We start from the raw sequence: 57,671 nt of genomic DNA, 5'->3' as shown, positions 1-57,671 counted from the left end.
AAACAGAAAAACGCCGAGTTCGTTGAAGGCCGCCTTCTTCTCGCCAGCCTGGGCCTGGATCTTTTCGATGGCGGCCATCAGCGAGATCTTCATCTGATTGGCCGGACTACCGTTTGCCCCCGCCTGCCGGGCGGGCAGACAGCAATGCTTGTATTTTTTGCCCGAGCCGCAGGGGCAGGGGTGATTTCTCCCGATTTTTCCCATCCTGTCCGTTCCTCTCCAGTGGATTGATGCGGCGGCGAACCGCCATTGTTTTCAGCCCCCATCTCTTACCCTGAGCGGCTGAAAGAGTTCAAGAAAAAGCGAATGGCCGCGATAACGGAAAAATGTTTTTCCCGCTTGCGGGGCCTTACGTGAACTGCACCCCGAGGGCGTTGTAGCGCGCCCAGATGGCCTTGAATTCCTCCTGGTTGTCCAGGAGGATGTCCACCAGCCTGGGATCGAAGTGGCGGCCCCGCTGCTCCCGGAAATGGGCGAACACCTCCTCCCAGGTCCAGGCCTCGTGATAGACGCGCCGGTTGGACAGGGCGTCGAAAACATCGGCCACGCCGATGATCCGTCCATGGATATGGATCTCCTCGCCCCGCAGTCCCTGGGGATAGCCCTGACCGTCCCACCGCTCGTGATGCTGGAGGATGATCTTGGCCGCAGCCTGGATGATCGGGCTCGACGAATGCATCAGCAGGTCGTGGCCGCGGTAGACATGTGTCTTGATGATCTGGTATTCCTCCGGCGTCAGGGGGCCGGGTTTGTTGAGGATGGAGTCCGGGATGCCGATCTTGCCCAGGTCGTGCGGGGTGGAGGCCAGCTTGAGCATCTCGGCCTCCTCCTCGTTCAGGCCGTACTTGAGGGCCAGCATCCGGGCGTACTCGGCCACCCGCCGGACATGGCTGCCGGTTTCGGCGGACCGGCACTCCATGGTTTCGGCGATCTGGAAGATAATTTCTTTTTGGGTGTCCTCGATGCCCTTGTGCAAAAAGAGATTGTCATAGGCCAAGGAGACGTTGGTGAAGAACAGCTCCAGCAGATCCCGATCGTTTTCATCCAGTTCCCTGGCGATCTCGAAATAGAGAAAATTCTCCGAACCGGTCTGGCTCTTGAAATACCAGGCGCATTTGCCCTCCTCGCAGAAGAAGCCGTGCTGCCGGGACTGCGCCTGCGACAGGGCGGTCTGCATCAGCACGGTTTCCACCTCGGTGAAGGGTTGGTCGACATAGCGACTGAATGTGCCGGTGGCCGCCAGCACCACCGACTGCCCCTCGACGTTCGAAGCGGTCAGCCCCGAAGCATACTCGCAGATGCCGTCATCCTGCAACTGGAGGATCGAGGTCAGCTGATTGAGCACGCCGCTGCCGAGCTTGTGCAGGGATTGCCGCTCGAAAATGTCGGAGGAGGCGTCGATGATCCTCTTCAGGCCCTTGCGGTTGTTTTCGAGGGTGGTGATGAAGTGGTAGCTGCGCAGGGCCGAAATCACCGTGACCAGCATCTTGTCCAGGGTCAGTTCGGTCTTCTCCTTGTAGTCGTTGATGTCGTACTCCACGATCACCTTGGCCGCCGGCGCCTTGCCGGGCTGGCCGGTGCGCAGCACGATCCGCACCGCGTGGTTGTTCAGCTCCTCGCGGATATAGTGCACCAGCCGCAGGCCGCTGTCCTCGGTTTCCATGACCACGTCGAGCAGGACCACGGCCATGTCCTGGTGCTCGCGCAGGATTTCCCGGGCCTCCACGCCGCTGTAGGCATGGAAGAAGGCGAAGCCGCGGCCCAGGAAATCGAGCCCCTTGATCATGTAGGTGGTGACGCTGTGGACATCGGCCTCGTCGTCGACGATCAGGATCTTCCAGGGCTCGCCGCGGACCGGTGCCTGGGAGGCCGGGCTCCGGGTCGGCTCCGGGGGTTCGTTCTTGAACAGGATTTCGTCGGGTTCGGTCATGGTCTTTTTCGTGTCAAACCGGCATGGTTATGACAAAAACGGCCCCCTGCCCCGGTGCGCTTTCGCAGACGATGGTGCCGCCCAGGGTCCGGGTGACGATGTTGAAGACGATATGCATGCCGAGGCCGGTCGAGCCATGGCTGCGGGAAGTGGTGAAAAAGGGCTCGAAGATGTGGTCGCGAACCTCGGCGGCCATGCCCTTGCCGTCGTCGGCGTACCGCAGTTCCAGGTTCCCGTCGGTACGGCGCACCTCGATGCGGATGGTGCCGGCCTGCTCGGGAGCAAACCCGTGGGTGAGGGTGTTGATGATCAGGTTGGTCAGAATCTGGGAGAAGGCGCCGGGATAGCTCTCGATAACCAAGTCCCCGTCGCAGGCGACCGCGATCCGGTGGCTGGTTTTCTTGAGTTTCGGCCGCAGGCTGAGCAGGATCTCGTCGATGTACCCCTTCACGTTGAACGACCGCCGCTGCTCCGAAACCTGATCGGCCGCCACCATCTTGAAGCTGCGGATCAGATTCGAGGCGCGGTTCAGGTTGACCAGAATCATCTCGGTGCCTTCGCGGGAATCGTCGAGAAACTGGGTCAGATCCGAGCGCTTCATCTCGCCCTGGGCAAAGAGATCGGCTAGGGCCCGGTTCTTCTCGGCGAGCGTCGAGCCGGCCGACAGGGCCACCCCCACCGGTGTGTTGATTTCATGGGCCACGCCGGCCACCAACTCGCCCAGGGCGGCCAGCTTCTCGGAGAGCACCAACTGCTTCTGCATCCGCTGCAAGTCGTCGAGCGTCTGCTGGAGGTCACGGTTGGCGCCGGCCAGTTCTTCGGTCCGCCGCACCACCCGCTCTTCCAGTTCCTCGTTCAGCCGGCGCAATTGCTCCTCGGCCGCGGAACGATCGCCCTCCTTTCGCTCCAACTCCTCGGCCATGCTGTCGAAGGCACCGGCCAGCTGTCCCAATTCGCCGGAACCGGCACCGGCACCGATGCGGACACTCAGGTCGCCCGTCTTGACCTTGCCGGTAGCGGCGATCAGGCTGGCCAGTCGCCGCATCATGGTGAATTCTCCGACAAACCATGCGGTCACCAGGGCCAGCACCGTTGCCAGCGTCAGCAAACCGACGTTGCGGTTGATCACGGACCGGGCCTCGCCCAGGGCCTCGTCCACGGGAATCCCCAGGCGAAGCATCAGATAGGGAAAGGCAGCGCCCTGAAAATGCAGCCGTTTGAAACTGTAGAGGCGCCTGATCCCGTCCACGCCGGTTTCGAGAAAGGTGCCCTCCTCCTCGCGGCCGGACATGTGCGCCACCATCTGCGGCAGATCGCGAACCCAGGTGTATTTCTCGGTTTCCGGGAAACGGGTCAGCCGCATGCCCTTGGCATCGGTCAGGGTGAAGACCGACCGTTCCGGCAGGCGGGTATCGGAAAAAATCCGCCTGAAATAATTCAGATCAAAATCGGCCACCAGCACGCCGACCGGCCGGTTGTCGGGACCGATGACCGGTTGCGCCAGATGAACCACGACCCGGTGCTCGGTTTGCTGGAAGGTATAATCCCCCACAGTAAATACGCCGCTCTCCATGGCCGCGCGGAAGAAGGGGGAGGCACCGATCTCGGCGTTGGTGGCGGCCGGGGCGGTGACGAGGATATGGCCATCGGCATCGGCCAGGGAGAGGGAAACGTAGGCGGCGTTACTGGCGAGAATGTCGGGCAGCAGCGCCCGGCAGGCGGCGACATTGAGGTTCCGCACCTCCGAGGACTTGGCCAGGGCCATCAACAGCAGCCGGGCGTTGTCGACCACCCGCTCGTGGTGGGCCGCCATGGCCTGCACCTGGCGCAGGGCATAGCTCTCGGCCTCCTGCACCACCTGGCTGCGCAGCTCCCGGCCGGTATAGAGCAGGATGGCCAGCGCCGGCAGCACTGCCAGCAAGACCAGCACGATCAGACTTTTGCGAATGGAGCCAAAGAGAAAGAATTGCATCGATCTCCCCACCGAGCAGCCAACAGGCAAACGGCATCGGAATGTATGCGCCGTTTTGTTCCTTGATTAAACCATATTTCTTTGCAAACCGCACCCGTTTGCGCCCTCCAGGCACGCATCGGCATGATGGGAGGGGGATAAATCCCGGATGGCGCCGGTGTCAATCGACCGGATGGAGGACCGAGGCTTCGAGCTTGCCCGTGCGGACCGGAACCAGCCAGAAATCTGCCGGATGGGCATGGATCGTCGTCGACAGGTCGCCGCTTACCCGATGGGAATCCTCGATCAGATTGTAGAAGACGGAATCGATGCCGATGAAGCCGTCGAGGAGATGGGTCAGGGTGTGGAGCACCTTGGTCACATAGCCCTGTTGTAAATCGGGCAGTTGCTCGAGGGTGGTCACCCCCTCTTCCTTGAGATGATCGAGCATCCGCCGGGCGAACCGGTCGTTGGCGGCAGTGCCGTACTCGAGGGTCCGCCAGAACAACGCGTCTGTCCCGCGCAGCACCTCTTCGGCACGGACAAAGAACTCGGCATAGCTGATCAGTTGATTGGTGCTCAGATACCGTTCCACATGCCGGCCGGCAAGCTCAGCCGATTGGGAACGAACGAGAAAATAGTGCGAAACAGGATATTCCATGCGTAGGCGTTGATGGGTGAAGACAAAGGAAGAAAAAAAGGAAATAGCCCCTGGAATGCCGTTTCAAGGAGCCACGGCGACAGCCCGGACATGATTCAGACAATACCTGTCCTGAACGCCGGCATATCCCATGTCTATATTAACATACCAGCTTTCGTGCTGTCCATGGCGGTCGCAGCTCCACAGCCATTGCCCGGCCCGCTCCGTCGCCCCGGCGAACGATTGCCGCTGCTCGGCAACCGGCAGGAGACTGAGCAGCTCGTTGACCGTGGGCACCCGCCACTGCCGGCAGCCGGCATGGCCGCGCGCGTTCAATCCGGATACATAGGTCTGTGCGCCGGCAAAGGTCAGGGGATATCTGCTGCCGTGGCGCTGCCACATCAGACCGGTGGTCCGGTCGATCACGAATGCCTCCCCTTCCTCCAGCCGGTTGCACACCGGGACGAGCGGGCGAAACAGCGCATTGACCGCAAAGTGTGTCCGGGCTCGCGACCGGCAGACATTGACCGGTTCGTTCCGCAGGCGGATCGGCACCTCGCCGGGGGCCGGCAGCGGGCAACTGGCCGGCGGCGGAGCCGGCCCCAGGGTGAGCCGCTCGAACGCGGCCAGCATCTCGGCGGCGGACCGGAACCGTTCTTCCGGCTGCCAGCGCAGGGCCGTGGCGAAAAAGTCGTCCCAGGAACGGTCGTACTGGCTGTTGACCAGGGAAAGGGAAAAACTCTGCATGCCGGGCAAGGTGCCGGTGAGCATGCGGTAGAGGAGCACGGCCGCCGAATAGAGGTCGGCGCGGCCATCGACCTCCTGAGGGTTTTTGCGCTGCTCCGGCGGAGTGTAGCAGGGCGAGCCGATCTGCATGTTGGCCGGTCCGGAAAAGGCCACGCCCTCCACCAGCGCCATGCCGAAATCGCAAATTTTGACGGTGTCCTCGTCGGTAACCAGAATGTTCTGCGGCTTGATGTCCCGATGGACGATGTTGTTGTGGTGGAGGAAATCCAGCGCCGCCAGGATCTGGCGGCCGTAGTGCAGCACCTTGGCGGCCTGGATGATACGCGAGTCCTCCTCAATGCGGAAGGTTTCGCCGATCATCTCGCCAAGGTTGTTGCAGATGTAGTCCATGACAAAAAAGGGCCGGCCCCGCTCGTCCTGGTCGAAATCGTGGGCCGTGACCAGGAAGGGTTGGTTGAAGGCGGCCATGGTCCGGGCCTCGAAGGTGAAAATCTCCCGCAGTTGGTCCATGCCGAGGATATCCTCCAAGAGTTCGCTGGGGTCGAGCAGCTTGATGGCCACCACCTTGTCGATCACCGGCACGATGGCCTTGTACACCGAACCCATGCCGCCCTTGCCGAGGCGGCGGATCACCTGATATCTGCCGATCCGTTGCATGCTCTCACCAGAAAAGACGCTTGGCGTTGCTCGCCGGGAAGCCGCGCTCGCCCAGCAGCCGGATGGTCGTCTGCACATCGTAGGAGACGGCCCTGATGTCGATGGTTGCCGCCTCCTGATCCCAGACCATATATTTGGCGTGCCAACTGAGCGCGTCGCGCGGCTGGCCGACACTGCCGGGCAGGAGCAGATAGCGCGCGCCGGCGGCAAGCGCCGTGCGCCCGATCCCCGCTTCCCGGCTCACCACCCCTGCGCCGGTCCGCTCATGCCATCCCAGATCGTGGGTGTGCCCGGCGAAGCAGAAGCGCTCCGGATAGGCGGCGAAGATCCGTTGCAGCCGGCTTTCGGTGGGCTCGTACAAGTACACGGTCACCGACTGCGGTGGGCAGCCGTGCACATACCGGGCGCCGCCATCGCAGTAAACGGCCGGAAGCGCCGCCAGCCATGCCAGGGAATCGGGACTGAGCAGGCTCCGGGTGAGGGCGAGGGAATCGCGGGCCGTCGCGTGCAACCGGCTGCAGTAACTCCGGTTGACCAGCGCCAGTTCGTGATTGCCCATTACCGAAACGATCCGGTGTTCGAGCAGGGTCCGGACCACCTCCTCGGGTTCGGGGCCGTAGCCGATGTTGTCGCCGAGGGAGAATATGCGGTCCACGCCGACTTGGGCGATATCGGCCAGCACGGCCGCCAGCGCCCGGTAATTGCCGTGGATGTCGGCAAGAACAGCCAGCCGCACCGGTTTCCCGTCCAGGCCGTCACCGCAGGGCATCAGGGCCTCCTGCCGCCGGTCTGCCTGAGCAGATAGTTGCCGCGGACATTACCCAGGGCGGCAAACATGTGCTCCTTGGCACCCGGAATCTGCCGGTAGATGTGCTCGGCCAGCTGGTGAATATCCCGGCGCCGGGTCTGTTCCCGCAGGGGACAGGCGGAACGGACCGGCGCAAGTCCCAGCTGATGGCCGATGGTTTCGATCTCGCTCTTGTCCAGATAGGCGAGCGGGCGGATGAGGGCCAGGCGGCCGGAAAACAGTTCCTGGCGGGGGACCATGGTGCTGATGTTGCCGGCACAGGTCAGGTTGAGCAGAAAGGTTTCGATGATATCGTCGCGGTGGTGACCGAAGGCGATGGTGGTCGAGCCGCAGTCGCGGGCATGGGCAAAAAGTTGCGTGCGCCGGCTGCGGGCGCACTGAAAACAGAGATCGTGGCCGCCCGGAGCGGCTGCCGTCGCTTCCGGGCCGGGCCGCCACTGGGCGGGCAGAATGCGAAACGGCAGGCCGAGTTGCGCCACGATCGTGCCCACCTGGATCGCCACCACCCCCGGACCGTCGTCCCCGGCTTCCATGTCGACATGGACGGCGGTCAAATCGTAGGCGATGGGGGCCTTTCTCCGCCAGTCGGCCAGCAACCAGGCCAGCACCAGCGAATCGATCCCCCCCGACACCGCCACCAGGACCCGGTCGCCGTCGGCCAGCATGGCATAGTCATGCATGGCCCGGCCGACCCGCCGGTTCGAATCCCTCGGCAACCGCACCGCGAAGGCTGTAGCCGGACGAATCGGTTATTTCCCCCCAAGATAGGGGCATTCTCCCAGTTTTTCCTTCAAGCCGTCGCGGGCCAGTTCCTCGGCGGTCAGCCAGACCAGGCCCCGGCTCTGGGTTTTGGGCAGGGCCAGCAGGTTTTCCATCAGCGACTGCTGCTGCTCGTCGAAGCGGCCATGGCACAGCATCCTCCCCTCTCCCACCTCATATAACTTGTAGGCAAAAGTGACCGCGGCCGGCTGCTTGACACCGTAATCGCCGCCGACCCGCTCGCTGTAGCGGCTGAGCGTGGTTTCCAGGACGGCATTGCAGCCGTGCTGGGTGGCAATGCGCCGGGCCGTTTCCAGATTGGTGCCGGCCATCTCCTTGCCGGCCTGGGCAGCGGCAACGAAATGGACACCGGCCTTGCCGGCCAGTGTCTCCTGCATCAGGCCGTCCAACACCCGGCTGCCGCTTATGAGGATGTTTTCATCGGCAAGCGACGGACTTTCCTCCAGGTCGGCCACCGGCCGCACGGGCAGCACGGCAATTCCCGAAACCGCGACTTCCGGTCCCTTGGCGGCCGGCGCCAGTTCATCCTTCTGCGCGCATCCCGCCGCGGCAAGCAAACAACAGACCGCCACCACCATGTGCAACTGTGCCAATGTCTTCACGCTGTTTCTCCTTTTCATTACGCTGGCCACGAAATCGGCCAGCCCGGTTACCCGCATAAACGGCCGAACCATCTTGCTGTCGATCAATCAGAGCATGCCCTTGGACGAGAGCTGGCCGCTGACCCGCGGATTGGGCGCCGTGGCCGCGGCCAGCGCCCGTCCCAGGGCCTTGAAAATCGCCTCGAGAATATGATGGCCGTTTTCGCCATGGAGCAGGTCGACATGAAGGGTCAAACCGGCATGCAGCGTCAGGGCGCGGAAAAACTCCTTGGCCAGCGGCACGTCGAAGCGGCCGATCGTGTTTTCCCTGATCTCCACCCGATAGTGGAGAAAAGGCCGGTTGGAGCAGTCGACGCAGACCCGTGCCAGGGTTTCGTCCATCGGCACATAGGCATGGCCGTACCGGCAGATTCCCGCCTTGTAGCCCAGGGCCTGGGCAAAGGCCTGGCCCAGGCAGATGCCCACGTCCTCGACGGTGTGATGGTCGTCGACTTCGGCATCGCCCCGCGCCGCGATCTCAAGATCGAAAAAACCGTGAACCGCAAACAGGGTCAGCATATGATCCAGAAAACCGACGCCGGTCTGAATGGCGACAGTGCCGCTGCCATCGAGAACGAGCGCGATCCGGATATCGGTCTCCTTGGTGGTCCGTTGCAGGGATGCCGCCCGGCTGGTGGTTGCTGTCATGGTTTCGTTCCTCATCGGCCTGCGGCCGTCTTCGATTGGTCTGCCGGTCCGGTTTGCTTAAGCTGCGGCCCGCGAATCCCAGACCCGACGATGCGGGCAGCCGGGATTCTTCGCCCCGCCCCGCGAAGAATCCCAGAATAATAAGCAAGTTAACCGGCATACTATTCCTCTTTTGCAGGATTGGCAACAGTTCTCCGCCCCGCGGCTGCGGTTTTTCTCCGCGCCCGAACCGGTTTTTGTTTGCCGGTTTAATTTTTTATTGACACGGTCCCGGAAAACTTGGTAAGTTCGGCCGCTGTTATGAAGAATAACGGGCGGGAATAACTCAGTGGTAGAGTGCAACCTTGCCAAGGTTGAAGTCGCGAGTTCGAATCTCGTTTCCCGCTCCACAAGAGACTCCCAGGTTCGGACCTCTGTTCGAGCCTTTTTTTTTCAAGTGGTGAGGCGCAGCGCATGAAGACCTTCTACACGCCGGTAAATGAAATTGAGCGCAAATGGTATGTGGCCGATGCCGACGGCAAGGTGCTCGGACGCATAGCTGCCGAGATTGCCCATCGCCTGCGCGGCAAACACAAGCCGACCTTCTGCAACTTCCAGGACAACGGCGACTTTGTCATCGTGGTCAATGCGGACAAGATTCATCTCACCGGCAACAAGTGGGACGACAAGGTCTATCATCATCATTCCGGCTATCCCGGCGGCATCAAAACCGAGACGGCCCGCGAAGTCCTGGCCAAGAAACCGGAAGAGCTGATCCGGATGGCGGTCCGGGGCATGCTGCCCAAGAACAAGCTCGGTCGTGCTCAGTTGAAAAAACTGAAAGTATACGCCGGCAAGGATCATCCCCATCAGGCCCAGCAGCCTGAACTTCTCGAGATTTGATTAACGGAGCACTGAACTATGGCCCCCGAGCAGACATACGCGACCGGCAGACGGAAAACAGCAATCGCCAGAGTCTGGATCACCCCTGGCAGCGGCAAAGTTGCCATCAACAAAATGGAGATGCGCGAGTATTTCGGCAACATCTTCTTCGAGCCCAAGGTGGCCAAACCCTTTGCCGTGACCGAAACCGTCGACCGGTATGACGTCCTGGCCACAGTCAAGGGCGGCGGCAAGGCGGCCCAGGTGGATGCGCTGGTGCACGGCATCGCCCGGGCGCTGCAGGAGTTGGATCCGGAGATGCGCCTGCCGTTGAAGCGGGCCGGTCTGCTGACCCGCGACCAGCGCGCCAAGGAGCGGAAAAAATACGGCCAGCGTGGCGCTCGCGCCCGCTTCCAGTTCTCCAAGCGTTAATTGCCCGGCAACGGAGCTGTCGCGACGATTTTCTTCCTGCATCACTGCGCATCCAGGGAATAACGAGGCTTCGTTATTCCCTTTTTTTTTAACAATCCGTCCATCTTCCCCTTCAATCTCATCCAGAGCGAGGAAAACCGATCATGATGCGAGTCGGCATTGTTGGCGCCTCCGGTTATACCGGAGTTGAATTGGCCCGGCTTCTGGCCGGTCATCCGGATATCCGTCTCACCGTCGCCACCTCCCGGCAGTATGCGGGCAAGCCGCTGGCCGAAGTGTTCCCCAACCTGCGCAAACGAGTGGATCTCCTCTGCGAGAACCTGTCGGCGGAGGAACTAGTCGACCGGGCCGACTTCTTTTTCACCGCCGTGCCGCACAAGACCGCCATGGACATCGTCCCCAGGCTGCTGGATGCCAGCAAAAAAGTGGTCGATTTGAGCGCCGATTTCCGCATCCGGGACGCGACGGTGTACGAGGCCTGGTATCAGGAGCACACCAGTCCGCACCTGCTCGGCGAGGCGGTCTACGGCCTGCCCGAACTGTACCGCGCGCAGGTCAGGACCGCCCGGCTGACCGCCAACCCCGGCTGCTACCCGACCTCGGTCATCCTGGCGGTGACGCCGCTGCTGCGCGCCGGCCTGATCGATCCGGCCACCCTGATCATCGATTCCAAGTCCGGCACCTCGGGCGCGGGCCGCGCCGCCAGCGTGGGCACGCTGTTCTGCGAGGTGACCGACGGCTTCAGGCCGTACAAGGTGGGCGGCGCGCACCGGCATATTCCGGAAATCGAGCAAGAGCTGTCCCTTGCCGCCGGCACGCCGGTGACCGTTTCCTTCACCCCCCACCTGCTGCCGATTTCCCGGGGCATTCTGAGCACAATCTACGCCACGCTCACCGAGGCGGGCAGGACTGCCGACTTGCAGGCCCTGTACGAACAGACCTACGGCAACGAGCCCTTTGTGCGCGTGCTGCCGGCCGGCACTGTGCCGGCCACCCAGCACGTGCGCGGCTCCAACTGCTGCGATCTGTCCTCTGCCCGGGATGCACGCACCGGCCGGCTGATCGTCATGTCGGCCATCGACAACATCGTCAAGGGTGCCTCGGGCCAGGCGGTCCAGAACATGAATCTGATGTGCGGGTTCCCCGAGACCGCGGGACTGCTGGGAGCCCCGTTCTTCCCCTGATGCGCCGCACGATCCGACTGCTGATCGCCTACGACGGCAGCGGCTACCGCGGCTGGCAGCGGCAGCGGCAGGGCGAGCCGACCATCCAGGAAGAACTGGAAATCCGTCTGGCCGGCCTCTGCCGGCAGCCGGTCACTCTGCACGGGGCGGGCCGAACCGATGCCGGCGTGCATGCCCTGGGCATGGTGGCCCATTTCCACACCGAGGCCGCCATCCCGCTGGTGGCCTTTTCCAAAGGGCTCAACGCCCTGCTACCGAAGGACATCCGCATTCTCGGGGCGGAAGAGGCCCCGCCGGACTTTCACAGCCGGTTCAGTGCCCTGGGCAAGACCTACCGCTACGATTTCTGCACCGGTCCGGTGCAGCTGCCCGGCAGCCGGCTCTACCAGGCGCATTGCCCCGGCCCCTTTGTTCTGGCACGGTTGCAGCCAGCCTTGGCCGTCCTGATCGGCACCCACGACTTTTCCAGCTTCGAGCGTTCAGGCTCACGGGACAAGGAGGCAACCTGCGGCCGCGGCGCCATCCGTACCCTCACCAGGGCCAGTTGCGTGCCGGTGCTGGGGTGCGCTGAACACTGGTCGCTTCGCTTCACTGGAGACGGCTTTCTCCGCCAGATGGTCCGTATCCTGGCCGGCACGCTGATCGAGATCGGCCAGGGCAAGCGGCCGGCGGCAGAACTGACCGCGGTGCTCGCCGCCCAGGATCGTACCGCCGCCGGCCCCACCGCTCCCGCCTGCGGCCTCTTTCTCGAGCGCATCCATTACGCTGTCCCCATTTTTTGCCGATAATCGCCATGTTCACCGCCTGCTGTCCGCTCATCCTCGCCTCGGCCTCGCCCCGGCGGCGTACCTATCTCAGCCGGCTCGGTCTGGACTTCAGCATCGTGCCGGCCGCCATCGACGAAACCTGCATGCCGGATGAATCGCCCCAGGACTTCGCCCGGCGGATGGCGACAACCAAGGCCAAGACGGTCGCCGCTGCCCATCCCGAGGCCTGCGTCATCGGCGCCGACACGGTGGTCGCCCTCGACGACCGTATTTTCGGCAAACCCGAAAACCGCAAACAGGCCCTGGCCATGCTTACCGCGCTGCAGGGCCGCACCCATCAGGTCACCACGGGCTTTGCCATTGTGGCCGTCAATCGGAACATCGCCGAGATTGATACCGTCACCACGCAGGTCACCTTCGGCACCTTCGCCGAACCGGTCCTCCGGGCCTACGTCGATTCCGGCGAGCCCATGGACAAGGCCGGCGCCTACGGCATCCAGGGGATCGGCAGCTTTCTGGTGCGCTCCATCTCCGGATCGTGCAGCAACGTGGTGGGCCTGCCGGTCCATGCCGTTGTCCGCACCCTCCTGGAACATGCCCTGCTGCGGATCGGATGACGGCATTCGCCCTTTTCTCCTCGATGGTTCCGTGACGGCGGACGGACGCCCGCCCTTGACTTCGGTCAGGGGAGTATGCTACCGTTTTTTGAGCCGCTTCGTCCTGGCCGCGCTCTTTTACCACCGTCCAAGACCTGCCGTTCCCTTTTCCGTTCACGACTTTCGCCCATGATGCGCATCCGGAACAACCGTCTGGCCTGCCCCGCCGGCGCACGGTAACGACGGAGACGTCATGCCTTCTTCCCTCACACCGCCGGCCGCAGCAAAGCGACCTTCTCTCCGAGGTGCATGAGCGGTCTGGCGCCATCCGTGGGAACGAACAGGCGGTTCCGTGCAGATTCTATCCAGCCGAGGCCAGGGAAGCGGTATTCAACACAGTGGAACGACTCAAAAATCGCATCGACGAAATCGACTGTCGAACAGTGGGTGAGATCATTTGTTCAGGTGAAAGCAACGAAGGGGAAAGAATGGAGGCAATCAGCAAGGAGGATCTCGCCATCTGGGCCGACTTGGCCGACCGGCTCGGTACCCGGGAATTTCAGGCCATATATCGCGCCTTGCACGAACGCAGATTCCGGCCGGAAGAAACCATCGTCAACCAAGGGGACAGGAACGATACCCTTTTCTTCATCGCCCAGGGCAGCGTCAAGGTCTCCCATCGGGTCAACGGCCGCGAGTTGTTCATCACCACCCTGAACCGCGGCCAGATTGCCGGCGACAATTTCTTCTCGCCCTCCTTCTGGACCGTCACCCTGACCTCGCTGACGCCGGCGCGCATTCATGTCCTTCAGCAAGCGGCGCTCGATGCCTTTCAGGAACAGTTGCCCGAATTGCGGGCCAGGCTGCACGCCTATTTTCTTTCCGCCAATACCATCAGCGCCATACTTGAAAAGAAAAAGCTGGAACGGCGCTACGATCAGCGGTTCACCGTGGCGCGCACGATCCGGGTGCATCCGGTCGACAATCGCAACACCCCGATCGGCCGCGGATTCCGCGCGGAAACCGCCGATATCTCCCAGGGTGGGCTGGCCTTCCTGGTCAGCCTTTCCCGGCGGGAAAGCGCCCGTCTGCTGTTGGGCCGACGGATGCAGACCCAGCTGCCGGTCGGCGGCAAGGAGCGGTTCTTGACCCTCAAGGGCACGGTGATCGGGGTCCATCCGTTCCACGTCCTGGGCAAGGTTTTTTCCGTGCACCTCAAATTCGACCATCCCCTGGACCAGCAGGGGTTGCACACCATCCTGGGCTGACGCTCCGCCCCTTCGACCACCTTCGCCTTCGACCGTCGCCATGACCGATGCCGTCACCGAATTCTATCTCCGCCAGCTTCCCGGAGCCCACCTGCAGAACGGCATGTTACAGGCGCCCTGCCCTTTCTGTCTCGGCCAGGGTAAACAGCAGGCCGGGACATTGACCGTCCACCTCAATCCGGAAAGTTTTTTCCACGGCTACTTCCGCTGCCGCAACCGTTGCGTTCCCGGCGGCTTTCCCCTGCATTTCGCCCGAACCGGCGCCATCAGTCCGGCCGAGGTGCCGGGATACGATCCGGATCGTGACTATTTCGGCCGCGAAGTCGACTATCCGGCCGCAAACATCAACCATGAACTGGCCGGATTCACTGACAAACTGATCGGCGAGCCGCTCGATTGCCTCCAGAGGGCAGCGATAACCCCCGAAGTCTTGACCGAGTTGCGGGTCGGCTACAACGGCCGCTACTTGGTCTATCCCTACATCCAGGCCGATGGCAACTGCTATGCGGCCCGCTGCGTCCATCCGGAGCGGCCCGAAGATTTTTTCTGGCACGGAGACGAGCGGTTTGCCGCCGAGCGCTTCCGTCTGTTCAATGCCCCGGAGATCGAGCACTGCGAAAACGGCACCCTTTTTCTGGTGGAAGGCGAACATAACCTGCTGCCGCTGAAGCAACTGGGGCTGCCGGGGATCGCCGTGCCCACGGCTGCAGACCTCGACCATCTCGATCCCCGGCGGCTGCACTGGATCCGGACCATCTTCCTCTGGGTCAACCACACCGCCGAATCCGAGGCCATGGCCAAAAATTTCGCCACCCGAACCGGATACAAGGTGCGGCTCGTCCGATGGCCGGACCAGGCCGCCCGCAACAGCTCCATTGCCCAGTTGGCTATAGCGAGCGGCCCCCAGTTTCAGCGGCAGGTCTTTGCTCTGCTCCAACAGGCGCGGGCCTTCTCGCCCTTTGCCAGCCCGGCCGGCGAGTTTCAGACCTTCCGCGAGCTCCTGCTCCAGGAGTCCGGCACGGCCTATGCCAACCTGACCGGCGGCTTCGCCCGCATGGACCGGGCTCTGGCCGGCATCCACGGCATCAACATCATGGGCGGCACGCCCAAGGCGGGCAAGTCGGCCCTGTTCATCCAGATCGCCTCGGACATGGCCCTGCGGAAGATTCCGGTCCTCTACTACGACTTCGAAAACGGCCGGCAGAAAATCTATCTCCGCATTCTCAGCCGGCTCGGCCGGCTCGCCATCGACCGGATCAGGGATGCCGCCCTGCCCGCGGGCGAACGGCAACGGCTGGTCCAGGCCGAGCACACGCTGCGTACCCTGCTCACCTGGCTGCGGGTGGTCAACGACCGCACGCTCTCGCCGGAAACCATGCGGCGCCACATCGATTTTCTCCGCCACGAGACCAACAGCGACTACACGGTGGTGGTCATCGACAGCCTGCACAAACTGCCCTTCAAGGACATCAGCCAGAAGCGCAGCGGCATCGACGGCTGGCTGCGCCAACTGGAGGCGATCCGCGACGAACTGGGCGCCGCCTTTCTCGTCATCTCCGAACTGGCGCGGAACCCCGACGGCCAGTTCGACCGCCAGCCCCATCTCGGCTCGTTCAAGGGCTCGGGTGACATCGGCTATTCCGCCGACAACGCCATGGTGTTCCTGCCCCAGTGGGACCCCTTTGCTGACGCGCCGCCGGCACAGCGCCGCAACGACCTCTGGCTGGTGGCCAGCCGCGAGCAGAGTCCGGGACGAATCGCCTCTTACCGGCTTGATTATCCCTATTGGGGATTTGTGGAAGAAGCGTAGTCCTGCCCGGAAAACCGCTGCCGCCATTGCCGGATCAGTTCCAGGGCCTGCTCGGCCCGGATGCGGCCCCGCATTTTTTTGGGAATTTTTCGTCCGATGAGCGGCGGAAACAGGCCGAAGTTGACGTTGGACGGTTGGAAGTGGGCCGGATCGGAGTTGGTGAGATGGCCGATCAGGGCGCCATGGGCCGTGGCGGCGGGCGGGATGATCGGTTCCCGGCCGAGGACGATGCGGGCGGCGTTGCCGCCGGCCAAGAGCCCCATGGCCGCCGATTCGATGTAGCCCTCGACCCCGGACAGTTGCCCGGCGATGAACAGGCCGGGCAACTGGCGCACCTGCAGGGTGGCGTCGAGCACCCGCGGCGCGCAGACGAAGGTGTTGCGGTGGATGGAGCCCAGCCGGAGGAAAACCGCCTGCTCCAGGCCGGGGATGGTGCGGAAGATACGCAACTGTTCGGGATAGGTCAGCTTGGTCTGGAAGCCCACCAGATTGTAGGCCGTGCCCTCGCGGTTTTCCGCCCGCAACTGGACCACGGCATGCGGCAGCGCGCCGGTGACCGGATGGGCCAGGCCGACCGGCTTCATCGGGCCGAACCGGAGGGTGTCCGCCCCCCGGGCGCACATCACCTCGATGGGCAGGCAGCCCTCGAAATATTTTGGGTTTTCGAAGGCATGCAGGGGCACGGTCTGGGCCGCGCCCAGCGCTTCCACGAACTGGGCGTACTGTTCCCGGTCCATGGGACAGTTGAGGTAGTCGCCCGGCCCCTCCTCGTCCCAACGGGATTTGCGGTAGATCACCTTCAGGTCGAGGCTGTCGGCGTCGACAATCGGGGCGATGGCGTCGTAAAAGGCGAGATGTGCATCCCCGGTCAATTCTCGCAGATGGTCGGCCAGCGGACCGGCGAGCAGCGGTCCCGCCGCCAGGACCACCGGCCCGGCCGCCATCTCGGGAATGCGGCCGACCTCCTCCCGCCGCACCGTGATCAGGGGATGCGATGCGATCGCCTCGGTCAGCCGGGCGGCGAACCGGTGCCGGTCCACGGCCAAGGCACTGCCGGCGGGCACGGCGGTCTGATCGGCAATGCGCATCACCAGCGAATCCAGCAGCCGCATCTCCTCCTTCAGCAATCCGGCGGCGGAGTCGACGGCATTGGAGCGGAGCGAATTGGAGCAGACCAACTCGCCCAGCTGCACCATCTCGTGGGCCGGGCTGAAGCGCAGCGGCTTCATCTCGCAGAGGATCACGCGCACGCCCCGCTGCGCCGCCTGCCAGGCCGCCTCGCACCCGGCCAGCCCGCCGCCGATCACCGTCATTGCCCCTCTGTCCATCATTGTCTCTCTCCCACAAAAAAGGGCAGGGTGAATCCTCACCCTGCCCGGAACGTGCGCATCGCCTCGAAAAACACTAATACCGGTAATGCTCCGGCTTGAACGGGCCGTTGACGTCCACGCCGATATAGTCGGCCTGCTCTTGGGTGAGCGAGGTCAACTGCACCCCGATCTTGGCCAGATGGAGCCGGGCCACCTTCTCGTCGAGCTTTTTCGGCAGGAAGTAGACCTTGTTTTCGTAGGCCCGGCCGTTGGTCCACAACTCGATCTGGGCCAGCACCTGATTGGTGAAGGAATTGCTCATGACGAAACTGGGATGGCCGGTGGCGCAGCCCAGGTTGACCAGGCGGCCCTCGGCCAGGACGATCAGCCGCTTACCGTCCGGAAAAATGACGTGATCGACCTGGGGCTTGATGTTTTCCCAGGGCAGATTGCGGATGCCCGCGATATCGATCTCCGAGTCGAAATGGCCGATATTGCAGACAATGGCCTGATCCGGCATGGCCTCCATGTGCGCCCTAGTGATCACCCGCAAATTGCCGGTGCAGGTGACGAAGATGTTGCCCCTGGGCGCGGCCTCGTCCATGGTCACCACCCGGTAGCCCTCCATGGCGGCCTGCAGGGCGCAGATGGGATCGATCTCGGTGACGAGCACCGTCGCGCCCATGCCGCGCAGGGCCTGGGCGCAGCCCTTGCCGACATCGCCGTAGCCGACGACCACCGCGATCTTGCCGGCGATCATCACGTCGGTGGCCCGCTTGATGCCGTCGATCAGCGACTCCCGGCAGCCGTAGAGATTGTCGAACTTGGACTTGGTCACCGAATCGTTGACGTTGAAGGCCGGGGCCAGCAGCTTGCCCTGCCTGGTCATCTCGTAGAGCCGGTGCACGCCGGTGGTGGTCTCCTCGGAGATGCCGCGGATATCGGCCATCAGTTCCGGATGCTTGTCGTGCATCACCTGGGTCAGGTCGCCGCCGTCGTCGAGGATCATGTTGGGCCGCCAGTTGTCCGGCCCGAAGATGGTCTGCTCGATGCACCGCCAGAACTCCTCCTCGGTCTCGCCCTTCCAGGCGAAGGTGGGAATACCGGTCGCGGCCATGGCGGCGGCGGCGTGGTCCTGGGTGGAGAAGATGTTGCACGAGGACCAGCGCAACTCCGCCCCCAGGTGCACCAGGGTTTCCATCAGCACCGCAGTCTGGATGGTCATGTGCAGGCAACCGGCGATGCGGGCGCCGGCCAGGGGCCTGCTCTTGCCGAACTCCTCGCGCAGGGCCATCAGGCCGGGCATCTCGGTCTCGGCGATGGCGACTTCCTTCCGGCCCCATTCGGCCAGGCCCATATCGGCTACTTTGTAATCAGTCATGGTTTCTCCTGCGCTCCCTCGGGAAGAGGGAACGGTTTTTGATTCAAACAAACAATCACATCCCGGCCGCTGCGCGCAGGGCCTCGACCTTATCGGTCCGCTCCCAGGTGAACTCGGGCAACTCACGCCCGAAATGGCCGTAGGCCGCGGTCTTGTGATAGATCGGCCGCAGCAGGTCCAACTGCTGAATGATCGCCTTGGGCCGGAGATCGAAAACCCGGCCGACTATCTCCACCAGCCGCTCCTCGGAAATTTTGCCGGTTCCGAAGGTCTTGACGTTGATCGATACCGGTTTGGAAATGCCGATGGCGTAGGCGACCTGCACCTCGACCTCGGTGGCCAGTCCGGCGGCCACGATGTTCTTGGCCACATAGCGGCCCATGTAGGAGGAGGAGCGGTCGACCTTGGAGGGGTCCTTGCCGGAGAAGGCGCCGCCGCCGTGCGAGCCGCGGCCGCCGTAGGAATCGACGATGATCTTGCGGCCGGTGACGCCGCAGTCGCCGACCGGTCCGCCGATGACAAATCGGCCGGTGGGATTGATGAAGTACTTGGTGTTGGCGTCGATCATGCCCGCCGGCAGCACCGGCTTGATGATCTCCTCCATCACCCCTGCCTTGAGGTCGGCATAGCTGACGTCCGGGCTGTGCTGGGTGGAAAGCACCACCGCCTCGACCCGACGGGGCACGTTGTCCACGTACTCGATGGTCACCTGGCTCTTGGCATCGGGCCGCAGCCAGGGCAGGATGCCGGCCTTGCGCACCTCGGCCTGCCGTTTGGTCAGGGCGTGGGCGTAGGTGATGGGCATGGGCATCAGCACGCTGGTTTCGTCGCAGGCGTAGCCGAACATCAGCCCCTGGTCGCCGGCGCCCTGGTCGAGGTCGAGCCCCGTGCCCTCGTTGACCCCCTGGGCGATGTCGGGCGACTGCTTGTCGATGGTGGTCAGGACCGCGCACGACCGCCAATCGAATCCCATGTCCGAGGAATTGTAGCCGATCTCGCGGATGGTATCGCGGACGATCTGGGGCATGTCGACCCAGGCGGTGGTGGTGATCTCGCCGGCGATCAGGGCCATGCCGGTGGTGACCAGGCTCTCGCAGGCGACCCGGGCGTGTTTGTCCTGGGTGAGGATGGCGTCAAGGATGGCGTCGGAAATCTGGTCGGCAACCTTGTCCGGATGCCCTTCGGAAACCGATTCTGAGGTAAAGAGATGGTGAGCCATGAAAGTGTCTCCCGCTCGGAATAAGAACGTTGAAAAAGGGGAAAAAAGGGCGCCCTGCCGTTCAGGGCGCAAAGGACCGCCTTCAGGCAGCCTCGGTCATGCCGGTCAGTTGCCGTCCGCATGCTCCGCTAGTGCGACGACATGAAAAGCAAAAAACTATACTCAACTGATACGGAAAATTCAATGCAAACGGCCGAGCGCCGTGTTGACCGTTTCGCCGGCATGCCCAGGTCCACTGTTTTCGGATGGTATGCTGCAAGGGGCAATTTATTGGCGGCAAAAAAATTTCAGCCGCAGATGGCGTAGCCGCCGTCGACCACTACGGTCTGCCCATGGATCATGGCCGCCAGATTGCTGCACAGAAAAAGGGCGACATCGGCGACGTCCTCGGGTGTGGTCAGGCGTCCGAGGGGCGTTTTCGCCGTGGCGGCGGCCAGGATCTCCTCCCGGTTGGGAAATTTTTTCAGGGCGTCGGTCTCCACCACCCCGGCGCTGACCGTATTGACGGTGATGCCCTGCGGCCCCAGCTCCACGGCCAGATGCCGGACCAGCGATTCCAGCGCCCCCTTGGAGGCGCCCACCACCGTATAGTTGGGGATGGCGCGCACCGCCCCGATCGACGAAATGGCGATGATCCGCCCGCCCCGCCCCATCATGGGCAGCGCCTGCTGGGCAATGAGCAGCAGGGCGCGGGCATTGACATTGACCGCCCAGTCCCAGTGCCGGCTCTTCAGGGCCGTGACCGGCTGGAGCACCCCCGAGGCGGCGTTCGACACCACGATGTCCAGCCGGGAATAACGGTCGCGCACCTGGTCGAACAGGGCCGCCACGCTTTCCTCGTCGGCCAGGTTGGCGCGAAGCGCCAGGCAGCGCCCTCCCTGTCCCTCTATTTCGGCGACCACCTCGCCGGCATTGGTCCGGTGGCGGACATAGTTGACGATCACCTCGGCGCCCTGGCCGGCCAGCCGTCGCGCCACCGCCCTGCCGATCCCGCGCGAGCCGCCGGTCACCAGCGCCACCTTGCCGTGCAGATCAATCATAGTGCCTCCTTGCGGCCCCGCATCGTGCTTCACCTTCCTCGCCAGCACGAAGCAGCGCCCGCCTGATGGAATTTTTGACAAATCGGAAGAGATTGAACCGAACCGGCCCCAATGCCTCGGGCACAGCAAAATCGCGGACCGCCAGGCTGGCCGGGTGCATCAGGGGAAAGTCGAGTTCCGCCATTGTTGTCCCGCCAAGGCCGGCCCGCCGGGCGGCACACCACAGGGGGCACTGGTGCGGCTCGATGCCCAGGACGGTGAGCAGGGCCGTATCGACGGCCACCGGATTGCTCCCGCCGGCAAGCATGCCCAGGGGATACGGCTCGCCGTGGATGGGGCCGGTCCGGTGCATGGCGACCACACCGTCCGCCAGGGTGTAACCGGTGGGCAACACGGCCAGCAGATCGATCAGCAGGTCGGAGAAGCAGCCATTGCTCCCGCCGTGAGCCATGTGCCACCAAGGCTTGTGAAACCCCGCAAGACAACCGAACAGGTTTTTGACCGACAAAGTCACCCGCATCTGGGAATGGGCCTTGACCTTGGGCAGGTTGACGAGCAGATCGCAGTCCAGGGCGGCGGCCGCCATGGCCGCTGTGTGGCCGCGAGGCAACACGACCTCCCTACTGCGCCTGAATTCGAGAACCGGCACGCCGAGCCGTTGCAGGGCCGGCAGGGCGTCGATGGCAGCAAGCACAGCGCGGGCCGAACCGAAGGAAGGGGAATCGCCGACCGCCACCCGGGCACCTTGCGCCTGAAACCACCGCGCCACAGCAACGATCAGCCGGTGATCGGTGCAGGCCAGTTGCCCGTTTCTGGCGGCGATCAGGTTGGGTTTGAGCAGTACCCTTGCCGTGCGCAAGGTGGAACGACCGGGCAGCGCGGCCAGCAGCCCGTCGACAGCCGCATCCAGAAGGTGCTCTTCATCATACCCAGGAAGGGCCGTCAGGAAAACGCTGGCGCTGTCCGCTGGCATAAGCTCAAAAAAAACCGGCTTGACCCACAGGGAATCAAGCCGGAAAAGGAGAGAAGAGATGAAGAATTACTTTTCTTCAAGCATTCTTCGTGCCGTTTTTTCCAACACCGGTCCAATTCTTAATATTATAACAATTTCAATAGAATAGGCACGAAACCAGACTCACGACGAGGCTTGTACACGGAGGAAAAAGTAAAATATTTTAAACCCGCTCCCGGAAAAACACTGTTACAGGCAAGAACATGCAATTTAAACAGGGTATTAGGTAATCCATTTTTTTAAACGTTTTTTTCGATTTCTTCGATCGAAGTGGATAGTTTTTACTCAATCCGTCATCACCGTCCCCGGATCTCCAAGGGAATCACCCGGACACGCAGCACCCCCTCCTGCTGCGCGATCTGCTGCTGCACCTCTGCCGGCACTGGCCCGGAACAGTCGATGATGTTGTAGCCCACGGTACCGTTGCTTTTATTGGTGTAGTTCATGATGTTGATGTGCTCGGCGCCCAGGATATTGCTGATCAAGCCGATCATGCCGGGTTGGTCGCGGTTGATCACGGTCAGGCGGGTATGCACGTCCACGGTGGGAATGGTCTCGATGTTGGGAAAGTTGACACTGTGGACGATGTTGCCGAACTCGAGATAGTGCTTCAACTCGCGAACCGCCATGGTGGCACAGTTTTCTTCGGATTCGGCGGTGGATGCGCCCAGGTGTGGCGTGAGCAGAATCTTCTCGTGCCCCATGAACTTCACCGAGGGAAAATCGGAGATGTGGCCGCGGAGCTTCCCGTTTTCCAGGACCGCCAGGACGGCGTTCTCATCCACCACCGGGCCGCGGGCGTAGTTGATCAGCACCGTGCCTTCCTTGACGAATTCGAGGAAATCCTTGTAGGTGACATAGCCCCGAGTATTCTTGTTGAGCGGGATATGGACGGAAATGAAGTCGGCGTCGGCCAGGGCCTCCTTGCGGGAGCGGGCCAGGGTGACCCGGGGATCGAGGTTGTGAATGTTATCCATGGCCGGAAAGGGGTCGAAGCCCAACACCTTCATGCCGTGATGCAGGCCGGCATTGGCCACGCCCACACCGATCTTGCCCAGGCCGATGACTGCCATGGTTTTGCCGGCCATCTCCTCGCCCTTGAATTTCTTTTTCCGGGCCTCCACCTCGCGGTTGATCTCCTCGTCGGTCATCCCGGTCAGTCCCTGACAGAACTCGATGCTCCTGTCAACATTGCGCAGCCAGATGCCCAGCGAGGTGTACACCAATTCCACCACCGCATTGGCGTTGGCACCGGGGGTGTTGAACACGCAGATGCCTTTTTCCGTGGCCTCGTCCACCGGGATGTTGTTGACGCCGGCACCGGCCCGGGCCACCGCCAGCAGCTCGGGATAGGAAGAAAGATCGACCTTGGAGCTACGCACGACAATGCCTTCCGGATTGCCCTCCTCGGGGCTGACGGCGAACCGGTCGCTGAACAGCGCCAATCCTTCTTTGGCAATGGCGTTGATCGTTCTGATTCTGAACTGCTTCATGTTGGTACCCTCGTGGTGGTGGTCAATTCAGGAAAAATCACTCTGTTTCACGTATCCCCGCCCTGCCGGCATGGCATCCTTCGGCGATCGCCATGGCGCATCGCCATGGCCCACAATTCCGGGTGCACGCCGGGAAAAAAGCCGGCAATACAAACCGGGCCGTCAGGCAAGAGCGCGAAAATTTAGAGCAAATCACCTTGTATTGTCAAGAAAAATGAGGCTATCCCACGCAGGAGGCCGCCATCCCGCCACAATCCAGGATCTGGGCCAGCCGCACGGCGTAACCGGTGTTCCTGACATCGTGCACCCGTAGGATATCCGCTCCCTGTCGGGCGCAACAGGCGGAAACCATGGCGGTCGGCCAGTCCCGTTCCTCCGTGGGAACGCCAAGGAGCTGCCCCAGAAAGGATTTGCGCGAATGGCCGATCAGTACCGGGCAGCCATGGCGTCTGAAGGCCGCGATGTTGCGGAGAATGGCGAGATTGTGTTCCATGGTCTTGCCGAAGCCGATGCCGGGATCGACGATGATGCGTGACCGGTCGACACCGTTTTGCTCCAGCCAGTCGATCCGCTCCGTAAAAAAGGCGTTTATTTCCGCGACAACATCCCCGTAGCGGGGGGCGACCTGCATGTCGCCGGGTGTACCCTGCATGTGCATGATGATCACCGGGCCGGCGAACGACCGGGCCACTTCGATCATGGCCGGATCGTGGCGCAGGGCGGAGATGTCGTTGATCATGGTGGCCCCGGCCGCGATGGCTTCCCCGGCCACGGCCGCCTTGGTGGTGTCGACGGAGATGGGGATCTTGCTGCGCTGCCGTATCTTCCGAATGGCCGGAATCACCCGGCGCAGTTCCTCCGCAACGCCCACCGGCTCGGCAAAGGGCCGGGTGGATTCGCCGCCGACATCGATGATGTCCGCCCCTTCGGCGAGCAACTGCTCGATCCGGGTCTCCAGCGCCGACTCGCTCAGCCAGCGGCCCCCGTCGGAAAAGGAGTCGGGGGTGACGTTGAGAATGCCCATGAGGGTGATGCGTTGTTGCATGCGGTCCTCCCAACAAACAAAAAAGGTGGGCGCCATCTTCCAGACGTCCCACCTCGGGTGGTTCTTCGTTGCCCTTGCTCAGGCTGCGGCGGTTGTCGTCGCCTCCTCTGCCTGCTCGCCGGCCGGCTCGCCCCGGAGATTCGCGATGATCCGGTCCATGTCCTCAAGCATGATGGTCTCCCGCTCCAGCAACTCGTCGGCGATGGCCTTGAGAATGTCCATGTTCTCCTGAAGCAGCCGGGTGACCTTGTCGTTGGCCTCGACGATGATCTGCTTGACCGCATCATCGATCTTCTGCGCGGTCAGCTCGCTGTAGTCGCGGTGCTGGGCGATCTCGCGGCCGAGGAAGATGTGCTCCTCCTTCTTGCCGTAGGCGAGCGGTCCGAGTTCGTCGCTCATGCCCCACTCGCAGACCATCTTGCGCGCCAGTTCGCTGGCCCGTTCGATGTCGTTGCCGGCGCCGGTGGTGATCTCGTTGAAGACCAGCTTTTCCGCCACCCGGCCGCCGAAGAGAATGGCTATCGAGTTGAGCAGATAGCCGCGGGCATGGGTGTATTTCTCGTCCATGGGCAGCTGCATGGTCAGGCCGAGAGCCCGGCCGCGGGGGATGATCGTCACCTTGTGAATCGGGTCGGTGCCGGGCAGAAGCCGCGCCACCAGGGCGTGGCCGGCCTCGTGATAGGCGGTGATCTCCTTTTCCCTGGGGCTGATGATCATGGATTTGCGCTCCGCGCCCATCATCACCTTGTCTTTGGCCCGCTCCAGCATGGCGGCGTCGACCTCGTCCTTGTTCTCCCGGGCGGCCATCAGGGCGGCCTCGTTGACCAGGTTTTCCAGATCCGCCCCCGAGAATCCGGGGGTGCCGCGGGCGATCACCGCCATGTCGACATCGGTGGCCAGTTTGGTCTTCTTGCCGTAGATATCGAGAATCATCTCCCGCCCCTTGACGTCGGGTACGGGCACCACCACCTGGCGGTCGAACCGGCCGGGCCGCAGCAGGGCCGGGTCGAGGACGTCGGGCCGGTTGGTGGCGGCGATGATGATGACGCCGTCGTTGCCCTCGAAGCCGTCCATCTCCACCAGCAACTGGTTCAAGGTCTGCTCGCGCTCGTCGTGACCGCCGCCCAGCCCGGCGCCGCGATGCCGGCCGACCGCGTCGATCTCGTCGATGAAGATGATGCAGGGGGCGTTCTTCTTGCCCTGGCTGAACAGGTCGCGCACCCGCGAGGCGCCCACGCCGACGAACATCTCGACGAAATCGGAGCCGGAGATAGTAAAGAACGGCACCCCGGCCTCGCCGGCGATGGCCCGGGCCAGCAAGGTCTTGCCCGTGCCGGGCGAGCCGGCCAGGAGCACGCCCTTGGGGATGCGGCCGCCCAGCTTGGTGAATTTCTGCGGATCGCGGAGAAAATCGATGATCTCTTCCAGCTCCGCCTTGGCCTCGTCGATCCCGGCCACATCCTTGAAGGTGACCTTGACCTCGCCCTCGGCCTGCAACTTGGCCCTGGTCTTGCCAAAGGACAAGGCCCCGCCCTTGCCGCCCATCTGCATCTGGCGCATGAAGAAAATCCACACCCCGATCAGGAGCAGCATCGGGAACCAAGAGATGAAGATGGTCAGATACCAGGGGGTTTCCTCGGGTTTCTTCACCTGGATGTCGACATCCGATTCCCGCAGCATGGGGATCAGGCCGGTGTCGTCTGGGGCCACGGTCTTGAACGGACGGCCATCCTTGTCGATGCCGGTGATTTCCGTTCCCTGGATGCTGACCTTGTTGACCGCGCCGTTCTCGACATTGGCCCAGAACTCGCTGTAGGTGATCGAATTGCTCTGGCTTTGCGGTTTGTTGAACAGTTGGAAGAGCAGAATCATCGTCAGACCGATGACCAGCCACATACTGAGATTCTTATAAAAGGTATTCAAAAAAACGTCTCCACTCAGTTGTCATGCCCACAGGAACAGCAGAGGCCCTTTGGGCGTATCGCTTTGTTGTCAATTGAATAATGCACTCTATAACAACGATCTTTTCTCAGTCAATGAACTTTGCGAATTCCTGGATGGTCTTCACACCCACATCCTTGTGCCGCATCGATTCCATGGCCATGGTCATGGCCAGGCCACCGGTGATGGTGGTGGTGTAGGGGATGTGGTAGTCGAGCGCCGCCCTGCGGATGATGTAGGAATCCTCCGTGGTGCGGGTGCCGGCCGAGGTGTTGAGGATCCACTGCACCTGGCCGTCCTGGATCTTGTCGAGGATGTGGGGCCGCCCCTGCGAAATCTTGTTCACTTCGGAGCAGGCGATGCCGCTCTCCTTCAGGCGGGCGGCCGTGCCCTGAGTGGCCAGGATGGCATAGCCCAACTCCTCCAGTTTCCTGGCCACCGGCACCACCGCGTTCTTGTCGCCGTGGCGAACGCTGACGAACACCGTGCCGCTCTGCGGCAGCTGCGAATTCGATGCCATCTGCGACTTGGCCAGCGCCAGCCCCAGGTCGTCGTCGATGCCCATGACCTCGCCGGTGGACTTCATCTCCGGCCCCAGCAGGGTGTCGACGTTCGCGAACCGGTCAAAGGGGAAGACCGCCTCCTTGACCGCCCAGTGATGCAGCACTTTCTCCCTGGTGAAGCCCAGTTCTTCCAGGCTCATCCCCAGCATCACCTTGGTGGCGATCTTGGCCAGGGGCACGCCCGAGGCCTTGGAGACGAAGGGCACGGTCCGCGAGGCCCGCGGATTGACCTCCAGCACGAACAGGGTCTGGCCCTGGACCGCGAACTGGACGTTCATCAGCCCGATCACCCCCAGTTCCCCGGCCATGGCCTTGGTGGCGGCGGTGATTTCGGCAATCATCGCGGCAGACAGGGTGTGCGGCGGCAGCACACAGGCCGAGTCGCCGGAATGGATGCCCGCCTCCTCGATATGCTCCATGATGCCGCCGATCACGGTCAAGCTGCCGTCGCAGATCGCATCGACATCGACCTCGATGGCGTCCTTGAGGAACTGGTCCAGCAGCACCGGGTGCTCACCCCCGCTCATGCCGGGGATGGCCATGAAGTTGCGGATGCCCTGCTCGTTGTAGACAATGCGCATGTCCCGTCCGCCCAGCACGTAGGAGGGCCGCATCACCACCGGGTAGCCGATCCGGGCGGCTACCGCCAGGGCCTCGTCCAGGGTGTGGGCGGTGCCGTTGGCCGGCTGCCTGAGCCCCAGCTTCTGCAGGAACTGCTGGAACCGCTTGCGGTCCTCGGCGCGGTCGATGGCGTCCGGCGAGGTGCCGATGATGGGCACGCCCTTCCGGGCCAGGGGCACCGCCAGGTTGAGCGGGGTCTGGCCGCCGAACTGGACAATGACCCCGTCCGGCTTTTCCCGTTCGATGATGTTGAGCACGTCCTCGCGGGTCAGCGGCTCGAAATAGAGCTTGTCCGAGGTGTCGTAGTCGGTGGAGACCGTTTCCGGATTGGAATTGACCATGATCGACTCGATGCCGATCTCGCGCAGGGCGAAGGAGGCGTGCACGCAGCAGTAGTCGAACTCGATGCCCTGGCCGATCCGGTTGGGGCCGCCGCCGAGGATCATGATCTTCTTGCGGTCGCTCCGCCGGGATTCGTCCTCCTGCTCGTAAGTGGAATAGTAGTAGGGCGTGTAGGACTCGAACTCGGCGGCGCAGGTGTCCACCAGCTTGTAGGCCGGCTCCAGGCCGAATTCGATGCGCAGGTCGCGGATGTCGTCCTCCGATGTCCCGGTCAGATTGGCCAGTTGGACATCGGAAAAGCCGTACTGCTTGACCTCGTAGAGAGAGTCCGGGTCGAGACCGCCGAAGCCCCGCGCGCGAATCTCCCCGCCCTTGTCGACCAACTGCTTGAAGTTATGCAGAAACCACGGGTCGATATGACTCAGTTCGTAAATGCGCTCAATGGACATGCCCCGGCGCAGGGCCTCGAAGATGTGGCTGATCCGCTTGGAATTGGGCCGGTTGAGGCCTCGTTCGAGATCGTCCTGATGCAGGCCCGACATGTCGTCTCTGCCATCGAAGCCAAAGCCCATCCGCCCAACTTCCAGCGACCGCATTCCCTTCTGGAAGGCCTCCTTGAAGGTCCGGCCGATGGCCATGGTCTCGCCCACCGACTTCATCGCCGTGGTGAGGATGTCCTCGGTCTCGGGAAATTTCTCGAAGGTCCAGCGCGGAATCTTGACCACACAATAGTCGATGGTGGGCTCGAAGGAGGCGTAGGTCTCGCGGGTGATGTCGTTCTTGATCTCGTCCAAGGTGTAGCCCACCGCCAGCTTGGCGGCGATCTTGGCGATGGGGAAGCCGGTGGCCTTGGAGGCCAGCGCCGAGGAACGCGACACCCGGGGGTTCATCTCGATGACCATCAGCTCGCCGTCCGCGGGATTGACCGCGAACTGGACATTGGAACCGCCGGTCTCCACCCCGATCTCCCGGATGATGGCAATGGAGGCATCGCGCATCTCCTGGTATTCCCGGTCGGTCAGGGTCTGGGCCGGGGCCACGGTGATCGAGTCGCCGGTGTGCACGCCCATGGCGTCGACGTTCTCGATCGAACAGATGATGACCACGTTGTCGTTTCTGTCCCGCATCACCTCGAGCTCGAACTCCTTCCAGCCGAGCAGGGAGCGTTCGAGCATGACCTCGTTGGTCATGGAAAGATCGATGCCGGCGGTGGCCAGCTTGTTCAGTTCGGCCCGGTTGTAGGCCACGCCGCCGCCGGTGCCGCCCAGGGTGAAACTCGGGCGGACGATGATCGGAAAGCCGATCCGCTCGCCGGCCGCCATGGCCTCGTCGACAGTGTGGACGATGGCCGACTCCGGCACCTTGAGGCCGATTTTGCGCATGGCGTCGCGGAATTCCTCCCGCCCCTCGGCCTTGCGGATCACGTCGATGTCGGCGGCCAGCAGTTCCACGCCGTAGTGTTCGAGCACGCCCATTTCCGCTACCTTAATCGCGGTATTGAGCCCGGTCTGGCCGCCCAGGGTCGGCAACAGGGCATCGGGCCGCTCACGCTCAATGACCTTGGCCACGCATTCGGGGGTGATCGGCTCGATATAGGTGCGGTCGGCCAGGCCGGGGTCGGTCATGATGGTGGCGGGATTGGAGTTGATCAGCACCACCTCGTAGCCCTCCTCCTTGAGGGCCTTGACCGCCTGGGCCCCGGAATAGTCGAACTCGCAGGCCTGGCTGATGATGATCGGCCCGGAGCCGATGATGAGTATCTTGTGAATGTCCGTCCGTTTGGGCATGGTCTCTCTTCCTTTTCGCCGGGCGCTCAGCCCGCCTGCTCCATCAGTTGCATGAACCGGTCAAACAGATATTCGGCATCGTGGGGACCGGGCGCGTATTCGGGGTGGTACTGGACCGAAAAGACCGGCCATTCCCGATGGCGCATGCCTTCCAGGCTGCCGTCGTTCAGATTGATGTGGGTCACTTCGACGCTCTTAGGCAGGCTGGTCGGATCGACGCAGAAGCCGTGATTCTGCGAGGTGATCTCCACCTTGCCGGTGATCAGGTCCTTGACCGGCTGGTTGCCGCCCCGATGACCGAATTTGAGCTTGTAGGTGGTGCCGCCGTAGGCCAGGCCCAGCATCTGATGCCCCAGGCAGATGCCGAAGATCGGCAGTTTGCCGAGCATTTTCCGGATGTTGCCGACCACGCCCCGCACCCCGGCCGGGTCGCCGGGACCGTTGGAAAGAAAGACGCCGTGCGGCCGCAGGGCCAGCACCTCTTCGGCCGAGGTGGTGGCCGGCACCACCAGTACTCGGCAGCCCTTGCGGGTCAGAAGACGCAACTGATTGTATTTGATGCCGCAATCGAAAGCAATCACCTTGAAACCGGCACCTTCGGGGAAGTCGCCCGCCGGCACCAGCCCGTTGTTCTCCCAGCGGTAGCTCGTGGCGCAGGCCACCCGCGCCACCATGTCGCGGCCGACCAGGCCCACCCATTCGCGGGCGCGGCGCACCACGGATTGCGGATCGAGGTCCTCGGTGGTGACCAGGGCCTTCATCGCGCCGGTGGTCCTGATTTTCCGGGTCAGCATGCGGGTATCGAGGCCCTCGACCCCCAGCACCCCGTACTGCTTGAGGAAGTCGGCCAGGGTGCCGGTGGCCCGGTAGTTGCTGGGCCGGTCCTGGTACTCGCGGACGAGGAAGGCGCGCGGATGCACACCCGAGGATTCCATGTCCTCCGGATTGACGCCGTAATTCCCGATCAGGGGATAGGTCATGGTCACCAGTTGGCCGGTATAGGAAGGATCGGTCAACACCTCCTGATAGCCGCTCATGCTGGTGTTGAACACTATTTCGCCCACGGCCTCACCCGGTCCGGTAAAGGATCGGGCGGTCATCACCGTGCCGTCTTCAAGTCCGATCAATGCTTTCATCGTGTTGGTATCCTGAAAATGCAGAAGGAGTCGATCATGCGGGGCCACCGGGTGGCATGCGGCATCACGACCGCGCTGGTCATTAGAGTAAGCATGGTTCGTGTCCCAGCCAAGAAGTGACGGAAAAAACCGGCGTATCCCGTCAGCGGGCCGCCAAGACCTCGCGCACCAACGCCGCCTGCCGGGCGACCGCTCCCCGCTGGCCGGCGGCCATGTCGGCGGCACGGGCGCAGGCCGTCGCGTACTCGTCCGGGGCGTCCACATGGGCAAGGAGCAGGGCGGTCAGTTCCCGGGCGTCGGCGACCCGGAACCCGCCGCCCGCCTGGACGAGCGTGTCGGCCGCATCCTGAAAATCCTTCATGTGGGGCCCGAAATAGACCGCCCGCCCCCAACGGGCCGCCTCGACGATATTGTGCCCGCCCCGGTCCACCAGACTGCCGCCGCAAAAGACATAATCGCCGCCGGCGTAGAGATCGGCCAGATCGCCCATGGTATCGACTACGACGACGTTGGCGCGGCGCCCCTGGGCCGCCAGGGCGGAGAAGAGGTCGAACGCCATCCCGGCCCGACGGAGCAGGGCTGCCACCGCGGGAAGCCGCTCGAGATGCCGGGGCGCGATCACCCAAACCGCCGGCCCCCGCGCCGCCAGGGCACGGAAAACCTCCAGCAGTTGTTCCTCTTCGCCTTCATGGGTCGAGCCGCAGAGAAAAACCCGCTCGGCATCCACGCCAAGCCGCCGGCGGTTGGCCGCCCGGACCTGGTCCGGCGACCTTGCCTCCATGTCGTTCTTCAAATTGCCGCAGACCCAGATGCGCGCTGCCGGCACCCCCAGCGCCGCATACCGCTCGCGGTCCGCCTCGCTGATAACCGCCACCTGGCGAAAACCGTCCAGCAGCGGAGCCAGGAATCCCCGAATGCGCCGGTAGCGGCGGAAGGATCGCTGCGAGATGCGGCCGTTGAGCAGCAGCATGGGGATACCCGCCTGCCTGACCTCGGTGAGCATGACCGGCCAGAGTTCGGTTTCAAGACACAGGTAGCAATCCGGCCGCACCGCCCGCAGGGCTCGGCGCACCGCCTGGGGCAGATCGAGCGGCGCCAGGATGCAGGTGGCCGCGGGCAGCCTGCTGCTGGCCAGCCGGTGTCCTTGCTCGGTGGTCGAACTGACCACGATGCTGACATCGATTGCGGTATCGAGCAGGGCATGGGCCAGAATGATGGCCGCCTGGACCTCACCCACGGACGAGGCGTGCAGCCACACGGTCCGGACGCCAGGGCGGGCCACGGACGCTATCTCGGGATACCGGCCCAGCCGCTGTCCGATTCCGTAGGCGAACCGGCCGCCGATCGCCTCGATCAGGGGCCGGAGGAGGACCAGCAGCGGATACAGCCCCGCGCCCAGACCACTGTACAATTGGTGCAGCACGGTTCCCCTGCCCCTCCCGCAATTCTGTTTCGTCGGCACAAAAATTTATTTATATAACCGGGAAGCCCCTATGCAGTCAAGCCTGTTTGCCGAGAGAGCGGCCCGGCAGGGAGCAGGCCGTCCTGCCGGCGGCAGGGTCGGTTCGATTCCTGTTGCGCCCGGCCGACGGAGGGCCTATTGTCGTCGTCGGCCATCGGGGTCCGACGGCAACCGGGCCGTCCCCCGACACATGACCGCGCAATCTTTCCCGTAACGCCCGTCGACCATGCGGCTTCCCCACTCCGCCACGCTCTGGACCCTGCTCGCCGGCAATTTCGTCATAGGTTGCGGCGTCCTGGCGCCCGCCGCCCTGATCAACGACCTGGGCCAGGCCTTCCGCGTCGACGCCGCCACCGTCGGCACCATGCTGGCCTACGGCGGCGCCTTGCTCTGCCTCGTCTCGCCGCTGCTCGCCTTTCTGTTCAATCCGCTGGACCGCCGCCATCTGCTGACCGGCGCCCTGGTGCTGTTTGCCCTCGGCCATTTCAGCTCGGCCCTGGTGACGGACTTCGACGCACTGCTGGCGATCCGTCTGCTCATGATCCCGGCCGTGGCCTGCTTCACGCCGCAAGCGGCCAGCGCCGTGTCCCTGTTCATTCCGGCCGAACGCAGGGCCAGCGCCATCACCTTCATCTTTCTCGGCTGGTCCCTGGCCTCGGCCATCGGCATCCCGCTGATCAACCTGATCGGTTCGCTGGCCGACTGGAAAACGGCCTATCTGCTTCTGGCCGCCGCCTGCGCTTTGGCGGCCGGCGCCGTTTGCATCACCCTGCCGCGCGGCCTGCAGGCCCATCGCCTCCCGGTGGCCGCCTGGGGCAAGGTGTTCGCCTCAGGCAAAATCTGGGCCATCCTCGCCGTCTCCTGCCTGGCCATTGCCGGCCAGTACATCAAGTACCCCTATATCGTATTCGAGCTCACCACCAGGCTGACCCCCGATCCGCCGACCATGGCCCTGCTTCTGGCCATCTATGGCGGTGCCAGCATCCTGGGCACCGCCACCGCCACCAAAGTGGTCGGCCTGCTGGGGGTCCGTGCCACGGTGAGTTCGTTTCTCGCCGTCATCCTGGCCGGTCTGATCTGCTGGATCAGCGAACCCACCCTGCTGACGCTGACCGGCGCGACCCTGTTCGTCTGGGGCATGGGCATGAGCCCGGCCATCGCCGCGCAGCAGGCCCGCCTGATCGAGGCCGATCCGATGGCCGCCTCGGCCTCGACCTCGCTGAACACCTCGGTGGTGTACCTCGGTCAGGCCGGCGGCACCCTGCTGGGCGGCGAACTGCTGACCAGCGGCCGGACCGGACTGGCCGGAGGCGTGGCCGTCGCGCTGCTGGCCGCGGCCCTGTGCGCCTCGGTGCTCCTCCACCGCCGCCATCGCCTCTGAACACCTGCCCATGCCCTTGTCGACAGCCCCGGCGGGGCGCTCCCAGCCCTCATTTTCATTGACAAGGCATCGCCGGCTTTGTAAGCAGGCCCCTGATTGCCGTTTTCGCACGAAATCGCGACACCGATGTTCCGCGCCCGGAAACGCCCTCTTTTTCTGTCCCGTGGGTTCCGAGACGCGGAGTTCCCCATGGCCGGACACCCCAAAAAGTACCACCGGAGACTTTCAATGAACAGAGTGCTTGTCCTCCTGTTTCTGCCCGTGCTGCTTTTCTGTTCCGGACATCCAGCATTTTCAGCCGAGGAAAAAAAGATGAAAGACGGACTGTATGCCAACATCGCCACCAGCAAGGGCGACATCCTGGTCAGGCTCCACTACCACAAAACTCCGCTGACGGTCATCAACTTCGTCGGTCTGGCACAGGGCACCCTGCACCTGGGCGGCAGCAGCAAACCGATCGGTTCCCCGTTCTACAACGGCCTGACCTTCCACCGGGTGATCGCCAACTTCATGATCCAGGGCGGCTGCCCCCTGGGGACCGGCACCGGCGGTCCCGGCTATACCTTTCCCGACGAATTCAACCCGAGCCTGCGGCATGACGGCCCCGGCGTGCTTTCCATGGCCAATGCCGGTCCCGACACCAACGGCAGCCAGTTCTTCATCACCCATGTCGCCACGCCGCACCTCGACGACCGGCACACCGTCTTCGGCCGGGTGGTGGAGGGCCAGGACGTGGTCAACAAGATCGACAAGGGAGATACCATCAAGGAAATCACCATCATTCGCGTCGGCAAGGAGGCGGAAACCTTCAAGACCGATCAGGCCGCCTTCGATGCCGCCCTCGCCGCCACCAAGGATCGGGAGGCCAATGCGCTGAAGGCGCAGGAAGAAAAAATCAGGAAAATGATCAGGGAGCAATGGCCCAAGGCCGTGCGGAGCGATTCCGGTCTCTATTCCCAGATCGAGCAGAAGGGCGAAGGCCAGCCGCCCTCCGCCGGCACCATGATCAAGGCCCATTACACCGGCCGACTGCTGCTCGGTAACCGCAAGTTCGACAGTTCCTACGACCGGGGCGAGCCCATCGCCTTCCCGGTGGGCACCGGCCGGGTCATCCGCGGCTGGGACGAGGCCTTGAGCCAGATGACGAAAGGCGAAAAGCGGACCCTGATCATCCCGCCCGAGCTGGCCTATGGCGAGCGGGGCGCGGGCGGCGTCATCCCGCCCAATGCCTGGCTGGTCTTCGACGTCGAGCTGGTCAGTTTCTGATCGCTCGCATCATCGGACAATAAAAAAGGCGGGGAGCAGTCCCCGCCTTTTTTATTGTCTTGCCGCAACCGGCTTGCAGGCGCGGCCCGCACCATCTCTTTTCAGTACGTGAGCCCCATCCGGTCCCGCGCCAACTCCAGGGTCGCCATCGCCTTGGCGCGGGCCTTTTCCGCGCCCTTGGCCAGCACCTGACGCAGATGGTCGGGGTTGGCGAGCAGTTCCTGTTTCTTGGCCCGGGCCGGGGCAAAATAGTCGTTGATCAGTTCGAACAGGTCCTGCTTGAGATAGCCGTAGGCAGCCCCCCCGTTCACGTAGAGATCATGCACCTCGCGCATCTTCTCCGGCGGCGCGAACAGCTTGAGCAGGGCGTAGAGGTTGCAGGTGTCCGGGTTCTTGGGCGCCTCCACCGGAGTGGCGTCGGTCTGGATGGCCATCACCCGCTTGCGCAACGCCTTTTCGTCGAGGAAAATGGGGATGGTGTTGTCGTAGGATTTGGACATCTTCTGGCCGTCGAGACCGGGGACGATGGCCGTGCTCTCGCTGATCTCCGGCTCCGGGATCACGAAGGTCTCGCCGTAGGTGTTGTTGAAGCGGATGGCGATGTCCCGGGCCACCTCGACATGCTGCTTCTGATCCTTGCCCACCGGCACCCGCTGCGCCTGATAGAGCAGGATGTCGGCGGCCATCAGCACTGGATAGGAAAACAGGCCGTGACTGGCCGGGATGTTCTTGGCCACCTTGTCCTTGTAGGCATGGCAGCGTTCCAAAAGCCCCATGGGGGTGAGCACGGACAGCATCCAGGTCAGCTCGCAGACCTCCGGCACATCCGACTGCACCCAGAAGGTGCAGCGGTCCGGGTCGAGGCCCAGGGCCAGAAAGTCGGCGGCGGCCTCGAGGGTGCCCTGGCGCAGCCGGTCGCGGTCCTGCACCGAGGTCAGGGCGTGGAGATCGACGATGAACACATAGAGATCCGCCGACTCCACGTGACGGATCATGGGCTGCATCATACCGAAATAGTTGCCGATATGCAGTTTGCCCGAGGGTTGGATGCCTGAGAGTATTCGTTTCATGGTGTGTCCGTGCTCAAAAGGTGACGTTGGGAACATGTAACCGGAGCGTTATAGCGCAAATGCAAAAAAAATGGGAGCACGGAATGGACCGTGCTCCCCGATCTCTTTCCGCCCGTGGGGCGGAGCGAGCCGCTTACTTCACTTCCTCGAAGTCGGCGTCGACGACATCGTCGTCGTCCTTGCGCTTGCCGCCGGCGGCCCCCGCTCCCGCCGCCCCGGCACCGGCGCCGCCGGCGTCACCGGGATTGGCGCCCTGGCCCTTGGCCTGGGCATACATCAACTCGGCCAGCTTGTGCGAGGCCTGGGTCAGGGCTTCGGTGGCACTCTTGATGGCGGCGGCGTCCTCGCCCTCCATGGCCTTCTTGACGTTGTCGATCTCCCTTTCCACATTGGCCTTGGTGTCGGCGTCCACCTTGTCGCCCAACTCGTTGAGGCTCTTGGTGGTCATGTGGATCATGGAGTCGGCGTTGTTGCGCGCCTCGACCAGTTCCTTGCGTTTCCTGTCCTCTTCGGCATGGAGTTCGGCGTCCTTCTTCATCCGCTCGATCTCGGCCTCGGACAGGCCGGACGAGGCGGTGATCCGGATCGACTGCTCCTTGCCGGTGCCCAGGTCCTTGGCCGATACATGGAGGATGCCGTTGGCGTCGAGATCGAAGGTCACCTCGATCTGGGGCACACCGCGCGGCGCCGGCGGAATGTCCGCCAGCTCGAACCGGCCGATGGTCTTGTTGTTGGCGGCCATCTCGCGCTCACCCTGGAGCACGTGAATGGACACCGCCGGCTGGCTGTCGGCCGCGGTCGAAAAAACCTGGCTCTTCTTGGTGGGCACGGTGGTGTTCTTCTCGATCAGTTTGGTCATGACCCCGCCCAGGGTCTCGATCCCCAGGGACAGCGGGGTGACGTCGAGCAGGAGCACGTCCTTGACGTCGCCCTTGAGCACGCCGCCCTGGATGGCGGCGCCGATGGCCACCACCTCGTCGGGATTGACGCCCTTGTGCGGGTCCTTGCCGAAGATGGCCTTGACCTTCTCCTGGACCTTGGGCATGCGGGTCATGCCGCCGACCAGGATGACCTCGTCGATGTCGGCCGGATTCAGGCCCGCATCCTTGAGCGCGGTGCGGCAGGGCCCCTCGCAACGGTCGATCAGATCCTCGACCAGGGCCTCCAGCTTGGCCCGGCTCAGCTTCATGTTGAGGTGTTTCGGGCCGGTGGCGTCGGCGGTGATGAACGGCAGGTTGATGTCGGTCTCCATGGCCGAGGACAACTCCTTCTTGGCCTTTTCCGCCTCCTCCTTCAACCGCTGCAGGGCCATCTTGTCGTTGCGCAGGTCCACGCCCTGGTCGCGCTTGAATTCGTCCGCCAGCCAGTTGACGATGCGCATGTCGAAGTCCTCGCCGCCGAGGAAGGTGTCGCCGTTGGTCGACTTGACCTCGAACACGCCGTCGCCGATCTCGAGGATGGAAACATCGAAGGTGCCGCCGCCGAGATCGAAGACCGCGATCTTCTCCTCGCCCTTCTTGTCCAGACCGTAGGCGAGCGAGGCGGCGGTCGGTTCATTGATGATCCGCTGCACGTTGAGTCCGGCGATCTTGCCCGCATCCTTGGTGGCCTGGCGCTGGGCGTCGTTGAAGTAGGCCGGCACGGTGACCACCGCATCGGTGACCGTCTCGCCCAGGTATTCCTCGGCGGTCTGCTTCATCTTGCCCAGGATCATGGCCGAAATCTCGGCGGCGGTATAGGTCTTGCCGCCCACCTCAACCACGGCATCGCCGCCGGGGCCCTCGACGATGGCGAACGGACTGACGCCGATCGATTTCTTGACTTCCGGGTCGCTGAATTTCCGGCCGATCAGCCGCTTGATGGCGAACAGGGTCCGGGTGGGGTTGGTGACCGCCTGCCGCTTGGCGATCTGGCCGACCAGCCGTTCGCCGCTGTCGGAAAAGGCCACGATCGACGGCGTGGTCCGGTTCCCCTCGCTATTTTCAATGACCTTGGGGTCACCGCCCTCCATGATGGCCACGCACGAGTTGGTGGTCCCCAAATCGATTCCTATTATTTTTCCCATAATCCCAATCTCCTGTCTCTCCTGTCTTTATTCCCGGCTTCTTCGGCCGGATCAAATCGTTCAATAGAATAAGGTGTACTGTGTACTGAAACCGGACCGTGTCAAGCCGATTTTTCCGGACCGCTGGACACGACCACCTGGGCATGTCGCAGAACCCTGTCCTTGAACCGATAGCCGCGGGCGAACTCCCGCAGGACATGGTTGGCGGGCACCTCGGCGCTGGCTTCCATGGTCAGGGCGTCGTGTTCGTCGGGATTGAAGGCGAGGCCAACGGCATCCAGGGGTTCCACGCCGTACCGCTCCAGGGTGGCGACCAGCCCCTTGCGGGTCAATTCCACACCCTGCACCATGGCCTGCAACTTCTTGCCCTGGTCCTCGGCGGCGGCGCCCCCCTGTTCGATAGCCCGGTCCAGGTTGTCCAGGGTCGTCAGCAGATCGCGGAGGATGTTCTCGCCGGCATACTTGAGCAACTTGCCCTTCTCCCGCTCCATCCGCTTCCTGAAATTGTCGAACTCCGCGGCCATCCGCATCAGCTGGTCGCGGGTTGCCGCCAACTCCCGCTGCAGGACTTCCGTCTCGCTCTCCTGACTCGTTTCGGCCTCTCCGACAATCGCCCCATCGCCCGGATCCCCGGCGGTGTCCATCACGCCCTGTTCATCGGCAAGCTCCTGTTCCTTCGCCTCGTCTGCCACCTCTCCTCTCCTTGTCTCTAGAGTTCCACCACAGCAACTTCCGGCCCGTTCCGGCACGTGGCCCGCCCGGTTTCGGGCCGGTCAAATCTGGTGCGAACAATAAGTATGGCAAAAACCAGTGTCAAGGGAAGGGAACGGGGATTTACGGGGGAAAACAATGCAATAAATTTGAAGAATACCGGGGGGAAACAGAAGGGAGAGACCCGAAAAAAGCCCTGATCGCCACCCGGCGGTCAGGGCTGCATTCACCGCGAAGACGGCACGGGTCAGCGGCAACGGCCACAGGTCTGGGACGAGGCGACGTAGCGCTTGATGCTGGCGGCGATGGAGTGGAAGATCTCGACGAAATCCTCCTCGTTCTTCTCCAGCAGGGTGATGCGGAATCCCTGGAGATCGGTGGCGAAGGAGGACAGCGGCACGACGCAGATGCCGGTCGCGGCCAGCAGGTAATAGACAAACCGCTTGTCCGGCTGGATGTTCGATCCCGACACCAGATGTTCCACGGTTTCGCGGACCTCGTCGTTTTCGATGGGCAGGGCCTGCTGGTGGTTGAGCACCCCCTCCTCGAAGACCGCGCTCATGTAGAAGGCGCCGTTGGTGCGGTTGACCAGGAGCCCCTTGACGTTTTTGAGGATGTCGTAGGCCAGGTTGGAATACCGCTCGTAGCGTTTGATCCGGCTCCGGAGGTGCTCTCTGTATTGGGGATGCCGCTTGATCCGGGACAGGACGGTCTGCGGCAGGGTGGTCGAACAGACCTCCAGCATCTTGGCGTTGAGGATCGACTGGACATAGGTGGCGAACATGGGGTCGCGGCGGCGGTTGTACACCTCGATCCAGCCGCAGCGGCTTCCCGGCCAGGGCATTTCCTTGGAGATGCCGCGCATGCAGATCGCCGGCACCTTGTTGCCGATCACCGTGCACAGAGGCGCCGAGGCCGTGCCGTTGTAGGTCATGTTCTGGTAGATCTCGTCGCAGATGATGAACAGGTCGTTCTTCTCGCAGATCTCGACGATGGCCCGCATGACGTCGGCCGGATAGACCGCGCCGGTGGGGTTGTCGGGATTGATGATGAGGATGCCGGCCACCGCCGGATTGTACTTGATGTGGTTTTCGATGTCCTCGAGGTCCGGATACCAGAGATGGTTGGGATCGAGGATGTAGGTCACCGGCTGGTCGCTGGCGTGGGCCGCCTCGGCCGAACTGTGGGTGGTATAGCTCGGGGTGGGCACGAGGATGCGGGCCGTGGGCTTGAGGAAGCCGTAGACTTTAGAAATCGCGTCGCCCAGGCCGTTGAAGAAGATGACGTCGTCGGCATCGATCTGCACGCCGCCGCGGCTGTTGGTGGTCTCGGCCACGTATTCCCTGGCCGCCAGCAGGCCCTTGGTCGGGCTGTAGCCGTAGGTGGCGTCCTCGTGGACGGCCTCGGCCACGATCGCCTTCATCCAGTCCGGCACCTGCTCGCCCTTGGCGATCGGGTCGCCGATATTCTCCCAGTTGACCTGGACGCCCATCTTCTGGAGTTTCTCGCCGACACAGACGATATTGCGGATCTCGTAATTCAGTTCGCCCGCGCCAATGTGTAAAATATCCGTGCGCATACCAGGTTGCCGATCAGGATTCTGTTGATTGGATCACGAACATCAGGGCACCGCCGCCACATCGGCCACCGCGGCGACGGGCAGGGATTGCCGTTCCATCGGAAAAAACAAGGAGGGGTCTTACCACAGGGGACGGGCGGCGTCAACCGCCCAGTGTCCCGGACCGCAGCAGATCGGCCGCCTGCCGGCCGGAAAGCGGCGGCGAGTACAGCGGTCCCTGGGCCAGATCGCAGCCATGGGCACGGAGAAAGACGAGCTGGCTCTCCCGTTCGACGCCATCGACGAGCACGGTCAGGCCGAGGGCATGCCCCAGGGCAATGACCGCCGCGACCAGGGTATCGGTCCCCGCCTCCCCGACAAGGGCGGCCAGCAGTTCGCGATGGATGGCCATTCGTCCGATCCGGACCTGTTGCAGGCAGGGCAACGAACAGTACTCGATGCCGCAACCGTCCACCGCCAACCCCGGACCCAGGGCCCGGATCCGGGTCAGGAGCGCCAGCGTCCGGCCCGAGGCATGGGCGAGCGTCCCCTCCCTGACCTCGATGACGAGCAGTTCCGGGGCGATCGCCGTATCGGCCAGGGTGCGTTCGAGCGTGGAGAGGAAGTCGGGATGCTGCAACTGGCGGGAGGTCAGGGGAACGGTCACCGGCACGCAGGCCAATGCCTGGGCGCGCCAATCCCGCAGGTCGCGGCACACCCGCTCGATCAGCCACCAACTGACACTGGCCAGCATGCCGCATTCGTCGGCAACGGCAAGGAAGTCCCCCGGTTGCAGCACGCCCATTTCCGGGTGCTTCCAGGTGAAGCACGATTTCAGCCCCACCATCCGGTTGCTCTCCACTCCGAACTGGGGCAGATACTCCAGGCACAATCCGTCCGTGGCCAGCGCCTCCCGGAACTGCCGCTCGTCCAGCTGCGGCCTCCGGCCATTGAGGACAATATCCCGCCGGTAAAACTGAACATTGTTCCGACCGATCTCCTTGGCCGCGTACAGGGCGATATCGGCGCATTTGATCACTCCCTCCAACTCGACCGAGTCCTCGGGAAACAGGGCGATGCCGATGCTGGTGGAAATATTGAGTTCATGCCCGTTGACCCGGATGGGCACGGTCAGGGCCGCCATGATCTTCTCGGCGACCACGGCGGCATCCTCGCGGCTGTTCACCGCCTCGAGAACAAAGACGAACTCGTCGCCGCCCAGCCGGGCGACGGTGTCCGACTGACGGCACTGCCGCTGCAGGCGCGCCGCGACCTCGACCAGCAGGTTGTCGCCGACATCGTGCCCCAGGGTGTCGTTGATGACCTTGAACTGATCAAGATCGAGGAACAGCACGGCCACACCGGTCCGGTTGCGCTCGGCCTTGCTGATCGCCTGGGCCAGCCGGTCGCGGAGCAGCAGCCGGTTGGGCAAACCGGTGAGGGTGTCGTGGTGTGCCAGCCGGTAGAAGTGCGACTGGCTATCGCGCAGCTCTTTTTCGATCCGCAGCCGGTCGGTGATGTCCCGCGCCACCTCGATGATCCCGTACAGCTCGCCCTGGCCGTTCTTGAGCGGCGAGACCTCAAGTTCGAAGGTGTTGTTGATCCTGTTGCCGTGGAAGGAATTGTGGATCAGCTTGGCCGGCCGCCGTCGTCTCTTGACCGCCTCGACCGGGCAGGGGAACCGGGGATCCTGGCAGGGACCGTCGGCGCCGCAGAACAGGCGGTAACACTTCTGTCCCTGGAGGGTCGCGATTTCGCCGGTGCTTCGCACCAAACGGGTCGCGGCCCGGTTGATCAGCAACAGGTTGTAGTCGAGATCGATGACCATCACCGGGTCGCCGGCACTGTCGATCACGGTCTGGAGGAAATTGCGCTCCACGTCGACGGCGTCGTGCAACTGCTGCTGCACCGCGGCCAGGGCCTGTTCCTGCCGCTTCTGCAGGGTGATGTTCTGATGGGTGCCGGTCATGCGCACCGGCATGTTGTTCTCGTCCCGCTCCACCACCCGGCCCCGGTCGAGAAACCAGGACAGCTCGCCGCCCTGCTCCATCACCCGGTATTCGATCCGGTATTCATCGGTGACGCCGGTGAGATGTTCGTTGAGCACGGCCAGCACCCGTTCCCGGTCCTCGGGATGAATGAAGCGGCGGACGTCGTTCTGTGCGGCATCCCCCTCCCGGTAATCGAGCAGTTCCCACTGATCGGGGCTGGTATACATTTCGCTGGTCCTGATGTTCCAGTCCCAGAGACCGGCCTGGGAGGCGTGCAGGGCCAATTCGTACCGCTCTTCCGCCTGTCGCAGTTCCTGCTCCCTGAACTTGACCGCCTCGAAGAGAAAGAGCTGTCGCAGGGCCTGGGTGACGGCCTCGGCCAGTTCGGCGATGGTCGATTGTTCCTCGGCCGCAGGTTCCACCGCCGGCGGCATCAGGAGAATCAGGAAGCCGGAAAGACCGGAACTGCACCGCAGGGGTGCGCAGAAGGCCCTCGGCAGGGATTGGGGATCCGTCGTGGCGCAGAGCGTGCAGGCACCGTCCGCACACGCAACGACGTCCATCGCATCGGAGTGCAGCATGCGGGCCCCGCATGACGGCAGCCGTCCTTCCCGCAACTCGGCCATGAGTGGGGCGGCATGCTCGCCCAGCCCCGTTTCGGCGGTGATCATGCCGCCCGATTCCTGGTCGAGCAGGGCCAGCAACGCCGCCCGATAGATCGCCTCGCCGGTCAACCGGTCGCATATTCCCTGCAGCAGGGTCGGCATATCCCGTTCCTGGACCAGGAAACGGCTGACGGCATAGGCGGTCCGCAACAGGGCAAAGGATCTGTTCATTTGGCTCGGCGGGCGGGCGGGGGCAACGACGGTGCCCGGCTCAACGTTCAGGTACATGGAAAATGCAAGGGCCCCTCGTCCCAGGAGGCCGCAACCACGATATTTTCGGGGTTCAGCTTATATTATAACTTTTCAACTTGTTCAAGAGCGTCTTGCGGGTGATCTGCAAACGACGGGCCGCCTCGCTGCGGTTGCCACCGGTCTCCTCAAGGGTTTTCAGAATCAGCATCTTCTCGGCCTCCTTCAGGGTGGAGGGTTCCTCCACCTCCCTGGGCGCGTTCAGGCCGGCCCAGCGCTGGATGGCCTGCGGCAGGGCGCCGATATCGAGATAGTCGCCGCGCATCAGAATCACGCCGCGCTCGATCGAATGCTCCAGCTCGCGGACATTGCCCGGCCAGGGATAGCGGTTGAGCACATCCATGCATTCCGGGGTGATGCCGCTGATCAGCCGGCCGTTCTTCTCGGCGAAGCTGCGGAGAAAGTAGTTGGCCAGCAGCGGGATGTCGCCCTGACGCTCCCGCAGGGGCGGCACCCAGAGTTCGACCACGTTGAGGCGATAGTAGAGGTCTTCGCGGAAACGGCCGGCGGCCACCTCCTCTTCGAGATCGCGGTTGGTGGCGCAGAGGATGCGGACATCCACTTTGATGGTTTCCTGGCCGCCGACCCGCTGCAGTTCGTGCTCCTGCAACACCCGGAGCAGCTTGGCCTGCATGCCGGGCGAGGTCTCGCCGATCTCGTCGAGAAAGAGCGTGCCGCCCTGGGCTTGGACGAATCGCCCCTCGCGCCGGCGGTCGGCGCCGGTGAAGGCCCCGCGCTCGTGGCCGAACAGCTCGGATTCCAGCAGGGTTTCCGCCAGGGCCGCGCAGTTGACCTTGACCAGCGGTCCCCGGGCGCGCAGGCTTTTGTGATGCAGGGCCGCGGCCACCAACTCCTTGCCGGTGCCCGATTCGCCGTTGATGAGCACCGTGGCCTCGGTGGGGGCCACATGGACGATCATCTCCCACAATTCCTGCATCGGGGCCGATTTGCCGATGATGCGGCCGTCGTCGCCGAAGGGCTGGCCGATGTCCGGGGACTCGCTCTCCCGCTGGCGATGCCCCATGGCCACCTCGAGGGTGGTGCGCAGGCGGTCGAAATCGAGCGGTTTGGTCAGATAGTCGTGCGCGCCCTGTTTGATTGCCGCCACGGCGGAATCCACCGAGGAGAAGGCGGTCATGATGACCACCGGAATGGCGGGATTGATGGCGTGAATCCTCTTCAGGGCCTCCATGCCGTCCATGGTGGTCATGCGCACATCCATGAGGATGGCGTCGAAGGGTCCCTCCTCGACGGCGGCCACAGCGGTGGCGCCATCGTCCGCCTCGGCCGCGTCCCAGCCCCATTCGGCGAACAGCGACCGCAGCATGAACCGGTGCACCCGTTCATCGTCCACAATCAACACCTTTGCCTTCGCCTTGCTGGGCACCGTCGCCTTCCCCCCCGCTCATCTGTCTGTCCGGTTGTCCACTGTCCGACCCGGCTCCGCGGAACCATCCGTACCGCAACCATAGGTCAAATCACAACTTGAACAGAGTAACATCAAACTGTTAGAATGCGCAAATGGAACATACGCTGACGATAAAAAAGGTGATTGCCGGGGGAAAGGGGCTGGGGACACTGTCCGACGGCATGGTGGCGATGGTGCCGGGAACCCTGCCCGGCGAGACGGTCCTGGTTCGCGAGACCAAAAGCCATCGGGGCTACCGGGAGGCCTGCCTCGTCCGGATTCTCGACGCGGCGCCGGAACGGGTCGAGCCGCCCTGCCCCTATTACGGCCGCTGCGGCGGCTGCGACCTGCAGCATGCCGCCTATTCGGCGCAGTTGGCGCTCAAGCAACGGATTCTGCGCGAAGCCCTGACCCGGGCCCATCTGGAGCTGCCGCCCGACGACCCCACCCTGGCCTCCCCCCTCCCCTTCGGCTACCGCTTTCGCCTACGGCTGCACCTCGATCAGGGGGGCCGGCTCGGCTTTCACGAACAGGCCAGCAACACGGTGGTGCCCATCGACCGCTGTCTGCTAGCCACCGAGCCGATCAACCGGGTGATCGACGCCTTCGTCCACGGCGGCTGGCCCAGGGGGCTGGCCGCCGCCATCGCGACCGTCGAGTTGATCCACAGCCCGGCGGACGACACGGTGGCCGTGGTACTGCAATCGCGCCCCAAACAGCGCTTGCGGCCGGATGCCGGTTTGATCGCCGGCCTGCGCTCCCTGGCCGACGCTGTTGTCCTGGCCGCCGACCGCTCCGGCGATGCCGCCGCCCCGGTTGTCTTCTGCCAGGATTTCGGACCGCGCGGGCTCAGCTACCGTCTGTCCTGGGACCACCGCTGTTTTTTTCAGGTCAATGCCGCCCAGAACGCCCGGCTGGTCGAGTTGGCCCTCGATCTCCTGCCGCATCCGCCACTGCCCGGCACCGCCCTCGACCTCTACTGCGGCATGGGCAACTTCACCATCCCCCTGGCCCTGGCCGGCCTGACTCTGACCAGCGTCGAGCAGAACCGCCGCAGCATCCACTGGGCCCAGGTCAACAGCCGGGCCGCCGGACTGACCACCACCCGTTTTTTCGCCGCCGATGTCGAACACCAGTTGCAAGCGCTGGTGGCCGCTGGCGCCCGCTTCGATACCGTCCTCCTCGACCCTCCCCGCCAGGGCGTGGGCAAGGTCGCCGCCCTGCTGCCCCTGCTGCAACCGGCGCAGGTCCTCTCCGTTTCCTGCGATCCGGCCACCCTGGCCCGCGATCTGGCCCTGATCGTTGCGGAGGGCTACCGGCTCGTCCGCCTCATTCCGGTCGACATGTTTCCCCAGACCCACCACATCGAATCCGTCGCTCTCCTGGAAAGGATTTGACATCGACAAGCCGGCGGGCTATTTTGCCCGTTTATTTCAAGCCAGATGCCTGTTTCTCCACGTCCCCCGACGGCCCCGTTCGCCGACTTTCCGGCCAGGCGTCCCCGACAATTTTCCTTGCACCGTACCTCATGGAAACAACAAGCAATCTTCTCAAGCAGCGGCGGGAAAAAGCCGAATCCCTGGCGGAAGCCGGGGTCAAGCTGTTCAGCAACACCTTCAAGAATCCCACCCCCATCGCCGACATCCTGCCGCGCGGGGAAATGCTGACCGCGGAAAGCCGCGACGAATCCGGCACGGTTTTCCGGGCGGCCGGCCGGGTGATGTCGATGCGCAAGTTCGGCAAGGCCGCTTTTTTCCATCTCCAGGACGCAGAAAGCCGCATCCAGGTCTATGCCCGCCGCGACCTCCTCGGCGAGGAGCAGTTCGATCAGTTCAAGAAATGGGATGTGGGCGACATTGTCGGGGTCGAGGGCACGCTGTTCAAGACCAAGACCGGCGAATTGTCGCTCGAGGCCGCCGCGCTGCAGATGATCACCAAGTCGCTGCGGCCCCTGCCGGAGAAGTTCCACGGCCTGACCGACGTCGAGACCCGCTATCGCCAGCGCTACCTGGACCTGATCGTCAATCCCGAAACCCGCGACGTGTTCAAAAAGCGGGTGGAGATCATCCGCCTGATCCGCGAATTCTTGAGCAACCGCGGCTTCATGGAAGTCGAGACCCCCATGATGCAGCCGGTGCCCGGCGGCGCCACGGCCAAGCCGTTTCGCACCCACCACAACGCCCTCGACATGGACCTCTACCTGCGCATCGCCCCGGAGCTGTACCTCAAGCGGCTGTTGGTGGGCGGTTTCGAGAAGGTCTTTGAAATCAACCGCAACTTCCGCAACGAGGGCCTCTCCACCCGCCACAACCCGGAATTCACCATGCTCGAATTCTACCAGGCCTACGCCACCTACCACGACCTGATGGACCTCACCGAGGAGATGGTCTCCTGGCTGGCCCACGAGGTGACGGGCTCCATGGACATCGTCTATCAGGGGATACCGGTCAATCTGGCCCCGCCGTGGCGGCGCCTGACCATGGAGGAGGCCCTGGTGCAGATCGCGGGCATCGACCGGGCCGTGCTCGCCGACGATGCCGCGGTCATGGCGCTGGCCAAAGGCAAGGGCATCGAACTCCAGCCCGGCGCCGGTCCCGGCAAGGCCAAGACCGAACTGTTCGAGCTGCTGGTCGAGGAGAAGCTGATCGACCCGACCTTCATCACCTCCTACCCCACCGAGGTTTCGCCCCTGGCCCGCCGCAACGAGGAGGACCCGTCGGTGACCGACCGCTTCGAACTGTTCGTCACCGGCCGGGAGATCGCCAACGCCTTTTCCGAGTTGAACGACCCCATCGACCAGTTGCAGCGGTTCCAGAAGCAGATCGACGAACGCGGCGAGGACGACGAAATCCATCCGGTGCTCGACCGCGACTATGTCCGCGCCCTGGAATTCGGCATGCCGTCGGCGGCAGGCGAAGGTATCGGCATCGACCGGCTGGTCATGCTGCTGACCGATTCCCCCTCGATCCGCGATGTCATCCTCTTCCCCCAGATGAAGCCGGAAACCGGCGAATAACAGGGATTCCGCCCGCCCATGGCCGCCTTCGAATGGTTTGTCAGCCTGCGCTACCTGCGGGCCAAGCGCAAGCAGAAGTTCATCTCGCTGATCACCATCATCTCCATTCTCGGGGTGGCGGTCGGGGTGCTGGCCCTGATCGTGGTGCTGTCGGTGTACACCGGCTTCACCGAAGGGCTGCGCGACCAGATCATCGGGGTCAACGCCCATGCCCTGGTGCAGCGGTTCGGCACGGCCATTACCGACACCGAGGCGGTCACCGCCGCTATCGAGGCCGTGCCCGGGGTCGAGGCCACCACGCCCTACATGTACGGCCAGGCGCTGATCAGTTCGGCCACCCAGTCCACCGGCGTGGTCCTGCGGGGCATCGATGCGGCCAGCGCCATGCGGGTGCTCAGCATCGGCGAGAAAATGGTCGCCGGCCAACTGACCGATCTCGACAAGCCCGCCGAGGTGCCGGCCATTGTCCTGGGTCGCGACATGGCCCGCCAGATCCAGGTCGGCGTGGGCGACCGGGTCCGGCTGATCTCGCCCAACGGGCCGCTCTCGCCCATGGGCGTCCTGCCCAAGATCCGCACCTGCGTGGTGGTCGGCCTCTTCGAAACCGGGATGTTCGAGTACGACTCCACCATGGGCTATATCAACCTGGATACCGCCCGCAGCCTCACCGACCTGCGCCGGGGCGTGCACGGCATCGAGGTCCGGGTCCGGGACATCGACCAGGCCGACCGGACAGCCGCCGCCATCCAGCAAGCCCTGGGCCACGGCTATGCGGTGCGCGACTGGATGCAGCTCAACCGCAACCTGTTCGCCGCACTCAAGCTCGAAAAAATCGGCATCTTCATCGCCCTGGACCTGATCATCCTGGTGGCGGCGCTCAACATCATCAGCGCCCTGATCATGATGGTCATGGAAAAGAACCGGGACATCGCCATCCTCAAGTCCATGGGCGCCACCACCCGCGCCATCATGCGCATCTTCTTCTACCAGGGCATGGTCATCGGCCTGGCCGGCACGGTGCTGGGCGTGGCCGGAGGCCTGGGGCTGTGCGGACTGCTCAAGCGCTACAAGATCATCGAGCTGCCGAGCAACGTCTACCCCATGTCCACCATGCCGATCAAGGTGGTGCCCCTGGATGTGACCGTGATCGCGGTGTCCGCCATCCTCATCACTCTGTTCGCCACCCTCTACCCCTCGTGGAAGGCGTCGCGGGTCCGGCCGGCGGAGGCGCTGAGCTATGAATGACGCCCCCCTCCTGCAGGCCGAAGCCCTCTGCCGCTCCTACCGCAGCGGCGACGATACCATTGTCGTCCTCGACCGGGTCGATCTCGTCGTCCAACCCGGCGAGATGACCGCCATCGTCGGGGCCTCGGGTTCGGGCAAGACCACGCTGCTCCAGATCCTGGGAACCCTGGACGCGCCGGACTCGGGCCGCCTCTTCTTTCGCGGCAGGGAACTGACCGGCAAAAACGAGCCGGACCTGGCCGGGCACCGCAACGCCCACATCGGCTTCATCTTCCAGTTCCACCATCTGCTCCCGGAATTCACCGCCCTCGAAAACGTGATGATGCCCGGCCTGATCAACGGCCGGCCGCGCACAGCCCTCAAGGAGAAGGCGCAGCACCTCCTCGAACAGGTGGGGCTCGGCGAACGGTTGCACCACCGCAGCGGCGAGTTGTCCGGCGGCGAGCAGCAGCGGGTCGCCCTGGCCCGCGCCCTGGTGATGGACCCGGCCCTGTTGCTCGCCGACGAACCCACCGGCAATCTCGACGCCGCCAGCGGGAACCGGGTCTTCACCCTCCTGCGCGAGTTGAGCAGCAATCTTAACCTGGCCGTGGTCATGGTCACGCACAACATGGACCTGGCCCGCGCCATGGACCGCCGCCTGACCCTGGCCGAAGGCCGCCTCCATCCCGACAGCTCCCCTGCCTCAGGAGACCGACCATGCCCACCGCCCACCACCGCCGATCGCTGATTACCCTCGCCGCCGTTCTCCTCCTCGCCACGGGTTGCAGCAGTCACAACAAGCCCCCGGCAGCACAGGCTCCCCTTCCCTCCGAACCGCAACAGCAGATTGCCTCTCCGGTTCAGGCAATTCCTCCGGCCGACCAGGAAAAGCGCGACGAACAGTCCCTCACCTGCCGGGACGAGCGGATCATCCTGGAGAGCGAACGCAACCGCGCCGCCTGCTTTCGCCTGCAACCGGGGACCACCACGACCAAGGTGGTCAAACGGCAGGTCCCGGCGAAGAAGGCCAAGACAGCCAAAGCGTCCGGGAAGAAAGGGACAAAGACCACGGCCGCGGCGCACGTGGCCACCGAAACGAAAGTGGTGCGAACCACCGGCCGCTGCCAGCCGCAGAGTCTGATCTACGCCCGCTGCCGCACGGGGATCGACACCTGCAAGCTCGGCGACACCAGCCCGGTGCAGTGGTTTGCCTGCGCCAGAAAAAACGACGCCACCTCCGCCCTACCGCTCATCGGCTCGGTCATGGTTTTGGATGTCAACGCCCGCCGCGGCATGCCCACCGGCCACCCCGCCTATGTCGAGGCAGTCGAGAAGAACGGGAACGGCACCTGGCGCCTGCGCATCAGCCACACCAACTATGACCGCAAATGCCATCTCGACCAGGATGCCACCGTCCTGTTCGATCCCGAACGGATGACCGCCTCCTTTGAAACCGGCCCCTGGGCCACATGGGCCAAGAATCTGAAAGCGCTCGGTTTTATCCTGCGCTGACCGGACAACTCCGGCCGTCGGCCGGCCCCGCCTCGCCCCCGATCCCGGCCGCCCCAACCGGCCGGGACACCGTCCTTTTCTGTTGCCACGCCGCCGGCGAGGTCTTATACAAAAAAGATCGACACGCTGGTCTTCGCCTTTTCCCGAACCCGCATCCGCGCGCAGGCTGGACTCCCCAACACCTGGCCAAAGGCCCGCAACGACCTGTTCAACCAGCCGGTTGCCGGTTCATTCTCACCCTGTATTAAGGAGGACACGATTATGCGCCCCATGCACCGCATCCTGCTGCTGACCATCGCCCTGTTCCTTTGCTCCCTTCCTGCCGTTCATGCCCAGGCGCTCATGGCGCAGACGCAGGTGCCCGGTTATTACCGCATGCAGTTGGGCCAGTTCGAGATCACCGCCCTCTACGACGGGGCCATCCAACTGGACACCAAGCTCCTGCACAATGCCAAGCCGGCCGACCTGGACCGGCTGCTGGCACGGATGTTCGTCGGCAATCCCGCCATGCAGACCGCGGTCAACGCCTATCTGATCAACACCGGCGATCACCTGGTACTGGTCGATGCCGGCGCGGCCAAGCTCCTCGGCCCGAACCTGGGCTATATCCCGGACAACCTGAAGGCGGCCGGCTATGACCTGGCCCAAGTCGATACCGTGATCATCACCCATCTCCATGGCGATCACATCGGCGGCCTGCGCGACGGGCAGGGCAAGCCCCTCTTTCCCCAGGCCACCGTCTGGGTGCCGCAGAGGGATCACGATTACTGGCTTTCCGAGCAGATAGCCGCCGCTGCCCCCGAAAAGGCGCAGCCCGCTTTCAAGCGGGTCCGCGACATCGCCGCGCCCTATCTGGCTTCCGGCCAGTGGAAAACATTCGCCGAGGGCACGGTGCTGGTGCCCGGCATCAAGGCGGTCAAGGCCTACGGCCACACGCCGGGCCATACCGCCTATGCGGTGGAATCGGCGGGCCAAAAACTGCTGATCTGGGGCGATCTGGTTCATGCCCACGCCGTCCAGTTCGCCCAGCCGGACGTGTCTATCGAATTCGATGTCGACCAGAAGCAGGCCGTCGCCACCCGCAAGGCGATCATGGCGGAGATGGCGGCCAGCCAGTCCCTGGTGGCCGGGATGCACCTGCCCTTCCCCGGCATCGGCCATGTCCGCGCCGAGGGCAAGGGAAGCTATGCCTGGGTGCCGATCGAGTTTGCGCCGATGCCGTCGGCAGAAAAGCGGTGAAGATCACGGCTGCCTGGGCATACTGAATCAATCCGAAAGTCGAAGTGATTCCATTTCCAAATCAGACAGGATGTGATTCGCACAACAAAACCTGATAGAGGAAATGACGAACCGTACCTGCTGACAACGGGTTTTTCCCATCTGTTCCGCTGAGCATCGCAGGTCAGGGTGGATCAGACACGGGCACTGTCCGAGAGCCAGCGAGTTTGTCCGATACGCCGTGTGGTCAAGCCACACCGCTTCCGCCCTGACCGGGAAGCGCAAGAAAGCCCGAAGGGCGTAGGCTGGGTTGAGCGCAGCGAAGCCCAGCGTTCAGCGGGCAGGTTGGATTGAGCCGTTCGTTGGGCTTCCTTCGTCAGCCCAACGGGCTTCTTTTGAGCAAGCAAAAGAAGGACGGCCCTGCGCCCAGCGGAACGCCGTTTGTTCCCTGAGAAATGTTCTTTTCTTTAAAGTCAATTGGTTGGACCGAAAAAGAAAGCTCAACGTTCAGCTTGTTTGTTTCATTGCATGCATGGGGTTGAGATGCCATGGCTGCCCGGCCAGGGCCGGGGCTGTGACTTTCTTTTGCTCGCCCGAAAGAAAGTCACCATCGAGGCCGGCGTCCGACGGGAGCGCCAGCCTATCGGCTGGTGCCCTTGCCGCTTGCGAGCGCCGGGCGGCATCGGCGCTCCCGTATGAGTTTCAGGTTGGAGGAAACAGCGTGGCGCGGTCAGTCGCTTTTGTTTGTTCCCGCAATAAAAAAGGCCGCTTCCCCGAAAAGGAAACGGCCTTTAGCGTTGGTGGCGAATCGTGCGGTGATCCGCCCCTATGCAATCAGCTCACCCAATATACTCCAATGCGATCTTCAGCATCCGCCGCACCGGCTCGGCGGCACCCCAGAGCAACTGGTCGCCCACGGAAAAGGCGCTGACATACTCGGGGCCGATGTTCATCTTGCGCAGGCGGCCCACCGGGATGTCGAGGGTGCCGGTGACCCTGGCCGGGGTCAGTTCCTTCAGGGTCTGCTCCTTGGTGTTCTCCACCAGGGAGACCCACTGGTTGTGCTGGGCGATGGCCTGCTCGATGTCGGCGAGCGGCACGTCCTTTTTCAGCTTGATGGTGAAGGCCTGGCTGTGGCAGCGCATGGAGCCGATGCGCACGCAGCAGCCGTCCACCGGAATCTGGCCGGGGGTGAGGCCCAGGACCTTGTTGGTCTCGGTGACCCCCTTCCATTCCTCGCGGGTCTGGCCGTTGTCCATGGCGGTGTCGATCCAGGGGATGAGGCTGCCGGCCAGCGCCGCCCCGAAATTGGCCGTTGGAAAGGCCGGATTGCGCAGGGTTTCGACCACGTTGCGGTCGAGATCGAGGATGGCCGCGGCCGGATTGTCCAGCAGGTGTTCGGCGTTCTCGCCGATGAGCCGCATCTGGCTGACCAGCTCTCGCATGTTCTTGGCCCCGGCGCCGGAGGCGGCCTGATAGGTCTGGCTGCTGATCCACTCAACCCAGCCCTGCTCGAACAGGCCGCCCAGGGCCATCAGCATCAGGGAGACAGTGCAGTTGCCGCCGATGTATTTCTTGATGCCCTTGGCCAGGCCCTGGTCGATGACCGTGCGGTTGACCGGGTCGAGGACGATGATCGAATCAGCGTCCAGGCGCAGCTTGGAGGCGGCGTCGATCCAGTAGCCCTGCCAGCCCCTGGCCATCAGTTGCGGATGGATCTCGCCGGTGTAGCTGCCGCCCTGGCAGGAGACGATGATATCCATCTCCGCGAGCAGCGCGGCATTGGTGCCGTCCAGCAGTTCATACACCGTGCCGCCCACCTCGGGTCCGGCCTGCCCGGCCTGGGAGGTGGAAAAAAAGCGGGGCTCGTAGCCCTGAAAATCCCCTTCCTGCCGCATCCGCTCCATGAGCACCGAGCCGACCATGCCGCGCCAGCCGACAATGCCTACCTTTTTCATGCTGTTCTCCCCCTTGTGGTCATAGTGTTGCGCCTGGCTCAGTGCAGGCGGAAATATCCCTTCAATTCGTCGGCGATCACCGGGGCCACCGAATAGACCCGGAGGAGGTCGTCGCTGGTCCGGCCCGGATAGGTATCGGCGCCGATGATGCAGTTGATCCCTTTTTCGATGAACCGCTCCCTGGCGTTGCCGGCCAGGATCAGATGGGTCGCCATCACCATCACGCTCACCGCGCCGGCCTGGTAGCAGCGGTCCACGGTCTGGAGCATGGAGCCGCCGGTGCGGATCATGTCGTCGCAGATGATGGCGTTGCGGCCGCGCACCGCCCCGGACAACTGGCCGACGATGGTCTGGTCGACATCGTAGCGGTCCTTGTTGGCGGCGGTGTGCGGGCAATCGAGCAGCCCGGCCAGACGCGCCACCCGCTTGGAGAACCCGTAATCCGGCGACACCAGCACGATGTTCGTCAGTCCCAGTTGCCGGATCTTCTCCGCCGCCACCCGCTCGGTCCACAGGTGGCGGGTGCGGACCTCGCCGGTGTGGGCGTGCATCACCGACTCGGAATGCAGGTCGAGAAAGGCGACGTAATCGGGCCGGGCGCGGAAAACCTGCCGGGTGCGGGTGATGCCCTTGGGAATCTCGCCGGAATCGGGTTTGGCCCGCTCCATGGTCGAATAGCCCAGGTACGGGATCACCACGTTGACCGACAGGGCGTTCCAGTAGCGGGCGCCGGCGATCAGGTCGATCAGTTCCTGGTGGGAGGCGTCACTCTCGGTGTTGGCGACGATCACCAGATCGCAGCCGGCGATGTCGCGGGGAAAGGCATGGTACAGTTCACCGTCGGCAAAGGTGCGGGTGATCATCTCGGTCACCGGGATGTCCAGTTCCCTGGCCACGTCGGCGGCCATGCGGGCGGCGGAACCGTTGGAGATCAGGACGATGTTGTTTCGTCGCGGCATGCCATGCCTCCCTGCCGGAAAAAATTACGCCAGAATTTCGCGGGCGATCGCGTCTCCCATGGCCGAGGTCGAAACCGGGGTCACGCCGGGGGTGGCGATGTCGCTGGTCATGATCTTTTTCTCAAGGATCGCCGCCACCGCCGCCTCGATGGCCGAGGCCGCCTGCTCCAGGCCGAGGCTGTACTTGAGTAGCATGGCCGCCGACAGAATCTGGGCGATGGGGTTGGCGACGTTCTGGCCGGCGATGTCCGGGGCCGAGCCGCCGGCCGGCTCGAACAGGCCGAATTTTGAGCTGTTGAGGCTGGCCGAGGCCAGCATGCCCATGGAGCCGGTGAGCATGGCCGCCTCGTCGGAGATGATGTCGCCAAACATGTTGCCGCAGAACATCACGTCGAACTGGTGCGGGTCCTTGACCAGCTGCATGGTGGCGTTGTCGATGTAGATGTGGTTCAGCTCGACATCGGGGAAGTCCTTGGCCACCTCCTTGACCACCTCGCGCCAGAAGACCATGCAGGTGAGCACATTGGCCTTGTCCACCGAGGTCACCTTCCTGCGGCGCAGGCGGGCGGCTTCGAAGGCCATGCGGGCGATACGCTCGATTTCGGAGCGCTTGTATATCTTAGTATCCCAGGCGCGTTCGTCCGGCCCGCTGCCGTCGCGGCCCTTGGGCTGGCCGAAATAGATACCCGAGGTCAACTCGCGCACCACCAGAACGTCGAAGCCGTCGCCGACGATGTCCGGCCGTAGCGGACAGGCGAGGGCCAGGGCCTTGAACACCTTGGCCGGCCGCAGGTTGCAGAACAGGTCGAAATGCTTGCGCAGGGGCAGGAGCGCAGCCCGCTCCGGCTGCTGCGCCGGCGGCAGGCTCTCCCATTTGGGCCCGCCCACCGAGCCGAACAGGATGGCCTCGCTCGCTTCGCAGACCTTCAGGGTCGAGGGCGGCAGGGCCTCGCCGTGGTTGTCGATGGCGACGCCGCCGACATCGGCATGAGTGTAGCTCAAGGAAAAACCGAACTTCTGCTGGACCGCATCCAGCACCTTGATGGCCTCGGCCATCACCTCCGGACCGATGCCGTCGCCGGCCAGGACCGCAATTTTATGTGCCATAATGAACCTCGTGCAACAACGGAGTCATTCCGTGCGTATGTGGTGGTGAAAAGAGATTTGTTACTACCAGATCGACCGCATTTATTCCAGAAAGAAGTAGCAGAAGTGTCAGCGCACATGGACGACGGCCAGCAGCCGGGGCGCGCCTGAAAAAGGCAGGACGAAATCGCGGCGGGCGGCGAGCCGCCAGGGGCCGGCGGGAAGCTGGTCGATGCCGGCCAGGGCCTCTTCGCGGGCCAGCATGAGGATGATGCGGGTCTCCGGCGTGACCAGCGGCCGGATCAGGGGCAGGAAGACGGCCGGTTCGGCCACGGCCCGGCTGGTGACATGGGAGAATCGGCCCAGCCAGGCCGCGGCATGAGGTTCGATCCGGTCGGCCACCACCTCGATGTTGGTCAAGCCCAGGGTGCGGACGAGATGGCGCAGAAAGCTCACCCGCTTCTGCCGCGGCTCCACCAGGGTGCAACGGGCCTCGGTCAGGACACAGGCCAAGACCAGGCCGGGAAAGCCGGCGCCGGTGCCGACATCAAGCAGGTGCGCCGGGCCGTCGCTTGCGCGCAGCAGCGGCAGCAGGGCGAGCGAGTCGAGGAAGTGGCTGTCGATGGCCTGCGCCTCGGGGGTATCGCGGGCGATCAGGTTGACCCGCCGGCTCCACTTCATCAGTTCGGCCAGGTACAGCACCAGCCGGTCGCAGGCGGCCGCCTCCAGTTCGATCCCCAGTTGCCGGGCGCCCTCAATCAGCAGTTGGCGGTTATCGCTGGCCAAGCCGGACCGCCACCGAGTTGCCGTGCGCCGTCAGCCCTTCGAGACCGGCCAGCCGCCGGATGTGGTCGCCGTCGGCCTCCAGGGCCTGGCGGCAATAGCTGATGATCGAGCTTTTCTTGAGGAAGGTTTCCACGCCCAGGGCCGAGGCGATGCGGGCGGTGCCCATGGTCGGCAGGACGTGGTTGGGGCCGGCCACGTAATCGCCCGCCGCCTCCGGGGTCCAGTTGCCCAGGAAGATGGCGCCGGCATGGCGGATCTTCGGCAGCCATTGCCAGGGCTCGGTCACCTGCAGTTCCAGATGCTCGCTGGCGATGTCGTTGGCCAGGTCGATGGCCGTATCCAGGTTGTCGGCCACCAGGATCAGGCCGCGCGCGGCCAAGGCGGTGCGGGCGATATCGGCCCTGGGCAGCAGCGGCAACTGGCGTTCCAACTCCTTGCCGATATCCGCAGCCAGTTGCTCGCTGGTGGTGATGACCATGGCCAGGGCCTGGGGATCGTGCTCGGCCTGGGCCAGCATGTCGGCGGCGACAAAGGCGGCCTCGGCGCTGTCGTCGGCCACGATCAGCACCTCGCTCGGGCCGGCGATCATGTCGATCCGCACCCGGCCCATCACCTGGCGCTTGGCCTCGGCCACGTACTGGTTGCCCGGCCCGACGATCACATCCACCCTGGGAATGGCGGCGGTGCCGTAGGCCAGGGCGCCGATGGCCCAGGCCGAGCCCACTTTGTAGACCTCGTCGATACCGATTTCACGGGCCGCCAGCAGCAAAGCCGGGCTGACGCGGCCGTCGCGGCCCGGCGGGGTCACCATCACCCGCCGCCCCACGCCCGCGATCTGCGCCGGGATGCCGTTCATCAGCACGGTCGAGACCAGCGGCGTCGAGCCCTCCTTACCGCCGGGCACGTAGAGGCCGGCCGAATCCACCGGCCGCACCAGCCGGCCGGTGACCACGCCGTCGTCGCGGGTCAGCAGCCAGGAATCCTCCATCTCGCGCTCGTGGAAACGGCGGATGCGCTCGGCGGCAAAGCGCAGGCTCCCGCGGAAATCCTCGTCCGCCTCCTGTTCGGCCCGGGCGAACTCCTCGGGCGTAACCTTGAGGCTTTCCGGCGTCATCACCGGGCAGTCGAACCGGCGGCAGTAGTCGAGCACCGCCGCATCGCCTTCCCGGCGCACACGGTCCAAAATGGCGGCCACCGCCTCGCGGCAGGCGCCATCGGTTTCGTCGACGAACCGGTTGCGAATCCCGGCGGCAATCTTTTGGCCTTGGTCGGAGTTGAGCAAGACGGGTGTGATCATGGCACTCTTCCTTCACGCAGCTTCAGGCCAGGGCCTGAAATAAGTGATTATCTATAAATAACTATGACCTTGTTCAGGACAATCATGGCGGCTGCCAATGTGTTGAGTGCAATGTACGAGAGATCTGTCTTCTCGTATCGTGGTATCAATTTGCGAAACCGGTTGAACCATGAATG

Annotated in this window: 46 protein-coding genes, 1 tRNA gene and 1 pseudogene (1 of these 48 running past the window's edge); 16 read left to right on the top strand and 32 right to left on the bottom strand. The window is 63.7% G+C overall.

Annotated elements, in window-relative coordinates:
* The 9 genes from Q362_RS0107305 to hisB all read right to left on the bottom strand — a co-directional run.
* Positions 1-204: the beginning of an SEC-C metal-binding domain-containing protein gene (locus Q362_RS0107305; protein WP_028318150.1), read on the bottom strand. The gene continues 318 nt to the left of window position 1, outside the view; only the first 204 of its 522 coding nucleotides appear in the window; its start codon is at positions 202-204; its stop codon lies off the left edge, out of view.
* Between the two features lie 145 nt (positions 205-349).
* The gene (locus tag Q362_RS0107300) at positions 350-1,930 is read right to left on the bottom strand and encodes a DUF3369 domain-containing protein (RefSeq protein ID WP_028318149.1); all 1,581 of its coding nucleotides are present in this window, start codon (positions 1,928-1,930) and stop codon (positions 350-352) included.
* A 13-nt stretch (positions 1,931-1,943) separates the two neighbouring features.
* Complete coding sequence (locus Q362_RS0107295; protein WP_028318148.1) at positions 1,944-3,902, bottom strand: sensor histidine kinase; 1,959 nt, start codon at positions 3,900-3,902, stop codon at positions 1,944-1,946.
* A 160-nt stretch (positions 3,903-4,062) separates the two neighbouring features.
* Positions 4,063-4,542 (bottom strand): hypothetical protein, encoded by a 480-nt coding sequence (locus Q362_RS0107290; protein WP_028318147.1) that lies wholly within the window; start codon positions 4,540-4,542, stop codon positions 4,063-4,065.
* Between the two features lie 63 nt (positions 4,543-4,605).
* The gene (locus Q362_RS0107285; RefSeq protein ID WP_028318146.1) at positions 4,606-5,925 is read right to left on the bottom strand and encodes a protein kinase domain-containing protein; all 1,320 of its coding nucleotides are present in this window, start codon (positions 5,923-5,925) and stop codon (positions 4,606-4,608) included.
* A gap of 4 nt (positions 5,926-5,929) precedes the next feature.
* Entirely contained in the window at positions 5,930-6,694 is a 765-nt protein-coding gene (locus Q362_RS0107280) for a metallophosphoesterase family protein (protein WP_051553858.1), read from the bottom strand.
* Positions 6,694-7,413 (bottom strand): tRNA lysidine(34) synthetase, encoded by a 720-nt coding sequence (locus tag Q362_RS19625; protein WP_245590180.1) that lies wholly within the window; start codon positions 7,411-7,413, stop codon positions 6,694-6,696. The genes Q362_RS0107280 and Q362_RS19625 overlap by 1 nt, the downstream gene beginning before the upstream one ends.
* 69 nt (positions 7,414-7,482) lie before the next feature.
* Positions 7,483-8,115, bottom strand: coding sequence for a hypothetical protein (locus tag Q362_RS22140; RefSeq protein ID WP_157469947.1), 633 nt, complete (start codon positions 8,113-8,115; stop codon positions 7,483-7,485).
* Positions 8,116-8,202: 87 nt separating this feature from the next.
* Entirely contained in the window at positions 8,203-8,802 is a 600-nt protein-coding gene (hisB, locus tag Q362_RS0107265; RefSeq protein ID WP_028318144.1) for an imidazoleglycerol-phosphate dehydratase HisB, read from the bottom strand.
* A gap of 314 nt (positions 8,803-9,116) precedes the next feature.
* Here hisB and Q362_RS0107260 point away from each other — a divergent pair.
* The 8 genes from Q362_RS0107260 to Q362_RS0107225 all read left to right on the top strand — a co-directional run bounded on the left by Q362_RS0107260 (position 9,117) and on the right by Q362_RS0107225 (position 15,720).
* Positions 9,117-9,191, top strand: a tRNA-Gly gene (locus Q362_RS0107260).
* A 64-nt stretch (positions 9,192-9,255) separates the two neighbouring features.
* Positions 9,256-9,684 (top strand): 50S ribosomal protein L13, encoded by a 429-nt coding sequence (gene rplM / locus Q362_RS0107255; protein WP_028318143.1) that lies wholly within the window; start codon positions 9,256-9,258, stop codon positions 9,682-9,684.
* An 18-nt stretch (positions 9,685-9,702) separates the two neighbouring features.
* Positions 9,703-10,095 (top strand): 30S ribosomal protein S9, encoded by a 393-nt coding sequence (rpsI, locus tag Q362_RS0107250; protein WP_028318142.1) that lies wholly within the window; start codon positions 9,703-9,705, stop codon positions 10,093-10,095.
* Positions 10,096-10,238: 143 nt separating this feature from the next.
* Positions 10,239-11,279, top strand: coding sequence for an N-acetyl-gamma-glutamyl-phosphate reductase (gene argC / locus Q362_RS0107245; RefSeq protein WP_028318141.1), 1,041 nt, complete (start codon positions 10,239-10,241; stop codon positions 11,277-11,279).
* Positions 11,279-12,067, top strand: coding sequence for a tRNA pseudouridine(38-40) synthase TruA (gene truA / locus Q362_RS0107240; RefSeq protein ID WP_028318140.1), 789 nt, complete (start codon positions 11,279-11,281; stop codon positions 12,065-12,067). The genes argC and truA overlap by 1 nt, the downstream gene beginning before the upstream one ends.
* 5 nt (positions 12,068-12,072) lie before the next feature.
* Positions 12,073-12,663, top strand: coding sequence for a Maf family protein (locus Q362_RS0107235; RefSeq protein WP_028318139.1), 591 nt, complete (start codon positions 12,073-12,075; stop codon positions 12,661-12,663).
* Positions 12,664-13,130: 467 nt separating this feature from the next.
* Positions 13,131-13,910, top strand: a complete 780-nt coding sequence (locus Q362_RS0107230) for a cyclic nucleotide-binding domain-containing protein (RefSeq protein WP_028318138.1) — start codon at positions 13,131-13,133, stop codon at positions 13,908-13,910.
* A gap of 40 nt (positions 13,911-13,950) precedes the next feature.
* Positions 13,951-15,720, top strand: a complete 1,770-nt coding sequence (locus tag Q362_RS0107225; protein WP_028318137.1) for a DnaB-like helicase C-terminal domain-containing protein — start codon at positions 13,951-13,953, stop codon at positions 15,718-15,720.
* On the opposite strand, the gene trmFO is transcribed toward Q362_RS0107225, so the two are convergent.
* The 11 genes from trmFO to Q362_RS19610 form a co-directional block, all read right to left on the bottom strand.
* Positions 15,693-17,051, bottom strand: a complete 1,359-nt coding sequence (gene trmFO, locus Q362_RS19615; RefSeq protein ID WP_051553851.1) for a methylenetetrahydrofolate--tRNA-(uracil(54)-C(5))-methyltransferase (FADH(2)-oxidizing) TrmFO — start codon at positions 17,049-17,051, stop codon at positions 15,693-15,695. The genes Q362_RS0107225 and trmFO overlap by 28 nt on opposite strands.
* Before the next feature lie 73 nt (positions 17,052-17,124).
* Complete coding sequence (ahcY, locus tag Q362_RS0107215) at positions 17,125-18,411, bottom strand: adenosylhomocysteinase (RefSeq protein ID WP_028318136.1); 1,287 nt, start codon at positions 18,409-18,411, stop codon at positions 17,125-17,127.
* Positions 18,412-18,466: 55 nt separating this feature from the next.
* Entirely contained in the window at positions 18,467-19,630 is a 1,164-nt protein-coding gene (gene metK / locus Q362_RS0107210; RefSeq protein ID WP_028318135.1) for a methionine adenosyltransferase, read from the bottom strand.
* A 287-nt stretch (positions 19,631-19,917) separates the two neighbouring features.
* Positions 19,918-20,670 (bottom strand): enoyl-[acyl-carrier-protein] reductase FabL, encoded by a 753-nt coding sequence (fabL, locus tag Q362_RS0107205; protein ID WP_084312412.1) that lies wholly within the window; start codon positions 20,668-20,670, stop codon positions 19,918-19,920.
* Positions 20,663-21,643, bottom strand: coding sequence for a DUF362 domain-containing protein (locus Q362_RS0107200; RefSeq protein ID WP_028318133.1), 981 nt, complete (start codon positions 21,641-21,643; stop codon positions 20,663-20,665). The genes fabL and Q362_RS0107200 overlap by 8 nt, the downstream gene beginning before the upstream one ends.
* Before the next feature lie 335 nt (positions 21,644-21,978).
* Positions 21,979-23,175, bottom strand: a complete 1,197-nt coding sequence (locus Q362_RS0107195; protein ID WP_028318132.1) for a 3-phosphoglycerate dehydrogenase family protein — start codon at positions 23,173-23,175, stop codon at positions 21,979-21,981.
* A gap of 220 nt (positions 23,176-23,395) precedes the next feature.
* Positions 23,396-24,220 (bottom strand): dihydropteroate synthase, encoded by an 825-nt coding sequence (gene folP, locus Q362_RS0107190; RefSeq protein WP_035215986.1) that lies wholly within the window; start codon positions 24,218-24,220, stop codon positions 23,396-23,398.
* A gap of 78 nt (positions 24,221-24,298) precedes the next feature.
* Complete coding sequence (gene ftsH, locus Q362_RS0107185; protein ID WP_028318130.1) at positions 24,299-26,143, bottom strand: ATP-dependent zinc metalloprotease FtsH; 1,845 nt, start codon at positions 26,141-26,143, stop codon at positions 24,299-24,301.
* A gap of 106 nt (positions 26,144-26,249) precedes the next feature.
* Positions 26,250-29,474: a carbamoyl-phosphate synthase large subunit gene (gene carB / locus Q362_RS0107180; protein WP_028318129.1), complete on the bottom strand. Its 3,225-nt coding sequence runs from the start codon at positions 29,472-29,474 to the stop codon at positions 26,250-26,252.
* A gap of 26 nt (positions 29,475-29,500) precedes the next feature.
* The gene (gene carA, locus Q362_RS0107175; protein WP_028318128.1) at positions 29,501-30,610 is read right to left on the bottom strand and encodes a glutamine-hydrolyzing carbamoyl-phosphate synthase small subunit; all 1,110 of its coding nucleotides are present in this window, start codon (positions 30,608-30,610) and stop codon (positions 29,501-29,503) included.
* A gap of 142 nt (positions 30,611-30,752) precedes the next feature.
* Positions 30,753-32,033, bottom strand: coding sequence for a 3-deoxy-D-manno-octulosonic acid transferase (locus Q362_RS19610; protein WP_169737378.1), 1,281 nt, complete (start codon positions 32,031-32,033; stop codon positions 30,753-30,755).
* Between the two features lie 265 nt (positions 32,034-32,298).
* Here Q362_RS19610 and Q362_RS0107165 point away from each other — a divergent pair, with 265 nt between their 5' ends.
* Together Q362_RS0107165 and Q362_RS24730 are read left to right on the top strand one after the other, a co-directional pair.
* On the top strand, positions 32,299-33,453 hold the full coding sequence (locus tag Q362_RS0107165) for an MFS transporter (RefSeq protein WP_028318127.1): 1,155 nt from the start codon (positions 32,299-32,301) through the stop codon (positions 33,451-33,453).
* 312 nt (positions 33,454-33,765) lie between these two features.
* The gene (locus Q362_RS24730) at positions 33,766-34,719 is read left to right on the top strand and encodes a peptidylprolyl isomerase (protein ID WP_028318126.1); all 954 of its coding nucleotides are present in this window, start codon (positions 33,766-33,768) and stop codon (positions 34,717-34,719) included.
* A 101-nt stretch (positions 34,720-34,820) separates the two neighbouring features.
* On the opposite strand, the gene trpS is transcribed toward Q362_RS24730, so the two are convergent.
* From trpS to Q362_RS0107130, 6 genes are all read right to left on the bottom strand, one after another.
* Positions 34,821-35,789: a tryptophan--tRNA ligase gene (trpS, locus tag Q362_RS0107155; protein WP_028318125.1), complete on the bottom strand. Its 969-nt coding sequence runs from the start codon at positions 35,787-35,789 to the stop codon at positions 34,821-34,823.
* A gap of 133 nt (positions 35,790-35,922) precedes the next feature.
* The gene (gene dnaK / locus Q362_RS0107150; protein WP_028318124.1) at positions 35,923-37,854 is read right to left on the bottom strand and encodes a molecular chaperone DnaK; all 1,932 of its coding nucleotides are present in this window, start codon (positions 37,852-37,854) and stop codon (positions 35,923-35,925) included.
* A 101-nt stretch (positions 37,855-37,955) separates the two neighbouring features.
* Positions 37,956-38,546 (bottom strand): nucleotide exchange factor GrpE, encoded by a 591-nt coding sequence (locus tag Q362_RS0107145; RefSeq protein ID WP_028318123.1) that lies wholly within the window; start codon positions 38,544-38,546, stop codon positions 37,956-37,958.
* A gap of 266 nt (positions 38,547-38,812) precedes the next feature.
* A complete protein-coding gene (locus Q362_RS0107140; protein ID WP_028318122.1) occupies positions 38,813-40,144 on the bottom strand; it encodes a pyridoxal phosphate-dependent aminotransferase in 1,332 nt (443 codons plus the stop codon).
* Between the two features lie 142 nt (positions 40,145-40,286).
* Complete coding sequence (locus Q362_RS0107135; RefSeq protein WP_169737377.1) at positions 40,287-42,950, bottom strand: putative bifunctional diguanylate cyclase/phosphodiesterase; 2,664 nt, start codon at positions 42,948-42,950, stop codon at positions 40,287-40,289.
* A 112-nt stretch (positions 42,951-43,062) separates the two neighbouring features.
* Positions 43,063-44,415 carry a sigma-54-dependent transcriptional regulator gene (locus Q362_RS0107130; RefSeq protein ID WP_028318120.1) on the bottom strand — a complete coding sequence of 451 codons (1,353 nt, stop codon included), beginning with the start codon at positions 44,413-44,415 and terminating at the stop codon, positions 43,063-43,065.
* A gap of 134 nt (positions 44,416-44,549) precedes the next feature.
* Here Q362_RS0107130 and Q362_RS0107125 point away from each other — a divergent pair, with 134 nt between their 5' ends.
* The 6 genes from Q362_RS0107125 (at position 44,550) to Q362_RS0107100 (ending at position 51,430) form a co-directional block, all read left to right on the top strand.
* A complete protein-coding gene (locus Q362_RS0107125) occupies positions 44,550-45,833 on the top strand; it encodes a class I SAM-dependent RNA methyltransferase (RefSeq protein WP_028318119.1) in 1,284 nt (427 codons plus the stop codon).
* Between the two features lie 131 nt (positions 45,834-45,964).
* Positions 45,965-47,452, top strand: coding sequence for a lysine--tRNA ligase (lysS, locus tag Q362_RS0107120; RefSeq protein WP_028318118.1), 1,488 nt, complete (start codon positions 45,965-45,967; stop codon positions 47,450-47,452).
* 18 nt (positions 47,453-47,470) lie between these two features.
* Entirely contained in the window at positions 47,471-48,697 is a 1,227-nt protein-coding gene (locus Q362_RS0107115) for a lipoprotein-releasing ABC transporter permease subunit (protein ID WP_028318117.1), read from the top strand.
* A complete protein-coding gene (locus tag Q362_RS19605; RefSeq protein WP_051553845.1) occupies positions 48,690-49,427 on the top strand; it encodes an ABC transporter ATP-binding protein in 738 nt (245 codons plus the stop codon). Before Q362_RS0107115 ends, Q362_RS19605 begins: the two co-directional genes overlap by 8 nt.
* Positions 49,397-50,191: a hypothetical protein gene (locus tag Q362_RS19600; RefSeq protein WP_051553843.1), complete on the top strand. Its 795-nt coding sequence runs from the start codon at positions 49,397-49,399 to the stop codon at positions 50,189-50,191. The genes Q362_RS19605 and Q362_RS19600 overlap by 31 nt, the downstream gene beginning before the upstream one ends.
* Before the next feature lie 270 nt (positions 50,192-50,461).
* Positions 50,462-51,430, top strand: coding sequence for an MBL fold metallo-hydrolase (locus tag Q362_RS0107100; protein WP_211248462.1), 969 nt, complete (start codon positions 50,462-50,464; stop codon positions 51,428-51,430).
* A gap of 818 nt (positions 51,431-52,248) precedes the next feature.
* Here Q362_RS0107100 and asd read toward each other — a convergent pair.
* The 6 genes and pseudogenes from asd to Q362_RS24830 all read right to left on the bottom strand — a co-directional run.
* Positions 52,249-53,367 (bottom strand): aspartate-semialdehyde dehydrogenase, encoded by a 1,119-nt coding sequence (asd, locus tag Q362_RS0107095; RefSeq protein ID WP_028318115.1) that lies wholly within the window; start codon positions 53,365-53,367, stop codon positions 52,249-52,251.
* 38 nt (positions 53,368-53,405) lie between these two features.
* The gene (gene prs, locus Q362_RS0107090) at positions 53,406-54,326 is read right to left on the bottom strand and encodes a ribose-phosphate diphosphokinase (RefSeq protein ID WP_028318114.1); all 921 of its coding nucleotides are present in this window, start codon (positions 54,324-54,326) and stop codon (positions 53,406-53,408) included.
* Between the two features lie 24 nt (positions 54,327-54,350).
* Positions 54,351-55,433: a 3-isopropylmalate dehydrogenase gene (gene leuB / locus Q362_RS0107085; protein WP_028318113.1), complete on the bottom strand. Its 1,083-nt coding sequence runs from the start codon at positions 55,431-55,433 to the stop codon at positions 54,351-54,353.
* A 108-nt stretch (positions 55,434-55,541) separates the two neighbouring features.
* Positions 55,542-56,198, bottom strand: coding sequence for a 16S rRNA (guanine(527)-N(7))-methyltransferase RsmG (gene rsmG, locus Q362_RS0107080; protein WP_028318112.1), 657 nt, complete (start codon positions 56,196-56,198; stop codon positions 55,542-55,544).
* On the bottom strand, positions 56,185-57,495 hold the full coding sequence (hisD, locus tag Q362_RS0107075; RefSeq protein WP_035215938.1) for a histidinol dehydrogenase: 1,311 nt from the start codon (positions 57,493-57,495) through the stop codon (positions 56,185-56,187). Before hisD ends, rsmG begins: the two co-directional genes overlap by 14 nt.
* Before the next feature lie 47 nt (positions 57,496-57,542).
* Positions 57,543-57,671, bottom strand: a pseudogene (locus Q362_RS24830) (IS5/IS1182 family transposase); the annotation flags it as partial.

This window comes from Desulfobulbus elongatus DSM 2908 (genome assembly GCF_000621145.1).
GTDB classification, from domain to species: Bacteria; Desulfobacterota; Desulfobulbia; order Desulfobulbales; family Desulfobulbaceae; genus Desulfobulbus; species Desulfobulbus elongatus.
Note: the sequence above shows the minus strand (reverse complement) of the source record. Positions and strands in the feature narration are given on the sequence as shown.

Bases quoted from the DNA above. Each gene is read 5' to 3' on its own strand.
- Q362_RS0107300 (WP_028318149.1), bottom strand. From the start codon at position 1,930: ATGACCGAACCCGACGAAATCCTGTTCAAGAACGAACCCCCGGAGCCG.
- Q362_RS0107295 (WP_028318148.1), bottom strand. From the start codon at position 3,902: ATGCAATTCTTTCTCTTTGGCTCCATTCGCAAAAGTCTGATCGTGCTG.
- Q362_RS0107290 (WP_028318147.1), bottom strand. From the start codon at position 4,542: ATGGAATATCCTGTTTCGCACTATTTTCTCGTTCGTTCCCAATCGGCT.
- Q362_RS0107285 (WP_028318146.1), bottom strand. From the start codon at position 5,925: ATGCAACGGATCGGCAGATATCAGGTGATCCGCCGCCTCGGCAAGGGC.
- Q362_RS0107280 (WP_051553858.1), bottom strand. From the start codon at position 6,694: ATGCCCTGCGGTGACGGCCTGGACGGGAAACCGGTGCGGCTGGCTGTT.
- Q362_RS19625 (WP_245590180.1), bottom strand. From the start codon at position 7,413: ATGCATGACTATGCCATGCTGGCCGACGGCGACCGGGTCCTGGTGGCG.
- hisB (WP_028318144.1), bottom strand. From the start codon at position 8,802: ATGACAGCAACCACCAGCCGGGCGGCATCCCTGCAACGGACCACCAAG.
- rplM (WP_028318143.1), top strand. From the start codon at position 9,256: ATGAAGACCTTCTACACGCCGGTAAATGAAATTGAGCGCAAATGGTAT.
- rpsI (WP_028318142.1), top strand. From the start codon at position 9,703: ATGGCCCCCGAGCAGACATACGCGACCGGCAGACGGAAAACAGCAATC.
- argC (WP_028318141.1), top strand. From the start codon at position 10,239: ATGATGCGAGTCGGCATTGTTGGCGCCTCCGGTTATACCGGAGTTGAA.
- truA (WP_028318140.1), top strand. From the start codon at position 11,279: ATGCGCCGCACGATCCGACTGCTGATCGCCTACGACGGCAGCGGCTAC.
- Q362_RS0107235 (WP_028318139.1), top strand. From the start codon at position 12,073: ATGTTCACCGCCTGCTGTCCGCTCATCCTCGCCTCGGCCTCGCCCCGG.
- Q362_RS0107230 (WP_028318138.1), top strand. From the start codon at position 13,131: ATGGAGGCAATCAGCAAGGAGGATCTCGCCATCTGGGCCGACTTGGCC.
- Q362_RS0107225 (WP_028318137.1), top strand. From the start codon at position 13,951: ATGACCGATGCCGTCACCGAATTCTATCTCCGCCAGCTTCCCGGAGCC.
- trmFO (WP_051553851.1), bottom strand. From the start codon at position 17,051: ATGATGGACAGAGGGGCAATGACGGTGATCGGCGGCGGGCTGGCCGGG.
- ahcY (WP_028318136.1), bottom strand. From the start codon at position 18,411: ATGACTGATTACAAAGTAGCCGATATGGGCCTGGCCGAATGGGGCCGG.
- metK (WP_028318135.1), bottom strand. From the start codon at position 19,630: ATGGCTCACCATCTCTTTACCTCAGAATCGGTTTCCGAAGGGCATCCG.
- fabL (WP_084312412.1), bottom strand. From the start codon at position 20,670: ATGATTGATCTGCACGGCAAGGTGGCGCTGGTGACCGGCGGCTCGCGC.
- Q362_RS0107200 (WP_028318133.1), bottom strand. From the start codon at position 21,643: ATGCCAGCGGACAGCGCCAGCGTTTTCCTGACGGCCCTTCCTGGGTAT.
- Q362_RS0107195 (WP_028318132.1), bottom strand. From the start codon at position 23,175: ATGAAGCAGTTCAGAATCAGAACGATCAACGCCATTGCCAAAGAAGGA.
- folP (WP_035215986.1), bottom strand. From the start codon at position 24,220: ATGCAACAACGCATCACCCTCATGGGCATTCTCAACGTCACCCCCGAC.
- carB (WP_028318129.1), bottom strand. From the start codon at position 29,474: ATGCCCAAACGGACGGACATTCACAAGATACTCATCATCGGCTCCGGG.
- carA (WP_028318128.1), bottom strand. From the start codon at position 30,610: ATGAAAGCATTGATCGGACTTGAAGACGGCACGGTGATGACCGCCCGA.
- Q362_RS0107165 (WP_028318127.1), top strand. From the start codon at position 32,299: ATGCGGCTTCCCCACTCCGCCACGCTCTGGACCCTGCTCGCCGGCAAT.
- Q362_RS24730 (WP_028318126.1), top strand. From the start codon at position 33,766: ATGAAAGACGGACTGTATGCCAACATCGCCACCAGCAAGGGCGACATC.
- trpS (WP_028318125.1), bottom strand. From the start codon at position 35,789: ATGAAACGAATACTCTCAGGCATCCAACCCTCGGGCAAACTGCATATC.
- dnaK (WP_028318124.1), bottom strand. From the start codon at position 37,854: ATGGGAAAAATAATAGGAATCGATTTGGGGACCACCAACTCGTGCGTG.
- Q362_RS0107140 (WP_028318122.1), bottom strand. From the start codon at position 40,144: ATGCGCACGGATATTTTACACATTGGCGCGGGCGAACTGAATTACGAG.
- Q362_RS0107135 (WP_169737377.1), bottom strand. From the start codon at position 42,950: ATGAACAGATCCTTTGCCCTGTTGCGGACCGCCTATGCCGTCAGCCGT.
- Q362_RS0107125 (WP_028318119.1), top strand. From the start codon at position 44,550: ATGGAACATACGCTGACGATAAAAAAGGTGATTGCCGGGGGAAAGGGG.
- lysS (WP_028318118.1), top strand. From the start codon at position 45,965: ATGGAAACAACAAGCAATCTTCTCAAGCAGCGGCGGGAAAAAGCCGAA.
- Q362_RS0107115 (WP_028318117.1), top strand. From the start codon at position 47,471: ATGGCCGCCTTCGAATGGTTTGTCAGCCTGCGCTACCTGCGGGCCAAG.
- Q362_RS19605 (WP_051553845.1), top strand. From the start codon at position 48,690: ATGAATGACGCCCCCCTCCTGCAGGCCGAAGCCCTCTGCCGCTCCTAC.
- Q362_RS19600 (WP_051553843.1), top strand. From the start codon at position 49,397: ATGCCCACCGCCCACCACCGCCGATCGCTGATTACCCTCGCCGCCGTT.
- Q362_RS0107100 (WP_211248462.1), top strand. From the start codon at position 50,462: ATGCACCGCATCCTGCTGCTGACCATCGCCCTGTTCCTTTGCTCCCTT.
- asd (WP_028318115.1), bottom strand. From the start codon at position 53,367: ATGAAAAAGGTAGGCATTGTCGGCTGGCGCGGCATGGTCGGCTCGGTG.
- prs (WP_028318114.1), bottom strand. From the start codon at position 54,326: ATGCCGCGACGAAACAACATCGTCCTGATCTCCAACGGTTCCGCCGCC.
- leuB (WP_028318113.1), bottom strand. From the start codon at position 55,433: ATGGCACATAAAATTGCGGTCCTGGCCGGCGACGGCATCGGTCCGGAG.
- hisD (WP_035215938.1), bottom strand. From the start codon at position 57,495: ATGATCACACCCGTCTTGCTCAACTCCGACCAAGGCCAAAAGATTGCC.